The 57,671-nt window shown below is 36.4% G+C and carries 46 protein-coding genes, 2 pseudogenes and 2 riboswitches (1 of these 50 cut by a window edge); of the genes and pseudogenes, 30 read left to right on the plus strand and 18 right to left on the minus strand.

Features of this window, described 5'->3' with window-relative positions:
* Positions 1-126: 126 nt before the first annotated feature.
* From JN080_RS05145 to glpX, 4 genes and pseudogenes are all read right to left on the minus strand, one after another.
* A complete protein-coding gene (locus JN080_RS05145; protein WP_256234850.1) occupies positions 127-2,172 on the minus strand; it encodes a molybdopterin-containing oxidoreductase family protein in 2,046 nt (681 codons plus the stop codon).
* 419 nt (positions 2,173-2,591) lie between these two features.
* A complete protein-coding gene (locus JN080_RS05150; protein ID WP_256234851.1) occupies positions 2,592-2,762 on the minus strand; it encodes an acyltransferase in 171 nt (56 codons plus the stop codon).
* A gap of 282 nt (positions 2,763-3,044) precedes the next feature.
* A pseudogene (locus JN080_RS05155) lies at positions 3,045-3,167 on the minus strand (riboflavin transporter FmnP); the annotation flags it as partial.
* 26 nt (positions 3,168-3,193) lie between these two features.
* A complete protein-coding gene (gene glpX, locus JN080_RS05160; RefSeq protein ID WP_256234852.1) occupies positions 3,194-4,183 on the minus strand; it encodes a class II fructose-bisphosphatase in 990 nt (329 codons plus the stop codon).
* Between the two features lie 190 nt (positions 4,184-4,373).
* Here glpX and JN080_RS05165 point away from each other — a divergent pair, with 190 nt between their 5' ends.
* From JN080_RS05165 to JN080_RS05175, 3 genes are all read left to right on the plus strand, one after another.
* Entirely contained in the window at positions 4,374-4,565 is a 192-nt protein-coding gene (locus tag JN080_RS05165) for a hypothetical protein (protein WP_256234853.1), read from the plus strand.
* A gap of 222 nt (positions 4,566-4,787) precedes the next feature.
* On the plus strand, positions 4,788-4,958 hold the full coding sequence (locus JN080_RS05170) for a hypothetical protein (RefSeq protein WP_256234854.1): 171 nt from the start codon (positions 4,788-4,790) through the stop codon (positions 4,956-4,958).
* Between the two features lie 152 nt (positions 4,959-5,110).
* Positions 5,111-6,283, plus strand: coding sequence for a serine hydrolase domain-containing protein (locus tag JN080_RS05175; RefSeq protein ID WP_256234855.1), 1,173 nt, complete (start codon positions 5,111-5,113; stop codon positions 6,281-6,283).
* Positions 6,284-6,460: 177 nt separating this feature from the next.
* On the opposite strand, the gene JN080_RS29415 is transcribed toward JN080_RS05175, so the two are convergent.
* The gene (locus JN080_RS29415; protein ID WP_305473730.1) at positions 6,461-6,799 is read right to left on the minus strand and encodes a hypothetical protein; all 339 of its coding nucleotides are present in this window, start codon (positions 6,797-6,799) and stop codon (positions 6,461-6,463) included.
* A gap of 213 nt (positions 6,800-7,012) precedes the next feature.
* Entirely contained in the window at positions 7,013-8,338 is a 1,326-nt protein-coding gene (locus JN080_RS05185; RefSeq protein ID WP_256234856.1) for an MFS transporter, read from the minus strand.
* A gap of 1,454 nt (positions 8,339-9,792) precedes the next feature.
* Between JN080_RS05185 and galE the strand changes: the two genes are divergently transcribed.
* Positions 9,793-10,764 carry a UDP-glucose 4-epimerase GalE gene (gene galE / locus JN080_RS05190; RefSeq protein WP_256234857.1) on the plus strand — a complete coding sequence of 324 codons (972 nt, stop codon included), beginning with the start codon at positions 9,793-9,795 and terminating at the stop codon, positions 10,762-10,764.
* A gap of 128 nt (positions 10,765-10,892) precedes the next feature.
* On the opposite strand, the gene JN080_RS05195 is transcribed toward galE, so the two are convergent.
* A complete protein-coding gene (locus JN080_RS05195) occupies positions 10,893-11,654 on the minus strand; it encodes an N-acetylmuramoyl-L-alanine amidase (RefSeq protein WP_256234858.1) in 762 nt (253 codons plus the stop codon).
* Between the two features lie 524 nt (positions 11,655-12,178).
* A riboswitch (cyclic di-GMP riboswitch) is annotated at positions 12,179-12,264 on the plus strand.
* Positions 12,265-12,745: 481 nt separating this feature from the next.
* On the opposite strand from JN080_RS05195, the gene JN080_RS05200 reads away from it, so the two are divergent.
* Positions 12,746-13,240, plus strand: a complete 495-nt coding sequence (locus JN080_RS05200; protein ID WP_256234859.1) for a cupredoxin domain-containing protein — start codon at positions 12,746-12,748, stop codon at positions 13,238-13,240.
* A gap of 216 nt (positions 13,241-13,456) precedes the next feature.
* Positions 13,457-13,642: a hypothetical protein gene (locus JN080_RS05205; protein ID WP_256234860.1), complete on the plus strand. Its 186-nt coding sequence runs from the start codon at positions 13,457-13,459 to the stop codon at positions 13,640-13,642.
* 67 nt (positions 13,643-13,709) lie between these two features.
* Here JN080_RS05205 and ilvB read toward each other — a convergent pair whose 3' ends face one another.
* From ilvB to JN080_RS05220, 3 genes are all read right to left on the minus strand, one after another.
* Positions 13,710-15,362: a biosynthetic-type acetolactate synthase large subunit gene (gene ilvB / locus JN080_RS05210; protein ID WP_256234861.1), complete on the minus strand. Its 1,653-nt coding sequence runs from the start codon at positions 15,360-15,362 to the stop codon at positions 13,710-13,712.
* Positions 15,363-15,926: 564 nt separating this feature from the next.
* Positions 15,927-16,013, minus strand: a riboswitch (cyclic di-GMP riboswitch).
* Between the two features lie 113 nt (positions 16,014-16,126).
* On the minus strand, positions 16,127-16,867 hold the full coding sequence (locus tag JN080_RS05215) for an SGNH/GDSL hydrolase family protein (protein ID WP_256234862.1): 741 nt from the start codon (positions 16,865-16,867) through the stop codon (positions 16,127-16,129).
* Between the two features lie 86 nt (positions 16,868-16,953).
* Positions 16,954-17,172 (minus strand): hypothetical protein, encoded by a 219-nt coding sequence (locus JN080_RS05220; protein ID WP_256234863.1) that lies wholly within the window; start codon positions 17,170-17,172, stop codon positions 16,954-16,956.
* 34 nt (positions 17,173-17,206) lie between these two features.
* On the opposite strand from JN080_RS05220, the gene JN080_RS05225 reads away from it, so the two are divergent.
* Positions 17,207-18,004 (plus strand): magnesium chelatase domain-containing protein, encoded by a 798-nt coding sequence (locus tag JN080_RS05225; protein ID WP_256234864.1) that lies wholly within the window; start codon positions 17,207-17,209, stop codon positions 18,002-18,004.
* Between the two features lie 159 nt (positions 18,005-18,163).
* Here the strand turns inward: JN080_RS05225 and JN080_RS05230 are convergent, their stop codons facing one another.
* The 3 genes from JN080_RS05230 to JN080_RS05240 are packed head-to-tail and all read right to left on the minus strand — an operon-like array spanning position 18,164 to position 20,262.
* A complete protein-coding gene (locus tag JN080_RS05230) occupies positions 18,164-19,624 on the minus strand; it encodes a hypothetical protein (RefSeq protein WP_256234865.1) in 1,461 nt (486 codons plus the stop codon).
* Positions 19,605-19,925, minus strand: a complete 321-nt coding sequence (locus JN080_RS05235; RefSeq protein ID WP_256234866.1) for a recombinase family protein — start codon at positions 19,923-19,925, stop codon at positions 19,605-19,607. The genes JN080_RS05230 and JN080_RS05235 overlap by 20 nt, the downstream gene beginning before the upstream one ends.
* Positions 19,903-20,262: a helix-turn-helix domain-containing protein gene (locus JN080_RS05240; RefSeq protein WP_256234867.1), complete on the minus strand. Its 360-nt coding sequence runs from the start codon at positions 20,260-20,262 to the stop codon at positions 19,903-19,905. The genes JN080_RS05235 and JN080_RS05240 overlap by 23 nt, the downstream gene beginning before the upstream one ends.
* A gap of 97 nt (positions 20,263-20,359) precedes the next feature.
* Between JN080_RS05240 and JN080_RS05245 the strand changes: the two genes are divergently transcribed.
* Positions 20,360-21,262 carry a YifB family Mg chelatase-like AAA ATPase gene (locus tag JN080_RS05245; RefSeq protein WP_375141586.1) on the plus strand — a complete coding sequence of 301 codons (903 nt, stop codon included), beginning with the start codon at positions 20,360-20,362 and terminating at the stop codon, positions 21,260-21,262.
* An 85-nt stretch (positions 21,263-21,347) separates the two neighbouring features.
* Here JN080_RS05245 and tagU read toward each other — a convergent pair whose 3' ends face one another.
* Positions 21,348-22,274, minus strand: coding sequence for a polyisoprenyl-teichoic acid--peptidoglycan teichoic acid transferase TagU (gene tagU, locus JN080_RS05250; RefSeq protein ID WP_256234868.1), 927 nt, complete (start codon positions 22,272-22,274; stop codon positions 21,348-21,350).
* Positions 22,275-22,623: 349 nt separating this feature from the next.
* On the opposite strand from tagU, the gene galU reads away from it, so the two are divergent.
* The 9 genes from galU (at position 22,624) to JN080_RS05295 (ending at position 36,144) form a co-directional block, all read left to right on the plus strand.
* Positions 22,624-23,499, plus strand: coding sequence for a UTP--glucose-1-phosphate uridylyltransferase GalU (gene galU, locus JN080_RS05255; RefSeq protein ID WP_256234869.1), 876 nt, complete (start codon positions 22,624-22,626; stop codon positions 23,497-23,499).
* Between the two features lie 350 nt (positions 23,500-23,849).
* The gene (locus tag JN080_RS05260; RefSeq protein WP_256234870.1) at positions 23,850-24,167 is read left to right on the plus strand and encodes a cell wall-binding repeat-containing protein; all 318 of its coding nucleotides are present in this window, start codon (positions 23,850-23,852) and stop codon (positions 24,165-24,167) included.
* Between the two features lie 5 nt (positions 24,168-24,172).
* The gene (locus JN080_RS05265; protein WP_256234871.1) at positions 24,173-25,321 is read left to right on the plus strand and encodes a cell wall-binding repeat-containing protein; all 1,149 of its coding nucleotides are present in this window, start codon (positions 24,173-24,175) and stop codon (positions 25,319-25,321) included.
* Positions 25,322-25,567: 246 nt separating this feature from the next.
* Entirely contained in the window at positions 25,568-27,205 is a 1,638-nt protein-coding gene (locus JN080_RS05270; RefSeq protein WP_256234872.1) for a cell wall-binding repeat-containing protein, read from the plus strand.
* A 91-nt stretch (positions 27,206-27,296) separates the two neighbouring features.
* Positions 27,297-29,381: a cell wall-binding repeat-containing protein gene (locus JN080_RS05275; protein ID WP_256234873.1), complete on the plus strand. Its 2,085-nt coding sequence runs from the start codon at positions 27,297-27,299 to the stop codon at positions 29,379-29,381.
* 47 nt (positions 29,382-29,428) lie between these two features.
* Positions 29,429-30,142 carry a hypothetical protein gene (locus tag JN080_RS05280; protein ID WP_256234874.1) on the plus strand — a complete coding sequence of 238 codons (714 nt, stop codon included), beginning with the start codon at positions 29,429-29,431 and terminating at the stop codon, positions 30,140-30,142.
* 110 nt (positions 30,143-30,252) lie between these two features.
* Positions 30,253-32,490 (plus strand): SpoIID/LytB domain-containing protein, encoded by a 2,238-nt coding sequence (locus JN080_RS05285; RefSeq protein WP_256234875.1) that lies wholly within the window; start codon positions 30,253-30,255, stop codon positions 32,488-32,490.
* Positions 32,491-32,716: 226 nt separating this feature from the next.
* On the plus strand, positions 32,717-34,246 hold the full coding sequence (gene murJ / locus JN080_RS05290) for a murein biosynthesis integral membrane protein MurJ (protein WP_256234876.1): 1,530 nt from the start codon (positions 32,717-32,719) through the stop codon (positions 34,244-34,246).
* Between the two features lie 68 nt (positions 34,247-34,314).
* Complete coding sequence (locus JN080_RS05295; protein WP_256234877.1) at positions 34,315-36,144, plus strand: cell wall-binding repeat-containing protein; 1,830 nt, start codon at positions 34,315-34,317, stop codon at positions 36,142-36,144.
* A 185-nt stretch (positions 36,145-36,329) separates the two neighbouring features.
* Here JN080_RS05295 and JN080_RS05300 read toward each other — a convergent pair whose 3' ends face one another.
* Complete coding sequence (locus JN080_RS05300) at positions 36,330-37,634, minus strand: UDP-glucose dehydrogenase family protein (protein ID WP_256234878.1); 1,305 nt, start codon at positions 37,632-37,634, stop codon at positions 36,330-36,332.
* Between the two features lie 266 nt (positions 37,635-37,900).
* Between JN080_RS05300 and JN080_RS05305 the strand changes: the two genes are divergently transcribed.
* From JN080_RS05305 to JN080_RS05330, 6 genes are all read left to right on the plus strand, one after another.
* On the plus strand, positions 37,901-39,004 hold the full coding sequence (locus JN080_RS05305; RefSeq protein ID WP_256234879.1) for a glycosyltransferase: 1,104 nt from the start codon (positions 37,901-37,903) through the stop codon (positions 39,002-39,004).
* A gap of 5 nt (positions 39,005-39,009) precedes the next feature.
* Positions 39,010-39,495: a PssD/Cps14F family polysaccharide biosynthesis glycosyltransferase gene (gene pssD / locus JN080_RS05310; RefSeq protein WP_256234880.1), complete on the plus strand. Its 486-nt coding sequence runs from the start codon at positions 39,010-39,012 to the stop codon at positions 39,493-39,495.
* Entirely contained in the window at positions 39,492-39,974 is a 483-nt protein-coding gene (gene pssE / locus JN080_RS05315) for a PssE/Cps14G family polysaccharide biosynthesis glycosyltransferase (RefSeq protein ID WP_256234881.1), read from the plus strand. Before pssD ends, pssE begins: the two co-directional genes overlap by 4 nt.
* Before the next feature lie 158 nt (positions 39,975-40,132).
* Positions 40,133-41,563, plus strand: coding sequence for an ArnT family glycosyltransferase (locus JN080_RS05320; protein WP_256234882.1), 1,431 nt, complete (start codon positions 40,133-40,135; stop codon positions 41,561-41,563).
* A gap of 51 nt (positions 41,564-41,614) precedes the next feature.
* On the plus strand, positions 41,615-42,004 hold the full coding sequence (locus JN080_RS05325) for a GtrA family protein (RefSeq protein WP_256234883.1): 390 nt from the start codon (positions 41,615-41,617) through the stop codon (positions 42,002-42,004).
* A 12-nt stretch (positions 42,005-42,016) separates the two neighbouring features.
* Positions 42,017-43,003, plus strand: coding sequence for a glycosyltransferase family 2 protein (locus JN080_RS05330; protein WP_256234884.1), 987 nt, complete (start codon positions 42,017-42,019; stop codon positions 43,001-43,003).
* A gap of 139 nt (positions 43,004-43,142) precedes the next feature.
* On the opposite strand, the pseudogene JN080_RS05335 reads toward JN080_RS05330, so the two are convergent.
* From JN080_RS05335 to JN080_RS05345, 3 genes and pseudogenes are all read right to left on the minus strand, one after another.
* Positions 43,143-44,672, minus strand: a pseudogene (locus JN080_RS05335) (glycosyltransferase family protein).
* Positions 44,673-45,067: 395 nt separating this feature from the next.
* On the minus strand, positions 45,068-47,167 hold the full coding sequence (locus JN080_RS05340) for an LTA synthase family protein (RefSeq protein WP_256234885.1): 2,100 nt from the start codon (positions 47,165-47,167) through the stop codon (positions 45,068-45,070).
* Between the two features lie 96 nt (positions 47,168-47,263).
* Positions 47,264-48,601 carry an O-antigen ligase family protein gene (locus JN080_RS05345; protein ID WP_256234886.1) on the minus strand — a complete coding sequence of 446 codons (1,338 nt, stop codon included), beginning with the start codon at positions 48,599-48,601 and terminating at the stop codon, positions 47,264-47,266.
* Positions 48,602-48,798: 197 nt separating this feature from the next.
* Between JN080_RS05345 and murJ (JN080_RS05350) the strand changes: the two genes are divergently transcribed.
* The 7 genes from murJ (JN080_RS05350) to JN080_RS05380 form a co-directional block, all read left to right on the plus strand.
* Entirely contained in the window at positions 48,799-50,340 is a 1,542-nt protein-coding gene (gene murJ, locus JN080_RS05350) for a murein biosynthesis integral membrane protein MurJ (RefSeq protein ID WP_256234887.1), read from the plus strand.
* Positions 50,333-51,502: a glycosyltransferase gene (locus JN080_RS05355; RefSeq protein ID WP_256234888.1), complete on the plus strand. Its 1,170-nt coding sequence runs from the start codon at positions 50,333-50,335 to the stop codon at positions 51,500-51,502. The genes murJ (JN080_RS05350) and JN080_RS05355 overlap by 8 nt, the downstream gene beginning before the upstream one ends.
* Before the next feature lie 251 nt (positions 51,503-51,753).
* Entirely contained in the window at positions 51,754-53,217 is a 1,464-nt protein-coding gene (locus JN080_RS05360; protein WP_256234889.1) for a glycosyltransferase family 39 protein, read from the plus strand.
* Between the two features lie 316 nt (positions 53,218-53,533).
* A complete protein-coding gene (locus tag JN080_RS05365) occupies positions 53,534-54,271 on the plus strand; it encodes a WecB/TagA/CpsF family glycosyltransferase (RefSeq protein ID WP_256234890.1) in 738 nt (245 codons plus the stop codon).
* A 37-nt stretch (positions 54,272-54,308) separates the two neighbouring features.
* Complete coding sequence (locus JN080_RS05370) at positions 54,309-55,415, plus strand: glycosyltransferase (RefSeq protein WP_256234891.1); 1,107 nt, start codon at positions 54,309-54,311, stop codon at positions 55,413-55,415.
* Between the two features lie 130 nt (positions 55,416-55,545).
* Complete coding sequence (locus JN080_RS05375; protein ID WP_256234892.1) at positions 55,546-56,607, plus strand: glycosyltransferase family 4 protein; 1,062 nt, start codon at positions 55,546-55,548, stop codon at positions 56,605-56,607.
* Between the two features lie 166 nt (positions 56,608-56,773).
* On the plus strand, positions 56,774-57,671 hold the 5' portion of the coding sequence (locus JN080_RS05380) for a glycosyltransferase family 4 protein (RefSeq protein WP_256234893.1). Its footprint extends 164 nt past the window's final position; the window shows 898 of its 1,062 coding nt (coding positions 1-898); its start codon is at positions 56,774-56,776; the stop codon falls past the right edge of the window.

Genomic DNA, 57,671 nt, shown 5'->3' on the forward strand with positions numbered 1-57,671 from the left:
ATCAGCAGTAAAACGGCACGGTTCGCATCACTTGCAACAGTGCCGTTCTCCTTTTTTAAAAAAATTGAAGCCCACTAACAAGAAGTGTCCCAAATAACTTACTTTGGGACACTTTCTTGTTTATTTTTAGACCTTTTTCTCAATCTGCACACGCCCTGAAAAAAATGTAGCACCATTGCCCATATCAGCCACTCGATCAGGAGTAAGTGAATTCACCAAAACATTTCCAGATGAATGGAACCCGCTAGAATTCCCCCAAAGTCCTTGGGTGACGACTACGCCTTGGAGGACTTTATCACCCACTGACACTTTAAACTCGCATTGGCCGCGGTTGTTCCAGACACGGACAAGATCCCCATCTTCGATCCCGAGGGATTCGGCATCTTCATGATTCATGTGCAGTAGTAGCTCTTTTTCAAACTTTTGGTGTTTTTCGTTGTTGGAAAAAGTAGAGTTTAAGAAATGCTGATTGGGACCAGGCACGAACAAAAATGGGAAATCAGCATCGTCTACTAATGGTATATAGGTAGCAAGGGGAGGGTAGCCATCTACTTTCATTTTTTCAGAATATAACTCTATTTTTCCACTTGGCGTTGAGAGCATTCCAGGGAACAATGGCTTTACCTCCGCTTTTATATAGTGCTGGCTCACTAAGGCTTCATACTCAATTCCGTCTAAATTCGGATAATCAAGCGCTCCTGCAATCATTTCTGCTTCTGACTCTTGAAAGCAGGCATCCTTAAAGCCCATTGCTTCGGCAAGCAAGCGGAAGACGTCAACATTTGATTTGGATTCCCCGTATTTTTCAATAACAGGCTGCTGAATTTGGATGTAGTGGTGCCAATAAGACGTGTAAAAGTCCGTGTTTTCAAATGCTGATGCTGCAGGTAAAACAATATCTGCATACTTCGCGGTCTCAGTAAGAAACAAATCATGGACAACCGTAAATAAATCATCCCGGTCCAGACCTTTTCGGACTTTATTACCATCAGGCGCCACGACAGCAGGATTTGTGCTATAAACATATAAGGACTTTATCGGAGGATCCATCGTCAGTAAAGCATTTCCAAGCAGGTTCATGTTAATCACACGTGTATTCTTCTTTTGCAGCAGATCCGGCCTCTGCAGGTAGCTGCTATTACAATCTAAATAACCACCATTTCCTTTAATGGCGCCGCCGCCTTTTACCAGCCATTGTCCCGTTAAGGCCGGAAGACAGGAAATCGTGCGAATACACATGCCGCCATTATCATGATGCTGCGGTCCGTTTCCAATTCGGATGAAAGAAGGAGAAGTAGTACCATACATACGTGCCAGTTTATAAATATCATCCACCGGCACACCGGTTATTCCGGAAACCGTCAGAGGATCGTACTGGACAACATGTTCACGCAGCTCTTCGTGTCCGACTGTATATTTTTGCAAAAAAGAAGTATTCACCATGTTTTCTGAAAAAAGAATGTGCATGATCCCTAAGGCGAGAGCGCTGTCTGTTCCAGGCATAATTGGAATGAACCAATCCGCAAAACGGGCGGTTTGATTTTTGTGGACGTCTATGACAATGATTTTTGCGCCATTTTTCCGCGCCTGTTGGGCAAGTGCAACTTGATGCATGTTCGTACTAACGGCATTAATTCCCCAAAAAATAATTAGTTTGGAATGAATCGTATCTTCCGGGTCAATGCCGAAGCTGCCGCCCATCGTATACTTATAGCCAACCGACCCCGCTGAACTGCATATGGATCGATCAAGCCTTGAAGCACCCAAGCGATGAAAAAAACGGCGGTCCATGCCCTCGGCACTAAGCCTGCCCATGTTTCCATAAAAGCTGTAGGGAAGAATGCTCTCCGGTCCATCTGTCTGCAGGAGCTGTTTCCATCGGGAAGAAATCGTATTGATCGCTTCCTCCCAGCTTATTCGCTCAAATTCCCCGGAACCTTTTGCTCCGACCCGTTTCAGTGGATATTTCAAGCGCTTATTATCATAGATTCGATCGGTCATGTGCCTTACCTTATTGCAAATATGTCCCTTGGTTACAGGATGATTGGGGTCTCCTTCAATTTTCACGATTTTTCCTTCTTGTTTATGAACGAGCAAGCCGCATTGATCGGGACAATCAAGTGAGCAAACAGAATGAAATACACCATTTTGCTGGTTTACTAAAGAGGACATAAGCTGACTCCTTTCACTGTAGGTATAATAAGTACATCTTGTGGATAAATTTTCAAGATTTTGTTATAAAATGAACAAAGTGGTTCCGGTTGATCACTATATGATAGATTCTAAGATTTATCATGCATTGGATCAAATATAATATTCTATCGAGGAAAAGTCGCTTGAAAAGGCCAAATTCTTCTTTAGCAGGTATATGGTAGTAATAGAAGGTAATCAAAAAATACATTCGATTAAAAAGAGCTGGCGCTGAAATAGGGGGAGAAAATGGAACTGGAGGGAGAATTCCTATTCTAAAACCTAACCTTATTGAAATAAAAAATTACTATATCCTTGTGGGGGAGTGATTAAATGAATCGCCTGTTGCTATGTTCCAAAAAAAGGTCCTTAGCCAATCGTTCCCCCAAAACTCCTCGCTTCTAAAAGTCAAATTTCTGCACGAAATTACATTCTGAACAAGCTCTGCCAACAAGCTTCTTTGTTTCGGCATCCTCATAGTATATCTCATCAAACCCACAGATCTCGCACTCAACTACATGAAATACTCTGCGAATACCAAGAACGGCATCTAATAGATTCTCAAAATACATGATCAGCCACTCCTAACTCTTCTAGTTTCTAAACTAAAATATAATAGAAAATAGATGCGGAGAAGGCCGAACACTGTCGTCTCGTGCTTTAAAGTTTACGACAAATTTCATGTCTTCCTTAAATTTTCTTTGATTGAAATAATAATCTTTTCAATGTGGGAGGATACCAAAAAGCGCCTATTAGAATTTGCAGAAAAAAACCAGCTCTAGTTTAAGTTGAATTACACAAAAATGGATGGCGCAAAGGCACCATCCATTTTTGCATTTTTAGATTCTTTTAAAAAAAATACCTCCCACCGGGCCGAAAAATAGAGCTGCAATGAGTGCAGGGATATCGCTAAAATCGACTAATAGAAAACCTGGAAATGACGGTATTGGGAAATTGAATAAGATACTACTTAGCATTGCATAGATACAGTTACTTTTACCTTTTAAAATTGGCTGTCAGCCGAAAAGCGGCCAGTAACAAATTGAATGTTTTTCATACCTCCACCTGCTATCACTAAGGAGTGGGTAAGCAAGGAGCCTTGGTTACTTTTTTGAATACCCTTTAACAGCATTCCATCGGTAATCGCTGTAGCTACAAAAAAGCAATCATCGGTTTTGACAATTTCATCCATCGTTAGCGCTTTATCGGGGTTTGAAATCCCCATCTTTAAACAGCGATCAAATTCTGCTTGATTTTGCGGCATCAACTTTGCCTGAAAGTCGCCACCCAAACACTTTAAGGCAGCCGCAGTAATGACACCTTCTGGCGCGCCGCCCGTTCCAACTAATAAATCAATGTCGATTTCATCAAAAGCCGTTGCAATCGCTCCGGTAATATCCACATCAGAAAAAAGCTTCACACTGGCACCTGCTTGAATGACCTCCTGGATCAATTCCTCGTGGCGGGGCCGTTCCTGGATCATCACGGTTAGTTCATTAACCTGTTTACCGAGCGCGTTTGCGACTGCTTTCATATTATCGGAAAGTGATAATTCAATATCGATGCTGCCTTTTGCCTTTGGACCGACAGCAATTTTTTTCATATACATATCTGGGGCATGCAACAAGCTTCCTTGGCTGGCTACCGCGATAACGGTTAGCGAACGACCTTTGCCTTTTGCCATTAAGGTTGTGCCTTCGACAGGGTCAACGGCAATATCAACATGAGGACCTTGGCCTGTTCCAAGCTTTTCATCGATATAGAGCATAGGAGCCTCATCCATTTCGCCTTCTCCGATGACAATCACCCCGGACATATCGATCAGGTTCATGCGATTGCGCATGGCTTCCGTCCCGGCCCCGTCAGCCTCTATTTTATCTCCGCGGCCAATCCAAGGATAGCAGGCAATGGCTGCTTGCTGGGAGACAGCGAGAAATTCCATTACTAAACGCTGTGTGCAGATGGTCTCAACTAGTTTGCTATTCGATCGCATATTCATTTCCCTCCTATTAAAAATTAAAGGTAACATACCCAACGGAAAATTGTGATTAATCTGCTGATTCTACACAAAATATATAAATCTTTGTAAATGAATGCGATTTCAAAAAGGAAGATTAATGTAATTTAACAGTAAATGGAAAAATGCTCATAACTTAATCAAAATGGTTCATAACGAGTGTAAAATGGTTCATAAGCCAAGTGAAATGGTTCATAACGTGCGAAAAATGGTTCATAAGCCAAACGAAATGGGTTATAACGTGCGAAAAATGGTTCATAAGCCAAACGAAATGGGTTATAACGTGCGAAAAATGGTTCATAAGCCAAATGAAATGGGTTATAACATTGTCAAAATGGTCCATATCGAAGTATGCTAATTAGAAAATGTAAGAATGATAGCAAAAAGTAGATAGTACTATAGTTGGGAAAATTTTTTAGAGAGTAAGAAGGATTTTGATTAAATTAATAGAATATTTATAATAATCAGGAATCTAAACTATTTTGCTAATTTCATAAACATATAGGAAAGCACAAGAAAATGGTAGGAATGGGAGTTCTTCTTTGCCACGGATATTTTATTTCATAAAGGAGGGCATTCAATGCAAAATGTAAAACGGACAGGAATTTACCAAAACTCTGGAAAGAATCGTTGGGAATTCTGGTATGTAGGTTCAAGTCATTTAAAGGTGCTGGTATCATGGCTCAGTTGGACGGCTTCAAAGCAATACGATGAGTGGGAAAGAAATTGTTACCTTAAACACGACGCTTAAAGATTATACAAAAAACGGAGAAAAGGTGATTTCTCCGTTTTTTTAGTCGAATTTTTTATAAAAAAAACCGCCAAATAATGTAGTCTTAGGGTAGCATTCTGTTTTATACTATGTCAGAGTGGTTTATGTTTGAAAGAAAGGTGAAAAGAAAAATGGCGGATGTTCGATTAGAGGTTTATAGAATTCGGCGGCGAAATAGAGCAATTAAACAGTTTTTAATTCTATTTCTTGCAACAGCAATCATCACCTTTGTTCCAGGTTACTTCTATTATTCTTCGAAAAATACGAAAGCAGAATCTGGTGTCAGCAAAAATCAAAGTTCAAAAGTAAATCCACCGCTTAAAAAGAAAGTTGCCGCATCCGCACCTCAAGTGGAAGATATTACGAATGACCCAGCCATTTATGAGTATCTAAAAAGCTTGAATTTTACCGGTACTGCATTAGTTGTAAAAGACAATAAGGTCATATTAAATAAAGGTTTCGGCTACGCTGATAGTGAGAAAAAATTATCGAATAATTCGCAAACTGTATTCTACATTGGTTCGATTACAAAGGTATTTATATCTGCCTCAATCATGCAGCAGCAAGAAAAAGGAAAGATAAATATCAATGACCCAGTGGCAAAATATATCCCGGACTTTCCAAACGGAAAAGAAATTACCTTATATCATTTATTAACACATACGTCAGGAATTCCTGAACATTCGGAAACAACGCAGAAAATTTCCCATGATGATTTGATCAAGAAAATTGAAAAAGGAAAATTAAAATTCAAACCAGGTTCAGAATGGAATTATAGTGATTCTAACTATACAATCCTAGCGTATATTTTGGAAAAAGTAACAGGTGAACCGCTTGAAACGTATGTAAAACAGCATGTCTTTGATGTAGCGGGTATGGAACATACCGGGTTTGGAGAAGCATTTTACAAGGAGCCATTTCCTTCAAAAGGATACAAGCAAAAGGGCGGAACCATGATCACTCCAGACCTTCCTGATATGTCCCAGTTGTTTGGCTGCGGGGATGTTTATACAACAGCCTATGACATGTATCTATTTGATAAAGCCCTTTATACCGGTAAATTGATGTCCCAAAAAAGCTTGAAGCAGTTTTTTACACCATTTAAGCATAATTACGCCCTAGGTTTGTACAGTGACCCTGGTAGTTATTCTGACCACGGTGTACTCCCCGGCTGGAATACTCTTAATAGTTTTAGCAAAAGTGGAAGTACTTACGTTGTCCTCTTATCCAACGTCCAAAACGGCGTAAAATCACTTGGCGTCGTCAACAATCAAATTTATCTCATGCTGAGAAATAAGCATTAAGTGGAAGGCAAAGCGCTTTCCGCTTTTTTATTGAAAGTGAGGAATCCAAAACGGAAAATTGGAAGGTGCCTTTTGCACCTTCCAATTACTTGCTGTTAACATTTATCCGTATCCATTTAGGGATTTTCACATACCTTACGTTACATTTTTAGGTAAATACAAGTGACTGTTTAAGGGTTAACAGCCGCAGCCGCAGCCACCCATCGAATGGCCGCCAAAGCCCATTCCACTGTAGCCTGTAACCCCGCCGTAGCCTGGATAACCAGCATATCCATGGTAACCGCCGTAACCTACAGGATAACCGCCACCCATACCGGCGAAAGCACCTGGATAACCGCCGCCCATACCGGCGAAAGCACCTGGATAACCACCACCGACACCCATGCCGGCAGCATAGCCGCCTGGATAACCACCCATTATTCCTGGCCCTACGCCAAATCCACCAGGATAGCCACCCATGTACCCTGCTCCGGGATAACCACCAACACCCATTCCTCCAAAAAACTGTCTATCCATTTCGCACTCCTCCTCTTTTCATTACAAAAACAGTGTATGTGTCTTAATAAGGGGAGGAGTAGGTTCATGCCCATCTTCTGGTATTAATTATAGTTTTAAGCACGCTACAAGCTATCCGTATTCCGTATTTCTATGCATAGCCGAGTAGGTAGAAGCTGATCCTTCTGTGCTTGGCGATCAGCTGGATGCCGATAGGAAGCCCGCCTTGTAACTTTAGTTTGCCATTTTATGTGCTGCAGGTACTTTTTTTGCTTTTCTTGCGCCAGGTTTAACAAAGACCATGGCAACCATTCCGATTACAGCGGCAATAGCTGCTGCCACAAACATGGAGGAGTATCCATAGCTGACAACTAAAAATCCAGTTAAAGTAGGTGCAATAATGGTTGCTGTATTCGTGATAAAGTGGGTAATACCGCCAAATGTTCCGGCGCGGGTTGGTTCAGTGTCAACAACAACGGTCCAATAAACAGAGTTTGGCAGGAAGTTGAAGGCATTACCAACGGCCATTAACGTTAAAACGCCGGCAACACTGTGCAATGTAGGAATCAGCATAAAGCAAATAGCTGTCAGAAATAAGGAAACAACAGCAAGTCCTGAACGGGCAATCCGCAAGCTTCCTGTTTTTGCACGCAAAGCGTCAGAAATTTTACCACCGAGTAATACCGTAAAGATGGCACCAACCCAAGGAATCATGCCTAGATACCATAAAGAAGACAATTCAAAGCCAAATTGATCCTGCAGGTATTTAGGTGTCCAAGTAAGTAGTAAGAAGTTAACGTATTGGAAAGCAAAATAGCCGATTGCGTTAAAAATTAATGTCGGGTTTTTGAAGAAGTGATACCACTTAACGGAATCGTCGTTTTGATCAACGATTGTTTCATTTGCTAATAAACCTTCCTTTGAACGAATTCTGGCAAGTTCATCCTTTGAAACCTTTGCATGATCCTCAGGCATGTCTTTAAACATTTTGGACCAGATAATAATCCACACAAACCCTAAAGCGCCAAGAAGGATAAAGACCAATTTCCAGCTTGCAATCGATAAAAGGCCAACAGCTACCGGAGCGGTTAACAATGCGCCTAACGGAGTACCTAATAAACCTACAGATGCGGCAATACCGCGTTCTTTTGGAGCTGCCCAGTTTGCATTTGTTTTATTAATCGTCGAAAACATTGGGCCTTCCGAAAATCCGAAAAGAATTCGCACCATTGCAAAGCCTGCTAAAGCGGAGCCGCCGAAAAGCGCTTGGCCTACATTGCCGGCAATGGCTGTTGCCATGACGAAAATCGACCAACTAATTCCGATTACCATCCAAACAAACTTTGGACCTTTTTTATCGGAAAGAATTCCTCCAAAAAGAGAACCAAATAAATATCCATAGCCGAAGTATCCAAGTACTGCTCCCCAAGCAATCTTGTCAAAACCAAATTCCTGGATAATCGCCCCTTGTCCGTATGAAATAGCCCCTCTGTCTATGTAGTTGATAATGACCATGATTACCATCATGGTCATAATTTTATAACGATAGTTTTTCCGCATAGTAAATTTCCCCCTTTAATGGTTTGAAATTTCCCCATTCCCGCTAAACTTACTTGGTGTTACTGCTGTTTTCCCCTATTTTCATTTCTTCTTTGACTAATTCCCCACAAAAACGGGGACATGTCATCTATGGATCTAGTAGGAAATAGCAGACTAAAATCCATTCTCCTTCATTAGCTATTAATGAAGTGGTCAGCATTCAAGTGTGCTATGACTTGATAACCATTCAACCGTTGGAATCGATTAAAAAAGATCCTTTTCTAGTACTCGTATGTTTGGAGAAGCCCTAGTTAGTAAAAGGTTGTGAAAGGACTCACATTGTAATGATGAACAAGAAAGCTTTTCTGTGGTCTCTAAGAGGTAATTTATGAAAGGGCTTACAAGATACTGTTCCTTGAAGAAGTTTAAAATAGGGAATTTATAAATACCATAAATCTGAAAATAAAACGATCATTGCAGCTTCTGTTCACCGTGAAAAGGCTTACATGATTGTGCTAGCTAATAAGTCCATTCCAAATGCTCCTCTAATCAAAAAAACTATTTTACAATACGTTTAGAATAGTTTTGTCATTCCCCCCTTTATAAAAATGCTACAACTTTTCAAATTATTTGTAAATAGATAATATATTAAAATATTATTCTAAAAATTTTAATTACAGTTTAAAAAAGAGTTTTCTTTAAAGGAATGATAATTTTAAAAAATCGGACCTTGCCGTTATGTCCGATTTGCAAGGCTATAGCAGTTAAATAGATAAAAGTGTAAAAGGGGATTGTTAAAAGTGTATTGTAGAAAAATGAACACTGAATCTGAGGTCTTTCTGCTAAAGTGCTCCGATAGAAAAAGGAGGGCAAAAGGGAAGTAGTAGAATAGTGAGGAAATCTACTAAGTCAAAAGGTAGACAAAAAGTCACCATGATAGTAGGGGGTGCCTATTACCATGGGAATATTTTTTTTCTAGGATTTTTCCCAATTTTTATATAGGTTTCACCCTCAGTGGTTCTAAATAACTTTATCCCAAACAATTTGAGTGGTGTAAAGATTTCTTTCATATGAAGTAATGGCACGTAAGACATCTCTCTTTCTTATTTTATAATTCTAGTATATCTTAATATTTAGAAAATAGCAGGAAGCTGTTCTCGATAAGAAACGACAATAGTAAAGAAAAAAAGATATATCTTAGGACTATATCCCAAAAAAGATGAAAAAATTAAAGGAATATGTCAAAATTGGTAGAATAATCAAATCATTATACCTATAAAAGTAAGGACTCAGCTGTTAAAAAATCTGGTAAATAGTCTTCAATTTAGTTTTATGGTAAAATAAAAAAGTTGTTGATTATTCTTGAACCATTCTATGCTGAGCAGGTGATTCCACGGAACAGAAGGAAGAAGCTTCGCAACTGTAAGTGTAGGCGTGATTCTCTCGAGTGAAATTTAGCATAAGGGGAAATGAACATGATTCTTGTTGTTGGCGGAGCCGGATATATCGGCAGTCACCTTGTGAAGGAATTAGTTGAAAAGGAAGAAGTTATTGTGCTTGATAACCTATCTACTGGTCACCGAGAAGCGGTGGACAGCAGGGCTATTTTTGTTAAAGGTAATCTTGGGGATGAAGACGATCTGCAAATGATCTTTTCAAGTTATCCGATTAATGCAGTTATGCATTTTGCGGCAAACAGTCTTGTTGGCGAGTCTGTCGTCGATCCGTTAAAGTATTATCAAAACAATGTGGCATCTACTTTAACATTATTAAAAATGATGTTAAAGCATAATATTAAAAACTTTATTTTCTCTTCAACAGCTGCAACTTATGGAATTCCAAATGTTGAAATCATTGATGAAGAATGCCCAACCGCACCGATTAATCCATATGGTCAATCAAAGCTAATGGTGGAGCATATTCTTGCTGATTTTTCAAAAGCTTATGGTTTGAATTATGTTGTTCTTCGCTATTTTAACGCGGCCGGAGCTCATCGTTCTGCTGAAATTGGGGAAAGTCACAGCCCGGAAACTCATTTAATCCCGATTATTCTACAGCACCTTGCCGGTAAACGTGAGAAGGTATCTGTATTTGGTACCGATTATGACACAGCAGATGGGACTTGCGTGCGCGATTACATTCACGTAACCGATTTAGCTAATGCTCATATTCTCGCCCTTGAAGCCTTGCTGAATGGGAAGAAGTCGACGGAAGTTTATAATCTTGGCAATGGCCTTGGTTATTCTGTTAAAGAAGTGATTGAGACCTGTGAAAAAGTGACTGGCAGGAAAGCAGTGGTTGAGATGGCCTCACGACGCGCGGGGGATCCAGCAAGACTTGTTGCTACTTCTCAAAAGATTTTTACAGAGCTTGGCTGGAAAGCAGAACGTAATTTAGAAATGATTATCGCTAGTGCCTGGAAATGGCACCAGGAGCAGACATACTAATATTTTAATGTTCAATTGGAAATGGCATAATATATATTTGGTAATTAAGAAACAAGCAGATAATGTCTTTTGAACTCTGCTTGTTTCGTGAAGAAAAAACAGACTAAAATAAGCCCTTTACAACTCAATTATTCATTTACCACAATGGCATTAAATCCAGCATTCCTTGCTTTTGCGGCTAGAGAGTCTGCATTTCCTTTTGTTGCGAAAGCACCAATTTGGACTTTATACAAACCATGTCTTAGTACAACAAAGGCATCAAAACCTTTCACTTTCGCTTCTGCTGCAAGGTTGTCCGCATTTGTCTTGTTACTGAATGCACCAATTTGGACTCTATACAGAACAGTTGGTTTTTTAGTTAAATGAAATGCTCTAGCTAACCCATTGACATGTCCTCTGGCAATCTCCGTTAAGAAACTTGAATTTTTTAGTTCAGCAGCATCATTTGCATTATCGATAAATCCATTTTCCGTTAACAAAGCTGGCATTCTTGATTGCCGTAATACATGAAAGTCGGCTGTTTTTTCACCACGATTAGCAAAATCTACTATCTTTAGAACCTCTTCATGAATAATATTTTGATAAGTTGTTGTAGGGGCCCCACTACCTGGGTAAATATAACTTTCGAAACCCGTACCCCCACCGGAGTTGATATGAATAGAAAGATAATAATCTGCTCCCCAATTGTTTGCAGCATCTGTTCTTTCACTTAAGCTAACAGTCTGATCGCTTGTCCTACTTAACATGACTAAAACACCTTCATACTCATTAAGTAAGATGTCCCTTAAAGTCGTAGCGATTTGTAAAGTGATATTCTTTTCTTGCAGACCACTACCCACGGCTCCAGAGTCTGTACCTCCATGTCCAGGGTCAATAAATAGTTTTACCATTATTTAATCACCTCCAATAATAAGATATTAAAAAGGCGAATAAATGCTTGTACTAATAAAATGTAAGATAAAAATTATGCGTTTATCACAAGGGACAAATCGATTAATAGGGAATAAATTACTTCTGATAATTTCTTTGCCATTGGAAATAAAAAAGTCGTTCATGAACTTTGTTCCATTTCATTAGGAATTCCTTTTTATAATAGAATGTCATGAGGTCTAAAATAATTTTCTTATTCAATCATCCTTTTGCTAAAAAACGAACCACGTATATTCAACATGGGGAAAGCTCGCCGATTGGTGAGCTTTTTTGCCATTTTTGCATGCCAAGATCGATGTCAAAACGTTTGTCATTTTGACTTTACATTTCTAAAAGCAACTTAAAACGGAACCCTTTAAAGTTCGAAAGTCAAGGTTTTTTTATTTGTAACTTTAAGATCTTCATAAAAAATTACCAATATTCAGTTTTATGCCCTTTACGCAGTAATAATAGTTTTATATAATAGAAAATACAACACATAAATCGTTCGAAAAGGCAAAGCTATTGAAAAATAGTGACGCAAAGCTTAAGGGGCTAATGTTTACACAACAATGCCAGCCAGTTACCGAACACGACTCCTGCGATTTATGTCCAGCAAAGGAGGAAACCTATTGTGTTAAAAAGTAAGTTCATGAAAATGAAGTATTATTGGCACCTGTTCCAGCAACGTCACCATGAGCTACTCCTGAAGGAATGCATAAGTGAAGAATTGCAATCCAAACTAAAGATCAAAGCATTGTACCATCAAAGCAAAGTACTAGAATTATTTTACAAAATGGAATGTAGTGTTTAAATAAAAAGTGAAAGCGGTTTCAAAATACAAAGGGACGGTTCTTTTGTTCCTTTTTTCAATTAACAAGCCTTGGGAACTCCCTAGGCTTTTTTATTTTGGGTAAGGACAAAGCTTAACGCCTTTTGTAATAAACGATTAAAGAATAAGGGATAAAATATTTTGAAAAAAGGACTAATTTTAATAAAAAATTAAAAAAACAATATTAGCATATTCCTTGTGTTTAAATTGCTTCTATAAAATTTTAAGGAGATTCTATCTATGAAAATGAAATTGGTACTACTGATTGCAGCAACTGTCTTAAGTATTTCGGTATTAAGTGCTTGCGGAAACAATTCGAAACAAACAAATCAAGCAGCAGCATCAACGAACTCATCAACTCAAAAGGCTGCTGACCATTCAACAGCATCAACGACTGCTGCTGATCAAAAAGCTGTAAATACTAGTGCAGCAAGTAATTCAAGTGCTTCTGCACAGGCTTCAACTGGAAAGTTAGTTGAAATTACTGTCAATGCAAAGGATTTCGAATACGACAAAAAAGTCCTTCATGTTAAAAAAGGAGATAAAGTAAAATTAACGCTGAAAAGTGATGATGATGGCGGACATGGATTTGCTCTTCCTGCCTATAACATAAATCTTCAGAAAAATGGAAGTGCTGAATTTACAGCTGATAAAACAGGCACCTATGAATATCATTGCTCTGTCATGTGTGGATCTGGTCATACAAATATGACAGGTAAGCTGGTAGTTGAATAGAAAAAGATAATGGTATTCCTTCCATATAAAAGACTATCGACAAACGCTATTCCAAATCTTTGTTTTGAATTAGCGTTTGTCTTTTTATGCCTAGACGAACTGCAGCTTTAGAAGATGTCCTAATCGATGCTTTTGGAGCTTTCCTTGCGTTAACCATCTTATTTTTATTTGAAAAAGTACGAAGGCGAACGAGTATGAACACTAGGGACGGTTCTTTTGTTCCAAGCGAACCGCGGAATAAGTGTTGAACTCGGCGGAATAATGGGTAAAACTCGCGGAATACAAGTAGATTTCAGCGGAATAACCCGAAAAGTTGGCGGAATCAGGCCCCAAATCGGCGGAATCAGAAACTATATTTTGATGGAAAACAATCATGACACTAAAGGGCTAGCAAAAATGTAACCGTGTTGCTTCAACCAAAATCAACAGCTGATGGAAAAATCCCATCAGCTGTTGATTTTTCGAAACGTTAGCGGGATAAAATGACTTGATCATTACCTTGGTTCGGTGGAACGATTGGGAAGACGTTTTCTTCCTCGATAACATCAAATTCCATTATAAACGGCCCTGGTTGGGCAAATGCGGCTTTAATAACTTGCCGCGCTTCCTCTTCGGTACTAGCTTTGAATCCAACCGCACCATATGCTTCCGCAAGCTTGGCGAAATTGGGAGAGGTTATTTTTACAGCAGAGTATCGCCGCTGATGAAACATCTCCTGCCATTGACGGACCATGCCAAGGTAGCCGTTATTCATAATCGCGATTTTGATCGGTAGCTGATAGCTAACCGCGGTGATGATCTCCTGCAAATTCATTTGAAAGCTGCCGTCACCTGATACACAAATGATTTGTTTCGTTGGGTCTGCTCCCGCGGCCCCGATCGCTGCCGGCAGGCCATAGCCCATTGTCCCTAAGCCGCCTGAAGTGATCAGAGTACGCGGCTTTGTGAAGGTATAATTGTTGGCCGTCCACATTTGATGCTGACCGACATCCGTGACAACAATGGCATCACCACTAGAAAACTCATCAAGCATACGAATCACGGTTTGCGGGCTAAGAATACTATTCGATTTTTCAAAACGTGGGACTGTCCGTTTCAGCTTGGTCACTTCGTTAACCCAAATCTCCGTGTTTTCGCGAATCTTCTCAACATGTACTTGTTCCTTTAAGCCACAAAGGAACTCTTTAGCATCACCGACAATTGGTAAATCAACTTGAATAATTTTGTTGATTTCGGCAGAATCGATGTCCACATGGATCTTTTTTGATTTAGGAGAAAAGCTGCTGACCTTGCCGGTTGTCCGGTCGCTAAAGCGAACACCAATGCTGATTAACAAATCACAATGATGAACGGCCTTGTTGGCGGCAAATGTTCCGTGCATCCCCAGCATCCCTAAATAAAGAGGATCCGCAGCTTGAAAGGCACCAATCCCCATCAAGGAGCTGACCACCGGGATCCGGGCTTGCTGGGCAAACTCCGTCAACAGCTCCGATGCACCTGAAATAATTGCTCCGCCGCCAATGAACAGTACTGGCTTGCGAGCTGATTCAATGTACTTGGCCGCTAATTCAATCGATCTTTGCACCGTTTTTGGCTTACTTTCTTTACCATGTCGAGGACCAAGCTTTACAGGGGGACGACTTACGGCATTTGGAGTAAATTCGATCAGTACTGGACCTGGCCGTCCACTGCCTGCAATCGTAAGGGCAGGTCGGACAACCGCTTCAAGCTCACTGAAATTATTCACATAAAAAGTATGTTTTGTAATCGGCATCGTAACCCCAGCTATATCGAATTCCTGAAATGAACTGTTGCAGCACTTGTCAAGGAGAGGGCCGGCAATGACTACAAGTGGAACGGAATCGCCATAGGCTGTTGTCATCCCCGTAATTCCATTCGCGACTCCCGCTGCTGTTGTTAAAATTACGACACCAGGCTTTCCAGTTACCCGAGCATAACCGTCGGCTGCATGAACAGCGCCTTGTTCGTGCTTTAGTTGGAAGAAACGGAGGCTGGAATGCTTCGCGCAATCCAGTAGCTCCTCCTCATTGCTACTAAACACAATTTCAACACCGTTCGTTTCTAAGGAACCAAATAGTGAACTAACTTCAGTAGTTTTCATTAACAATGACATTCTTTCACCAAGTTTCTTCTTTTTTAACATTATAAATTTTTAGAAAAAATTTCGAAGTGAACTACGTCATACTAATGAGAAATTTCTGATGACTCCAGAAAATCAATTACACAAGGTAATCGATTCGCGACTACAATTAGTAGAGTGAGATTTATTTCAGTAGCTTTGAAAAATCTCACTCTTAAAACGATAGAAAAATCCAGAGATTCGGATATGAACCATTTTGGCGGGGGTATGAACCATTCTATGTAGCTTATGAACGATTTTACGAGCATTATGAACCATTTTAAATAAGTTATGAGCATTTTGCCATTTACTGTAAAGGAGTTAATGATTTACAAACAACACAGAAAAGACCCAAGCAAAATACAAGGACCTTTTGAGCTTTGTGATTATATTTTACTTACAAATATAGTCACAAATGCACTTATAAGAGCTGTGAGGACAAAAAAAGATGTATATAAAATATACTTATTTGTCTTTTTCTTCTGTAGTTTTTGTTCTGGTGTAAGACCATAATTGTTAGACATCAAAAATACCTCTTTCTGCTTTGATGGCAGCTGGCTGGCTGTGCCGATTTCGGCAGAGGCCCCTATAGCTTTGCGTCACCACTTTTCAGTGATTTTGCCTTTGTATCAACTGCTCTATTATTATTTTCGAATAAATAGTCTCATTTTTAATAGTACTTTAGACTTATTTTGTCGAGACATTACGAAAAATGTCTAAAGTTTTCAAAAAAAATGGCCGTTCAATTACTGAACAGCCACTTTTTTTAATTCTTTGATCATTACTTTGGAGATCATTTTATACCCCTCATCGTTTGGATGGAGGTTATCGATAGTATATTTTGGGATATTGTCGATCTCAAGCCCACTTTTGTTGAATAGATCAATAACAGGAATTGAGTATGATTTGCACACTTTTTTCTCAGCTCTCACGTAATCCTCAAGCTTGTACCCACTCGTATTTGCATTCGGGTAAACAGGTTGATTTTTAAAAGCGCCTCGTTTTAAAGGAGTGAAAAACACGACTGTGGCGCTTTCCGGTTTATCCGCCATAATTCGATCAATTAAATTTTTAAGATTTCCGTAAAAGGTATCTTTGAGTCGATCATCCTTGATCGTACCAAGTGGCTTGTTGCTCCCATAATCATTTGTTCCGCCAAATACAGTAATTAAATCGCTGTTTTTTAAGTTTTCTGGAGTAATGTTGTCTGCCATCAGTTTGATCGGCCTGCCCGGGACGGCATCAGTTTTGACAGAATTTATTTTCAGACCAGTTTGGACAAGGGGCTGATATTTATTGGCATAGGTAATGCTATCCCCGATTGCATACCAGTTCTGGTTATTCCACGAGGCTTCCAAATTTTCTTTTTCAAAAGATGCCTTGGCGGATTCAGCAAGTAAGCTTAGCTTTTGATTGTATTTAAAATTCCCGATTATTAAAGTACTTATAGTTAAAATACTTAGCAAAACAACAGATAGATATTTCATTTCAACGTGCACCCCAAATGAATTTGTATTCTACTATAGTATCGCCTAAAATGTGTTTGATTTCCATTCATTTAAGAAAAACGGACCTATAGAAAAATAAGCAGTCGGCCAAAGTGTGCCCATACTACAAAGGTTAAAATTGACAGTGCGATCATGGTAATAACCCATGCCTTTGTAAAAAGATTATAGCCCTTTTTTTGAACAAACCATTCGCCTAAAAGAATAAATACGTAAAAAATGATAAACTCCTTAAAAACATCAAATAGTTTCCAAAGAATAAAATGTAAAAGGGTAAGTCCACCCAAGGTGAGGCCTCCTTCAATTAGGAATTGCTTTGGATTGGATAGGAAAATTACTACAAGTTATTTAGGAACGACCGATTCTATTCGTTATATTTCCATGCATAAAATTGGACTGAAGGGGCTGGAAGGCTACCAGATCACCGTTGAAGTACAAGCAGTTCCTGGATTGAATTCGATTGTCATTGTCGGCTTGCCGGATACATCGGTAAAAGAATTTAAGCAGCGAATTGCAGCAGCGTTTTATTCTCTCAATTATTTCCTTCATCATCTGAAGATCATTATTAATCTCTCTCCGCCAGAACAAAAGAAAAATGGCCCTATGTTTGATTTACCTATAGCGATTGGAATCCTTTCAAGCTTGCAAGAAATCAATGTGAAAATAACCGAAACAACGGGCTTTATTGGCGCCCTTTCTTTGGATGGCGGCATTCAACCCGTTGAAGGTATGCTAGCAGCAGTGTTAGCTGCAAAAAAAATTGGGCTAAAAAGATTGTATGTGCCTTTTGATAAAAATCTTGCTGGACTGGAGAGTAACGATTTGGAGCTAATCTATGTAAAAAGTCTGCATGAGGTAGTAGACCATTTGGCTGGAAGACCAATTCCTTCATTAGTAATACCACAATTAGCGGAAGCGGGGGCAATCCAACACTACCATCCGGATTTTCAACCAATCATTGGTCACTCGTTTGCCAAACATGCTTTAGAAGTGGCAGCAGCTGGGGAATACCATGTGTTTATGTCCGGACCAGCTCTATCAAATCATAACAAATCGTACACTTGTCTTAGATTCTCAAGTAAAGACACTTGTCCAACCCTTCGCTGGTCCAGGGTTTAGCCTTCTTGCGAACACCTATGTCTTTCGGTCTCTTTTTGCAGAGCACTCCATAGGGCAGGAGTTACCTGGGCTACCTTTAGTCTCTTACGGCAATCCTTCCATCGGAATTTTCACATTCAGTGAATGTCCGTACTAAAATAAAGGCTTAAATATGGTTGACTACTCTTCTAATGCAGCATACTCAATAAAGTCGTCTATATACCAATGTTTATAATGCTCACGATTTAGATAGGCCCTTTCCTTAAGGGCAGAAATCCAGGCTTGTACTTTTTTCCAATGTTTAAATAAATCATGCACCTGATGTCCCTTTTTTGCTTCCTTGGCAAAAAGGACTGACATCATTTGTTTTGGAACTTTTTCTTTAAAACCCATGGCACGTCGGGCCAGTACCAAGGCTGCACTTTGATGGATCGAAAGTCCGTATGTTTTTTGATATTTAACCCTTCCAATTAAAGAAGAATAATAGGCGGGAACCTGAGCAATGGATACGCCTGCCTTAATACTTTTAGAAATCAAAGTGGTAATGATTTTTCGATAAACAAAATTACTGCTCATTCGATTAAATTTTGGATTTTTACTTAAGCTGTTTTTAAAATATAAATCTTCGATTGCGATGATTTTGATTCCAAACGATGCCACCCAATCAAACACAGCAGCTACGGTATTTCCTATTATCCAATTACGCTTTTTGGAGCGAATGCTATTCACATCTTTCATCCAAAATACTTTGCTAACTCGAAAATTTCCATTTGGATGGACGATCGTAACGGCTAAATTGTCTGGATTGATGTCGATACCGGCACAGCCTTTTGAAAAATCATTCGAGGATTCTACCTTTTGGTCGAAGGTTATATGGACATAGTATTTTCCGCTTTCCCTCAGAATGCGAACACTATAGGCTTTTCCACTTAAAAGATGGGTGAGAATAGTCAAGATGTGTTTTTCGGAGAATTGAACTTCAAAACGCAGTCGGTCATTTCTTTTAGAGGATAGTGGGTTTAATACGTTCATTTCTACTAAATGGTCCTGCAAATAATATAATTTGATATTTTCATTCCCGCCTTTGGAGGTTTCCCCGCGTGAGTAAAGGGCGTTGGTTCGTGAATCGATCCAATCTTGTTTGGTAATTTTATGTTTAAGTAAAAGAGTCAGTCTTTTTTTCGTACCATCAACAATTTTAGGAATACTGCCATTTTCAATGTGGTATTGATAATAATTCAACTTTCTGGTTAACTTTTTAATTCGTGATTTCTTATTCAAAATAAGGTCCTCTTTGTTTAATTTAGAGGAATTTCGGATTTTTTCTATTATAATTTCTATTTTTTGAATCGCTGTTTTATATTGCTCGATATACAACGGCAACAATTCCTTTTGCGAGGATATGGAAGCTTCTGCTTCAAGAAACGCATCCCTCATATAGCGCGAATTATTTAAAAACAGTGGTTTCGCCTTCGCTACTGCACTTTTTCGGTCCTGGCCATCAAAAATGCGTTCACGCAAGTAGCGTTTAGCCGATTGAAATTTACGCATAAGCTCGTCAAGAATGATCGATTCACTTGCAGAAGAGTTAATCACAATTCCCGTGAAAGTAATCGCTTGTTCATTCTCTTTGTTTGACATACTGCCCCTCCATTTCTAACTCCGAAAGAGTCTTTTTTACTTTCTTGGAACCCCTTCTTCCATATAATCTTGCGGAAAATGAAGTCATAATAGAGATGAGGTCTTCCACCATTTCCTCGTTCAGTTCCTTTTTCTCTTGTTGTTCGATCGTGATCATTTCAACTCCGTGAGATTTACAATAAGTTTCCAAATAATTGTATCCAAATCGGGCTAAACTATCTTTATACTCAACTAATAAATATTGAATTGGTTCTTTTTCAATGATGGAAAGTAAAGTTTTAATCCCCTTTTCTCTTTTCATTAATTCCGCTGGCTACTTCTTTGATTACATGGGAAATGGACATTTGGTGCTCGAATGCAAAAGTGGTTAGTCTCCCTATTTGTCGGTCCAAGTTTCCTGCCATCTCTTGTTTTTTTGTTGAAACCCTGGCATAAATGACACAAATAGTCTTTGTAGATATCTTGGCTTTCTCAACTTCCATACCTATTAGCTTTTCTAAATCACTTTTTAGATACCTTCGGTGGCCACCGCTTGTTTTATAAACCTTTATTTTCCCCTGTTCTTCCCAGTGCAAAATTGTAGCTCTCGAAATATTTAAAAATTCACGTGCCTGTTTCTGAGATAAAAAAATAGACATAGAGAATCACCTCTACATATATTTTAACACTATTCGAAATTATCCAATAAAGTTATATTTGTATATTATGTTACACTTTTGTATATTTTGATAACAGCTGTTTTTACCACCAGGCTGTGGAAAAAGTTTGTTAGCTGAAAGCTTTCCATCGATTCTTCCACCGTTATCAAGAGCATCTCGTCTTGAAATCATGAGCATTTATCAGCTTAGCGGCGTAACGAACTATCATCCAAACCTCCCACTTTATCGAAGTCCTCATCATTCTTCATCAGGAGTAGCCATCATTGGAGGTGGGCAAAACCCGAAACCGGGTGAAATTTCCCTTGCCCATCATGGTGTTCTATTTTTAGATGAAATCGCTGAATTTCCGAAAAAAACACTTGAAATGCTCCGACAGCCATTGGAAGCAGGCGTTGTTACCATCAGTAGAGCCCGTTCAACGGCGACATACCCGAGTTCATTTATCCTAATTGGGGCGATGAATCCATGCCCCTGCGGTTATCTTGGTGCTAAGACTCACTATTGTACTTGTTCTCCAAAGCAAATTACTACCTATCAAAATCGAATATCAGGACCAATGCGCGACCGCTTTGATGTTTTTTTGTCCTTAAGACCAGTAGATTTCAATCCAGCATTGGAATCACAAAGGGAATCTTCGGAGGAGATCCAGGAGCGGGTGAGCGAGGCAAGGTTGAGACAGTATCATCGTTATGGAAAAGAAATCACCAATGGCCGGGTCCCCTATGAAACGCTCCTCCAAACGAGCCCGCTTTCTGATCAACAACAGCGATTCCTGCAAAAATTAGCGAATAAACACGGTTGGAGCAACCGGGCCCAACTTAAGATTATTCGGCTTGCCCGCACCCTTGCTGATCTTCAGCAAGGGACAGAGGTCAGTGAGCAGCACATTTGGGAAGCATTAAAACTGCATAGCTGGTCGACGGCAAAAAAGCAAAAGCAGACTACAGACAGCGTTCGTCAACCAGTAACACAATGGTAGGTTTTTATAAGGGAACACGCCAGTATTGCAATATAATAGAAGAAAAAGCTGATAGGCAGCAATGCCAATCAGCTTCTTCTCTACTTTACTTATTTAATTCCAAATGAGCCTTTAACTCACTTTGTACTTTCTGCTTTTCCTCGGGTGAAATAACTAAGTAATAGATTTTATTGATCATAGTCCCGGTACCAGTGACTTGGATTTGCTCAACGTTATTCGTTGCATCTTTATAGTTCTTTTGGATATCAACCATTTCGTCAAAGGTTAGGTTTGTTTTAACATTCTTTCCGATTGCTTGTAAAATACCGTTGTAGTTTGCCAAAGATGAGATGTTGGCACCTTTATGGAGGATGGCCTGAATAATTTGCCGTTGCCGCTGCTCACGTCCAAAGTCCCCATTAGGGTCTTGATGCCTCATCCTAGAAAAACTTAAGGCCTTGTCTCCATTTAAAGTTACCTCTCCAACCGGAAAATGATAGCTGCCCTCTGTAAAATCTAAGTTATTTTGAACGGTTACCCCGCCAACAGCATCAACAATATCTTTAAAACCCTCCATATTTATCTTCATATAATAGTCAATTGGAATGTCAAGGAAGTTTTCGACCGTATCCATTGCCATTGGTATGCTCCCAAAAGCATAAGCATGATTAATTTTATCGACAGTTCCCTTTCCGACAATTTCTGTCTGGGTATCACGAGGGATACTAAGCATTTTTACAGAATGCTGATTTGGATTAACGGTCAGTACGATAATGGTGTCAGAGCGGCCTTTATCTCCTTGTCGTTCATCCACTCCAAGCATTAATACAGAAAATGGCTGCTTTTTTGTAAGTGCCACAGGATCCGGACGCTTATTAGATGTACGATCAACCGGCTGATGCATGGTTGCTACCGTATCTTTTAATGATTTATAAACGGTGTATCCGTAAACAGCTCCTGCCACCAATAATAGAAGAATAACAATTCCTGTCACTCGAAGCCATGTTCTTTTTTTCTTTTGTTTCGCTCTCATGTATGTGCCTCCACAGATTTACATTATCTTGTAACTAATTAATAGAATAGCAGATATTTCCTTGAAAGAGTATTACAATTTATATTCTTGAAATTTTGATATAGAAAAAATTCACTATACTTAAGGAAGGAAAAGTACTCGAATTTAAGGTTAAAATAGTGTAAAGTAATTCTGAATAAAAAAAGGGAAATCTTACAATGCTTTGCCAAAATACAAAAGACGAAAATATGCAGGGTCATACTTGTACATTATTTTTTAGTATGAAATAATTGACAGTAAAGTTCTTATTTACTATAACTAAAAACCATTTTTATAATTTTGTTGATCGTAGGAAAGGATTGATTCTAATATGCAAAAGGTAAGGAAAGCAATTATTCCAGCCGCGGGGCTTGGAACACGTTTTTTGCCGGCTACTAAAGCAATGCCAAAAGAAATGCTGCCGATTGTTGACAAGCCAACCATTCAATACATAGTAGAAGAAGCCGTAGCCTCTGGTATCGAGGATATTCTGATTGTTACCGGGAAAGGAAAGCGTTCGATTGAGGACCACTTTGATAATGCATTTGAATTAGAACAAAATTTACAAGAAAAAGGGAAACTTGAACTTTTAGAAATTGTTCGAGAAACCTCTAATATGGCTGATATCCATTATATCCGCCAAAAAGAGCCAAAGGGCTTAGGACACGCGGTCTGGTGTGCCCGGAACTTTATTGGAAATGAACCGTTTGCGGTCTTATTAGGCGACGATATTGTTCAAGCAGAGACACCCTGCCTAAAACAACTTATGGATGTGTACAACCATACCCATTCCTCAGTTATTGGGGTTAAAAGGGTTCCGGAAAACGAGACAAACAGGTATGGAATTATTGACCCTGCTGATCAACATGGACGTTCTTTCCAAGTACGCAATTTTGTGGAAAAACCTGAAATAGGAACAGCCCCATCTAACCTTGCCATTATTGGCAGATATGTATTTACACCGGAAATTTTTATGTTTTTAGAAAAGCAGCAGATTGGTGCAGGCGGCGAGATTCAATTAACGGATGCCATCCAAAACCTAAATCAAATTCAACGCGTTTTTGGCTATGAATTTGAGGGACAACGATATGATGTGGGAGAAAAGCTTGGGTTCATTGAGACAACGATTGAATTTGCTCTTCAAAAAGAAGAATTAAGAGATAATTTGTTAAAGTTTATGGAACAAAAGCTTGAAAAAAATCTTTAAATTTTAGTAAAAACGATAGGTAATGCACCCTTTAATTTTAATCAGGGGTGCATTGGATGTTTCTGTGTCCTTTCAATAGTACGTATATTTCATCCACTGAAAAATTTTTTGCCACAGTTTATACACTGTGGCATTTTTATTGATCGGAGTTACATTGATCCTAAGTATTTAAGCAACTATAATTCTATTTGTCCCTTTTTGCAGTAAGAAAAAAGATAGAAAGTTAATGAAAAGCATAATCCCTATAATGAAATAATATTCCATATATATCTAATAATTTAACTGTTTTAAGGGAGGGGTCTAACATTATCTATCGAATAAATAAACCAATTTTTTGTCTTCTTTTACTTATGATGATTCTTCTGCTTTCAAGTAAGACTTCTTATGCGGCAGAAAGAATTGCCGGTCAAGACCGTTATTCAACGGCTGTTGCAATTTCACAAAAAGGTTGGCAAACTTCACAAACTGTTATTTTAGCAAGAGGTAATGATTTTCCTGATGCACTTGCTGGAACTCCATTAGCGTATAAAGAGAATGCACCTATTTTACTAACACATAGTAAACTATTAACAGCAGTAACAAAAAACGAGATTGTTAGATTGCAGGCACAAAGAGTAATTATTCTTGGAGAGAAGCTTCCATCGCTCTTGACGTTGAGAACACTTTAAGAGGAATGGGCCTTACCGTTGAGAGAATCGCGGGAATCAATCGTTATGAAACGGCTGTAAGGATAGCTGAAGGAGTTGGTTCGGATAAGGCTATATTAGCTAATGGTGAAAATTTCCCTGATGCATTATCTATATCTCCTTATACTGCAACCAAGGGGATACCGATCCTCTTGACTCGACAAGTTACACAGCCTGTACTGGATCTGCTGCATCAAAAAAGTCAGGTTATCCTTGTGGGCGGAAATCAAGCAATAAACAAATCAATTGATAGCACGTTAAATAATCCAGTTCGCTTTGAGGGGGCTGATCGTTATGAAACCAGTGCTACTATAATTAACAATTTAATAGGCCCAAAAGCGATTGGATATATAGCGACGGGTGAAAATTTTGCTGACGCATTGACGGGATCTGTTCTTGCCGCTAAGCAGCAAGCTCCCATAATTTTAACGAGAAAAGACGTTATACCTGCACCGACCATTTCTCTATTTCCGAGGTTTGGCGAGAAAAAAATCCTCGGTGGGTTGGCATTAGTTGAATATAAAGTAGAAGACGTAATAACTCCCTTACAAGCAAGTGTTCACTTGAATGCCCCGTTAGTTTCGCAATTACCTGAGCTGCCAAGAGGATGTGAAGTGACAAGTCTTTCTATGCTGCTTGGTTATGCGGGAATATCCGTAAGTAAGATGCAATTGGCAAGTGAAGTCGTTAAAGTTCCATGGGAAAGCGGAGGGTATAAAGGGCATCCTAATGATGGATTCGTCGGTAACATGTACACTTTTTCACAACCGGGTTGTTGCGTTTTTCATAGTCCTATTGTCAGTTTGGCGAATAAGTACTTGCCAGGAAGAATCATTGATTTAACGGGAGAAGACTTTGAAGCTATTCAATATTACTTGAATCGAGGTAAACCAGTATGGGTAATTAATACATCTTGGTTTAAACCGGTGCCAGCTTCGTATTGGTCAACATGGAAAACAAGATATGGAGATATTCGTATTACAATGAAGGAACATTCCGTTCTAATCACCGGGTATGACAATCAAAATATTTACTTTAATGACCCACTTGCAAATATTAAGGACAGAGGTTTTTCACAAGGTGATTTTATTGCCGGTTGGCAGCAATACGGAAGTCAGGCTGTAACTTATCAATAAAGTGAAACTTCAATTAATGAGAGCTTTTACTGTTCATTAATGTGGAAATATGAAAACCTATCATTTTTCTTTTTACCGTTTAAGTTTTCAAACTTAAACGGTTTTTGCGTTAGAGGTCCGCACTATATGTACTTTACTGAGAAATAAATTCCGTTCAAACACAAAGAAATATTATTGATATATAATTTAAATAATTGTAATCTTATGTTAAAAATATTAATCTTTAAGAAATATTGGGGGAGTTGGATGGATAGTTACATAAAATCTGCAACATTTTTATTATTTATTATTTGTTTTTTCTTCCTGTTTACAAATTTTGAAGTTCATGCAGAACAAATCAGGCTTTCTGGAGATAATCGTTTTGAAACGGCCGCTGCTATTTCAAAAGAAGGATGGGAAACTTCAGAAACAGTGATATTGGCACAGGCATCAGATTTTCCAGATGCCTTAGCAAGTGTTCCATTAGCAAAGAAATTAAATTCTCCGATTTTATTGACACAGCCGCAGAACCTTCCAAACGAAACGATAGATGAGATAAAAAGGTTAACAGCTAAACATGTCATAATTCTCGGAGGTCCTCTAGCTGTTTCAAAAAGTATTGAGGATTATTTAACAAATACAATGAAAGTTTCGGTAAAGAGAATCGGTGGAGAAAACCGTTTTAAAACAGCTGAAGCGATTGCAAATGAATTAGGCCAATATGACAAAGCATTTATTGTTAATGCGTATAATTTTCCTGACGCTTTATCCATTGCACCTTATGCAGCTATTACTGGGTCGGCCATCCTCATTTCCAATTCTGACACATTGACGATGGAAATGAAACAAGCGGCATTAAAGGCTTCCGAAAGATATGTTATTGGTGGAACAGCAGCGATTAAAGATTCAATTGCAACAGAATTAAAAGCTAAGAGAATAGCTGGTTCTAATCGTTACGGTACCTCAGCAAATATATTAAAGGCCTTTTATAAAACACAGCCCAATCTTTATTTTACTACGGGAGTGCAATTCTCAGATGCCTTGTCAGGTTCAGCTCTTGCTGCGAAAAATTCAAGTGGAATAGCTCTTGTAAAACCCAATGAAATACCTGCTGAAATTGAAGGCATCTTATCAAACTATCAAGTTTCTAAATCCTTTATATTAGGTGGAACGCAAGCGATTGATAGTGAAACCTCGGCAAATTTGGATTCAAAAGTAATTTACGAAATCACAGATAAAAGTAAACCTGTTATCTTTTATAGTCCCCACGCGGATGATGAATTGCTTGCTGCGGGAGCAGGGATCGACTTCTATCTTAATAAGGGATTTGATGTTCATGTTGTCTTGATGACAGACGGGGAAGCATCCGATGTATATAAAAAATTACAATCAATCTATCCTGATATGACGTTAGATGAATTTGGAGAAGCAAGAGTAAGAGAGTTTAAAGATGCCGTTTCCAGGTTAGGGGTAAAGGATTCGAATATTCATATATATAACTACCCGGATTCAGGCTTAACTGTAGAAAATGTAAAATCAGTCATCCTAGAATTTGAAAATAAATTTCCGGGTGCAGAACACAGGGCTCTTTCGTTTGAGGAGACGCATAGTGATCATCTTGCGACAGGAATTGCTTTAAATGATTTGTATTGGAGCGGAAAGGTGAAGAATGCACGGTTCTATATTTCTCCCTATTTGCAAAATCAAATAAATGGGTTTTATTTAAAGCCGATATCTCCCGGTAATCTACTCGATGCCCTGTATGCTTATAAATTATATAATCCCGATGAGGGAAGATATTCTATTGGGTATTTATCTGTTCCTGAATTGTTTAACACTGTTGAGAATGAACCACTTAGCAAGGTAGAAATGCCAAACAAGAATTTTGTAGATACAAAGGATTGATTAATGCGGTTTTTGGAAAATCTATGCAAAGATTGTAGGAAATCCTGTTATAATGTAATAGATTAATATAATATATGGAAAGGAGATCGGAATGAGGCAAAAAGTTTATAGTTTTGCCGGGTTATTTATCCTAATACTTTTTCTGTTTCCAGCAGGGGCATTTGCAGAAAAAGAACTAGTGATAGACCCGGGACATGGTGGAGTTTACACCGGTACTTGTGGTTACACAAAAGAAAGTCCAAAGGATATTTGTGAACGAGACGTAACTTTGGCAATCGGGTTAAAACTAAGCAATACTTTAAGCAACTCTGGTATTAAAGTAGTAATGACCCGCAATGCGGATGTTGACTTTTCTAAGTCATCATCAAGTGCTGATCTTGCTGGAAGAATGAAAGTTGCAAATGGTTATGCAAGTGGGAATAATGATAATAGTATTTTTTTATCTATTCACGAAAATGCTTCACCAACAAGCCCTTATGCCAAAGGACTAGAAACTTATTATTATGATTACCATAATTTAGATCCAGATTACCCCTATGATCCACTGCAAATTAAATATTTGAATGATAGTAAGCGGTTTGCTGAAACGATTCATTCTAATGTTCTAAGTGGATTAGGGTTGATTGATAGAAAGATACATAATGACCAAAGTTTCTATGTTATTCGAAATGCACAAATGCCCTCTGTCTTAGTAGAACTAGGCTATATGACAAATCGTGACGAAGAGAGCAGGATATTATCATCTGCATACCAGCAACAGGCAGCTCAATCTATTGCAAATGCAGTTATTGCTTATTTCAAGGTTTTTGATGTATATCAAAATGATAATAAGGCAGCTACGTTTACAACAAAGGACGAAGCTGTTGCTTTTGCGCAAAAGCAGAGCGGGAACGTAAAAGTTTTTGATAAAGATGCCCAACAGTTTGTTTGGGAAAATAGTAATTATGACGTCTATAGTAAAATAAATGGACTCGTGAAAAGCTTTGCAACCCAGCAGGATGCGATTGCTTATGCGCAAAATATCACAGATACAAGGGTTGTCGAAAAGGCTTCTGATGCTACAATATGGTCCAATTTCTTCTTGCAAAAATTCACCGTTCAAACTAGTGATGGCACAAATACTCAATTCTTTGATGTTAACAAAGCAATTGAATTCGCTCAAAGCAAACAAAATTCACGAGTTTTAAGAAATGGCAGCAGCGAGATTGTTTGGACGAATGTTCCTGGCGAACAACCTACAAGGAATTTACAAACTAGTAGAATAGCTGGGCTAACACGTTATTCAACCTCTGTTTCTATTTCTAAAGCTTTATATCCGAATAGTTTTGCAGATATCAATCAATCTAAAACAGTTATTCTTGCAACCGGTAATGAACCTGCAGATGCTTTATCTTCCGGTTCCCTAGCAGCACGTTATGGAAATGCTCCAATTTTGTTAAATAACAGCACTACCTTACTTCCGGAAGTCAGAGATGAATTGACTCGTTTGGGAGCAACAAAAGTAGTTATAATTGGCGGTCCGGTTGCCATTTCATTAAATGTTGAAAATGCAATAAAATCTCTTGGCATTCAAACAGATCGAATTTATGGTGAAAACCGTCTAGATACAAATATACAAATTGTTGATAAATTAGGTACGGTTAACGGAGTCTTTGTGGCATCGGCAAGAAACTTTCCTGATGCTTTAGCTGCGGCTCCAATAGCAGCTGCAAATAATTGGGCTATTATCTTAACTGAGCAAAATCGGATTTCTGATGCTGCTCTTCAGTATATAAAAGATAAAAAAGTCGTGATTCTTGGCGGCCCGGTTGCCATTTCGGATAATGTCCAATCACAGATCCTGCAGCAAAATGGCGCTCAAAATGTCGAAAGACTGTCAGGAGCAGACCGATACGATACACTTGCAAATCTGCTCTGGTATTTTAAAGATAGTATTAAATCAAACACGATTAACGTAGCAACTGGGGGAGATTTCCCAGATGCATTAGCAGCCGCTCCTCTATCTATTCAGAATAAAGCTCCGCTTATTCTAGTTGGGAATGGCTTGAACAAAAACGTAGAGTCTTTCCTTTATAAATACACAGAGGAAAATCTCATAAACAAAGTGAATGTAATCGGAGGTCCGGTTGCTGTGTCTGATTCTATTCAGTCACTTGTTGTTGATAAAGCAAAATAAAAAGCAAACTCATCTGAGTTTGCTTTCTTTTTAAAGAGGGTGTTTACATGTTAAAATGGCTAGCTGTATTACTATTTGTTCTAGGGACTCTTTCAGGTTGTTTTAATAGTGAAAAAACAGATAATGCAAAGAAGGATAGTACAGAAAAAACAAATTCAATCCAAAAAGAAGCTTCGCCATCAAAAAATCAAAATTCGAGGAAAAAGACAGAAACAAAAGATGACAAAATTCCCGTAAAGAATCAGGGAAATGAAGGCTTTAAAATGTATCGCCCTAAAGTTGGGGTAAAGAAGGTGTTTGTAGGAGCAGATAATAAAGAGGCCTTTACTGAGGAATTTGTACAAGAAAATGAAAACTATATTCAAAGTATTGTCCGAATCGGTCAATCAACAAGTGTGGTCATTTATAAATGGACGAGTGATGAAGTTTCAATCGTTTCAGTAGTGCAATCCCCATCAAATCCATCGAAAAATTATTTAAATGGATTAAAGGAAAATAAAAATCCGGAGATTATGATTTCTAGTAAAACACCTTCAAATGCGATTTGGAAAGTTATAAAAAAAGATGAAACTGTCCAGACGCCATATAAGTCTTTTAACAATGTATATGTAATTCAAAAGATTACAAATGAAGTAGAGGGAGCAGACACCATTTATACTTACTATATAGCCCCAGGAATTGGTATTGTAAAAGAGTTATATAAAGTAACAGGTGATCAGGGATATACAGAAGAGTCTGTTCTTAAACAGGTGGAAGAATAATTTTCCTGAAATAGGAATTTTTTAATTATTTGGTCTGTTGTAGTTATTATGAAAACTATGTATTATAAATTAGGAGATTCATAAAGAAATTAACTATAGGGGGAGAACGAATGAAAAAAACTATATTGGGAATGTTTTTTTTGCTGCTGATTTTTCCAATATTGATGATGCCTCACAATACCCTGGCGGCAGATAACCCAATTGTTTCTGTAGAACTCAAAAACTATTTAGGAAGCCAGTCTAGTATTCAAGTTAAAGTAACTGGAACATATAACGTTTCAGGTGATGCTGCTGTTGTTCTTCAATCTAATCAGAATTTCTATGTCCGTAATCAAAATGGAACATTAAATCTATATCGGGACGATGTACTTGTAAAAAGTTACGGTTCAACTCTAACTATTACACCGCAAACATATGGAACTAGTAACTATGTATCTATTAATAGCAGAAATTATTTAGGAGATATCCAGTTTAATGTTTCAGGAACTTATATAAATACGATTAACAAATTGCCTATGGAGGATTATTTAAAAGGGGTTGTCCCTAATGAAATGTATCCAAGTTGGCCGGTAGAAGCTCTTAAGGCTCAAGCAGTTGCAGCTAGAACGTATGCTCTTGGTAAAGTTGGGATGACCATTAATGACACGGTTAGTTACCAAGCTTATGGAGGGTACATCTGGAACAGCTCTGATTATACAAAATCAACACAGGCTGTAGATCAAACAGCAGGACAAGTCTTAAGATATAATGGCAGTTTAATCTCTGCTGTTTATTCTGCAAGTAATGGAGGGTACACCGATTCAAATTCGAACTACTGGGGTTCAGCACCACTTGCTTATCTTCCGGCTCAGCAAGATCCATACGATCCACAAATCCCTTGGACACTTTCAGTAAACAAACTGCAAATTAATACGAACGGATTAGATTTACTGAATCCTGACGCCTGGTGGAACAATGTATCAGAAAACGCAGCTGACGCTTCAGTAATAACAAATATTAAAACGTATATTAAGAATAATTATTTTCCTAATTCAGAAATAAAAGTAACCGGTGTACCAAAGCTTGAGCTGTCTGAACCGGATTCTATTGGGAAAAGAAGAATAGGATCATTAACTGTAAATTATTTTGTAAAAAATGCCGATGGCACGTACCAAAGGACTTCTGGTAGTCAGTTGTCCGATAGTTATGGAACATCTTTATCAGGGAATGACAGATACGCAACAAGTGTCGCCGTTGCTAATCAAGGATGGACCCATTCCGATGCGGTTGTACTTGGACGCGGTGATATCCCTGTGGATGCCTTAACAGGGACAGTTTTAGCAAAGAAATATAATTCTCCCTTATTACTGACAACATCAACTCAGGTTCCAGCATCAGTATTGGAAAAAATTAAATCATTAACTCCCTCTAAAGTATTTGTGTTAGGCGGTGAGGGTGCCATTTCCAATCCTGTTTTAACGCAAATAAGTGACCTGGGTATTCCAGTGGAAAGAATATCCGGAGATACAAGATACGGCACATCTGTGAAAATTGCTGAACAACTTTCCGATTCATCAGAGGTTTTTATTACCAGCGGTGATGCTAATTCACCAGATGCCCTATCGGTCGCATCATACGCAGCAAAAAATCAGATTCCAATTTTAGTTACAAAATCAAATGGATTACCTGAGGAAACAAAATCGTATTTAGCGAAACACACTAGTACGAAGGCATATATAATAGGTGGAACTGTGGCTGTTACTGAAAATGTAGTGGCAGATTTATCTAAACTCGGAATTACGAATGTTGAAAGAATTGCCGGTAGTGATCGTTATGATACAAGCGTTGCAATTGCAAAGAAATTTAGCTTTGATTTGAGTAATGTATTCTTTGCAAGAGGAGATCTTTTTATCGATGCACTACCGGGGGCAGCATTAGCTGCTCAATATAATTCACCAGTTCTTTTAACACGGCAAAATAATTTTTCAGATGCACCAAAAGCATGGCTTAAGGGATTAACGAATCGTCCAAAGATTTATTATCTTGGTGGACCTGCTGCAATCAGTGATGCTACTCGGACTGAAATAAAAAATACTCTTCTCGGTGATATAAAGGAATTTCCATTAGAAATTAAAAATGTTCAGATAGGCACGATCAGGTCCATTCTTGGCGGAACATTATTTAAAAGCTATGCTATTCCTACTGGAGGGGTTATTGATAACGGAACAACCATAACGGTTAATGGAAAAGGTAATGGACATGGTGTAGGGATGAGTCAATGGGGCGCTAATGTAATGGCTTCTGCACCTTATAACAAACCCTATACAGAAATTCTTAATTTCTATTATCCGGGTGCAACTTTGAATTAAAATTATACTGGGATGCAGGGGGTATCAGTCCTGCTCCTTTTTTTATGCCGAATTTCTAGTTTATTATTCTCAGTTATCAAAATGAAATTCCATAAGTTATCGAAGAGGGGCTGTTGTCATACTCAAAATTTCGATATAATAAATTTTAGGCATAAATTTACAAAGTCGAGAAAAGCCAAATTAATAATACAAAATTCTTAATGAAAGCATAAAAGGAATAATGTCTATGTCAAAAATACGATTTTCCGTTGTTCTATTTCTTTTGTCTACACTCCTTTTGAAATTTTCAAGTATGTTTCGGGATTTAGTTATATCAGGATATTATGGTGCCTCTTATAAGGCGGATGCTTACTTCGCATCCATGACAATCCCCAATGCCATTATCCTTTTTATGTTAACTGGAATGAAGGATGCCTTTCTCCCGAGTTATTTTAAGTATGACAAAATGGGGAAAGGTTTTTCCCATTTAACGAATATTGTCAAAGGAACTTTTATTTTTTCAGTATTAATTGCTATAGTAGGAACGGTTGCTTCCCCCTTTTTAGTCAAATGGTTGTATCCTGAATTTAGTAAATATGCCGATGGATACAATGTTGCAGTTTGGACGATCGGATTTTATTTTCTTTCGATTTTACTTGTGGGGGTAAATGCTGTTTATGAAGGATATTTTGATTCGAAACAGAAGTTTTCCTTTTCAACCTTTTCACAAACAATTGTTGTCTTAGCTACATTAGTGTTTGCCTTTGTATTACATCGGTCAATGGGTATTTATTCTGTTCCGATTGGATATTTTGTGGGGACTGTCTTGTCATTTTTACTTAAAGTAATTGTCCTTTCTCCGCAAAAAATGATCAACTGGCGACAGAAACCAGAATGGAAAGAAATAAAAGTTTTCTATCAGATTTTTTGGCCTGTTGGGGTTACCATTGCAGTGGGCCAGATTAATTTATCTGTTAATATGCTCTTTGCCTCAAGAATGGGTGAAGGCGTGGTTTCTAATTTAAATTACGCTTTCCGTTTGGTCAGCATTCCTCAGAATGTATTTGGCGTGACAATTGCGACGATTATATACCCTATATTAGCTAGGGCGAAGACGGAAAAGAATCAGCAAATGTTTAAAATGGGAATGGAGCGTGGATTATCTGCCATGCTTCTCTTACTGGCGCCAACTGTATGTGGAATGATCTACCTGATAGAGCCAATTATCCGGACAGTTTATCAAAGGGGAGCTTTTACAGAAAGTACCACATTAATAACCTCCCATTATGCTGTTTTTTATATTGGTTCTGTTCTGTTTTACAGTATTCAGGCAGTGATTGCAAAAGGTTTTTATACGTTAGAAAAAGGCCACTATATTATGAGGATTGGACTATTATCGATTGTGTTTAATGTAATTTCTAACTACATTTTGTCCAAATTAATGGGTCCATCAGGATTGGCTTTGTCTGCTTCTCTAGTAGGTCTTTTCTATTCAGTATCAACTTTTACAACCTTATATAAAATCTCCGGGGGCTTCAGTTTACGATCGATTGGGATTGAATTTTCAAAAATAATTATGGCTACTATAATTATGATGCTCTCCCTGCTAAGCTTAGATTCTTTCTTCCATATTACTAAACAAGGGGACAGCGTTACTATTCTACTGAATACTGTAATTGGTGGGGCGATTTACATCGCAGGGTTACTACTTTTACGTTCAGCTATTTTCAGAGAGCTATTGAAAAAAGGTAATAAGAAGTTCGAAAAAAATGTATAAATTTGTCTTTTTTCCCTTCATAAAACATGTTAACCTTAATCTAGAAACTGTTTTGAAAGGAGACAAAAATGTTTAAAAAATTGTTCATTGGAATTACTTTTGCCTTACTATTTCTGTTAATAGGACCTAATAATAGTTTTGCACAGACTTACGTAAATCCATCCTATCAAGAGATTAATAAACTACTAACTGAGGCAGCTCTGCAATATAATATACCACCAGAAATAGTAAAAGCGCTGGCATTTCAAGAGAGCGGCTGGAAGCAATTTGAAAACGGTGCACCAACCTTATCTTTAAATGGGGATGGCGGTATTGGGATCATGCAAGTAACAAATGACCCAAGATTTGATCAGGAACGTTTAAAAACCGATATTCAGTATAACATTCATGCGGGTATCCAAAAGCTGGATGGAAAGTATAGAGGAGTAGACGGCCTCCTTCCAATTTTAAATAATAATGAGCGTGATATTCTTGAAAATTGGTATTTTGCGGTTCTTGCCTATAATGGGAAGGTCCCGAAAAACAGCCCGATTTACAAGGATGATGGGAGCAGAAATGATGGAAGTTACCAAAATATTGTATTTGATAAGCTGAATAAATATAATAATCAAATGGGGATATATCCCATTCCGTTTGATTTCCATGTCAGTGATTTTACATATACTGATGACCCACCGCTGCTGTATTTTAATAAAATGTCCTATCAAATCCCTTATCACTTATTGCATCAAACAAAGCATTCATTTCAAACCAATGATATAGTTCTCTCTGCCGCAGGTGCAAACATTAGACAAGCACCTTCCGCAGCAGAACGATCAAAAGTAGTAACTAGCGTTCCAAACGGAGAAAAAGAGGCAGTAACAATTTTAAGTCCATTTGTTTACGATGAGTCATATAACTATGATACTCCTGAGCATCCGGCGGAAATGCAATATAAGCACTATGTATGGTACAAGGTGAAGCTTCATGATGGCAGTGTCGGTTATACAGCTTCTGGAGAATTACAGTCTCTTGGGAAGAGGATTTCCGGTGCTGATCGCTTTGAAACAGCAGTCGCAATTTCGAAACAAGGCTGGGCAAATGGGGCAGATACGGTTGTACTTGCCAGAGGCTATGATTTCCCTGATGCCCTTGCCGGGACACCGTTAGCCTACCAGCTTGATGCTCCATTGCTGCTTACCCGTGATCAAAGCCTGACAGCAACAACAAAAGCAGAAGTCCAAAGACTAAACGCCAAAAAGGTCATTCTGCTCGGAAGCTCTGATGCCATCAGTCAGGGCGTAGAAACTGAATTGAATGGAATGGGGCTGACGGTAAGCCGCATTGGCGGTAAGGACCGGTTTGAAACTGCTGCCCAGATAGCAGACGATCTGTCTAATAAAGGAAATACAGCCATTCTGACGTTCGGTTTTAACTTTCCTGATGCTTTAACGATCGCCCCTTATGCAGCAAAAATGGGGTATCCTATTTTTCTATCAAGAACAGCAGAGCTCCCGGAAGCAACGAAGAATACTTTAAAAAACTATGATCACACCATCGTTGTAGGAAGTGAGGATGTTATAAGCGATCAAATAATGAAACAGCTGAATGACCCTGTACGTTATGGCGGCAGTAACCGCTTTGAAACCAATTTTACTATTGTTAATCATCTTTTCGATGGAAACAATGGACAGGCGTATTTGGCTACAGGATATAATTTTGCTGATGCCTTAACCGGAGCTGTACTGGCAGCTAAAAATAATGCACCACTGCTGCTTAACTATTCTACACGGGTGCCAGATCCGATAAAGAATGCAATTCTCACCAAAAAACTTCATTCCTTTAACTTTCTTGGTGGAAGTGATGTTTTAGGCGTTGAGAACGAAATCGGAGCACTTGCTCAAAACATAGATTATTAATAATATATATTAGAAGGAACCAGTATTAACTCTCACTGGTTCTTTTTTTGAAGGATATTAATTTGTATGTTTTATAGTGTAATATTTATCCTCTATTATTTAATTAAATGAAAGAAGACCAAATCATTTTTGCGATTTGGTCTTCTCATTAAGAGTCCTTCTACAATGATAATACTGCTTTGCAACTAAAGTATTGGCGCTCTTCCAATTGAATAGTATTGAATCATATGTTTTTGGGCATCTTCAAGTTGAAAGCAATTACGGCCGTCAAAAAGAATAGGTGTAGTCATTTTCTCTTTTACTTTCGCTAATTCCAAATTTTTGATTTGGTCCCATTCGGTCAACAGAAAGGCAACTTCAGATCCTTCTAAAGCCAGTTCCGCTGAGCTAGCATAGGTAATTTTATCTCCGAAGAGTTTTTCTACCTTTGGCATCGCTATTGGATCGTAAACCGTGACTTCAGCCTGTTCGATTAGCAATTCCTGTATTAATTGTAGGGAAGCGGCGTCCCGGATATCATCTGTGTTGGGTTTGAAGGTCAAACCGAGGATGACTGCCTTTTTTCCACTTAATGTTCCGAAATGTTCTTTTGCTTTATAGAATAGACGTTCTTTTTGCAAACGATTAACGTCAATTACGGATTGCAAAATTTTAAAATCGTAATCAAATTCTTTGGCCAATTGATTTAATGCATTGATATCTTTTGGAAAACAAGAACCCCCAAAACCAATCCCAGCCTGAAGGAACTGCTTACCTATACGTTGATCAAGTCCTACCCCGGTAGAAATATGTTCAATATTAGCCCCTACTTTTTCACAGAGGTTGGCTATTTCATTGATAAAACTAATTTTTAAGGCTAGGAAAGAATTGGAGGCATATTTTATCATCTCAGCACTGCGTATATCTGTATGAACGATTGGGAGCTTGAAAGGTTCATATATTTTCTCTATAAGCTTTCCGGCTTTTTGATTGTTTGAACCAATTACGATTCTGTCCCCATGAAAGGTGTCATGAATGGCAGTACCTTCTCGTAAAAACTCAGGATTGGAAACAACGTCTATTTTTATATTGGGAGAAACCCGCTCTTGGATGATACTTCCTATCTGTTCATTTGTTCCAACAGGAACGGTACTTTTTGTTACGACGATGATACTTTTTTCTATATTTTCGGCAATTTGAATGGCAGCTTGTTCAATAAAAGTTAAATTAGCAGAACCATCCTTATTTGCGGGAGTTCCAACGGCGAGAAATATACAATCTGCCTTTGAATATGCCTCCCCGGCATTTGGAGTAAAGGAGAGGCGGCCATTTTGGATATTCCTTTTAAGGAGTTCTTCCAAGCCGGGCTCATAAATTGGCGAGATTCCCATATTTAATGAGGCTATTTTTTCAGTGTCAATGTCATAGCATATAATTCGGTGCCCTATTTCTGCAAGACAGGCCCCCGTAACAAGACCAACATAGCCTGTTCCAGTAATGGTTATATTCATTAAAATCCCTTCTTTGAATCCTTAGTATGTCGAAAGACAACAACCATTTTATTATAGCTTAAATAGCATAAGTTAAATATCACTTTTTTGAATATGACAAAATTTTATGGATTTGAAAAGAACTCCTTTATTTTATCACTTTTATGTTTTTATTCATTCATAATTATTGCTATAATGACATATGTAATTTATTTGGGAGAAAATACGACAAAATTCTTACAAAGCCTCTTGTAACGGGGAAGATGATATAATAGGATGATTGAAAAATGAATGATAAAAAAGTTCTCGTCATAACAAACATGTATCCTGGCAAGGAAAACCCGAGTTTTGGTATTTTTGTAAAAAATCAAGTGGATGCCTTAAAACAAAGAAATTTACAAATGGATGTACTAGCCATCACGAATCCAAAGAGTGGAAAGGTGAATGTCATAAAAAAATACTTTATCTGGTTTTTCAGGGCTATTTTAATATTATTGACAAAGGGAAAAAAATATCAAGTTATTCATGCACATTATGTATTTCCCAGTGGGTACATAGGGCTTTTATTTAAAAGGTTGCATAAATCCAGGTTGATTGTAACTGCCCATGGCGGAGATCTTGATAAAATGGCGAAAAAGAGCCCGAAGCTATTAAAGCTGACAACAACCATTTTACAATCAGCAGATCATGTAATTGCTGTTGGTGATCAACTTTACCATCAAATTGTGACGGATTATTCCGTTAACGAGCAAAATGTATCGATTCTTAATATGGGGGTAAACCGTCATATTTTTAAGCCTGTAGATAAGCAGCTTGCTAAGGAACAATGTGGATTAACTGGGGAGGCACCGATTATTCTTTTTGTCGGCAATTTGATCGAACAAAAAGGACTGCTGGATTTGATTGATGCAATGGTTATACTGCAATCAGAAGAAACAAATGGCCAGCTGTATTTGATCGGAGCCGATAAAGACCCGGCTTTTAAAAAAAGACTGGAACATAAAATAATGGAAGAACATTTGCAAAAAAGGGTTAGATTTCTTGGGATAAAAGAACAAGCTGAAATTGCCACATGGATGTGTGCGGCTGATTGTCTTGTTTTGCCTTCGCATATTGAGGGGTTTGGACTTGTTGCATTGGAAGCTATGTCTTGTGGAACACCTGTTATTGGGACGAATGTGGGGGGGCTAAGATATTTATTGGCGAAAGGTGCCGGGGAAATAACACCTGTCCTAAACCCCGAGGCACTTGCAAAATCAATATTAAATGTACTTTATTCTAAGGAAAAAAGAAATCTTTTAATCAAAAATGGAAACAAAAAAGCAGAGGAAAATGACCAGGAACGAATCATCAATCGACTAATGGAAGTTTATTTTCCTACTGGAGGGTAGGAGCTATGAAAGGCAGTACAGTTAAGAGAAAAAAAGTGTTATTTATCTCTTCATTAGGAGGACATCTTACACAATTGCTGCAGTTAAAACCACTTTTTGAAGAATATGAATACCATATAATTACGGAAAAATCGATTATTACTGAAGACTTAAGCAAGCAATACCATATGTCTTTTTTGATGTACGGGGCGAGGAATTATTTATTTAAATATATTTTTAAATTCAGTTTTAATATCATAAAATCTTTTTACTATTTTTTTAGGGTAAAGCCAGATGTAATTGTAACTACAGGTGCACATACAGCAGTACCGATGTGTTACATAGCTAAACTTTTTAAGAAAAAGGTAATTTTTATTGAGAGTTTCGCAAAAACTTCTACTCCAACTATGTCAGGGAAACTCGTCTATCCAATAGCCGATTTATTTATTGTCCAATGGCAGGAAATGAAAAAGCACTACCCGAATGCTGTTTATGGAGGTTCAATCTATTGATATTAGTAGTCTTAGGAACACATGAGCTTCCTTTTTACAGATTGCTAAGAGAAATAGATAAGCAAATTTCCGCTGGTAATATAAAGGAAGAGGTTATTGTTCAGGCAGGTCATACGAAATACCAGTCACCTAACATGGATATATTTGATTTTACAACATATGAGCATATGGCAGATTTATATCGGAATGCAGCTTATATCATTACACATGGTGGAACAGGTTCAATCACTATGGGGATGAAAATGGGAAAAAAGGTGATTGCTGTACCACGCTTAGTGAAATACGGTGAGCATAATGACAATCATCAGATAGAAATTGTTAAACAGTTCTATGAAACCGGACATATCCTTTACTGGAATGAACCGATGGATTTAGCAGATGTACTCTGCCAGGGTGAAATCTTTAAACCCGCAATGTTTAAAAGTGGAAACAAGAAAATATTATCTTTAATTAAGGAATTTATTGATGGGAAATGCTAATCGAGTAGGGATATTACTCATTAGTATTTCAATACTTATAACAAGTCGACAAATTACCGATTTTTTGCCAAATAACGAGAAAAAAGTGATCTTTTTACACATTTTACTTATAGTAACCATGAATTTTTTGGTTTTAGGTTAGTGAGGTATATTTATTAATGCAGATTAGAGAGAGTATAGCTGGGAGTATTTTATCAAAGGTATTAGTAATTTGCGGGTTTGTCATGTTTCTGTCCATTTCTTTTTTTTCCTTTCGAAGTTTGACCCCTGTCTTTAGTTCAAAAATAGTAATGATTGCAGAGGTTTTCTTTTTTTTATGCTTTATAGCAATAATTTCCTATTTGATTAATCGTTTCTTAACAACTCGCCGATATTTAATTCTTCTCATTATTCTTGGGGTGGGCATTAGGATTACATGGGTTTTATTAATTAAAACTATGCCTGCATCAGACTTCTCAATTATGTATGAAAGTGCTAAACAAGCAGCGAATGGGGATTATTCTTTTATTAGTAATGACTATTTTTCAAGCTGGGTATATCAGTTAGGCTTTACTTATTATGAGGCATTGGTCATAAAACTTTTTGGTGACCATATTATTGTACTTAAATTATTAAATGTTTTTTTTAGTATGGGTACAGCTATAATCATTTATCAGATTACGAAAAATGTTTTTAATGAATTTAGTGCAAGAACGGCTGCTTTACTATATACCTTTTATATCCCATCTATAATTTATTGTTCAGTTTTAACAAATCAACATCTTTCCACTTTTTTATTTTTTCTGGGTATGTATTTTCTAGTTGTTAAAGGTCTATCCGCAAGGAATAATTGGATCTTAATTGGCTTAGCGATAGGTTTAGGTAATATTATGAGACCAGCCGGAAGCTTCTTTCTACTGGCAATTTGTATGTATACTTTATTTTATCAAATATTCCCTTTAAGGAAGAAGAAAAGCATTAACTTTACAACAAGGCTGATTGGTGTATTAGCCGTTTATTTTTTAGTTCAACAATTGGTTAGTACAGGATTAATATATAGTGGTCTTAGTGATAAACCTTTATCCAATCAAAATCCTTATTGGAAATTTGCTGTAGGGCTAAATTATTATTCTAATGGTACCTGGAATCTGGATGACCAAAACTATGTTGGCAAATTTAAACTCGGGAAGGAAAGAAATGAGGCTGAGCTTTCCTTAATTAAAGAAAGATTACAGGATAAAAAGAAGATTTCTACATTATTTGTAAATAAATTTATTGCATTTTGGAGTGATCCCGATGCTTCTATTTCCTGGGCATTAGATAAAATAGACAAACCGGATTTAAAACAATTTTTGTTTAAATATGAGCGCATTATCTATATTAGTTCCTGTCTCTTTGCCATTGGATCTATCACTCTAATTAGAAAAAGAAATGAATTTTCACCAATACTATATATTTTGTTGAGCGGATATGTGGCTGTTCATTTAATGGTAGAAATACAGACTAGATATAGATTTGATATTTTGCCGGTGCTAATTATTTTTGCGGGCTATGGTGTAGACAGGTTTCATCTTTTTATACAAAAACAATTACGAAGGAACCTCATCTAGCTAGCCTTATTATGATAATTTTAAAACTAATAAATTTGTGAGAGGATACAAATGAGTAAATTATTTAAGTTTGGTTTTATTGGAATAATTAACACTGCTATTACTATTGTCAGTTATGCCTTTTTGGTTTATGCTGTAAGAATGAATTTTTTATTAGCAAATATCATTGCATATATATTAGGTATGATAAACAGTTATATTTGGAATAAAAATTGGGTATTTCAAGTAAAAGAGAATAATATCTCAATCTATATTAAGTTTATTACTGTTAATTTAGTTATGCTTGGATTTAATTCACTGGGTCTATATATTCTTGCCAGTATATTCAACTTAAACAAGTTAATTTCACAAATAATTGTAGTTGGTTTAGGATTATTTATTAATTTTATTCTTACAAAAACATGGACATTTGCACCAAAGAGGGCAGATTCTAAGAGTTAGGAGAAGTAAATAATGAAAGAGTTAATATCAGTTGTTGTTCCTATGTATTTTGAAGAAGAGGTAGCTCAAGAGTGCTATAATCGTTTAAAGAAAGTTATGGATGATAATAAAATTAACTATGAATTTGTTTTTGTCAATGATGGTAGCACTGATAAAACAATGGATATATTAAAAAATATTGCAACAGAAGATCATAGATCGAAAATAGTGAACTTTTCCAGGAATTTTGGTCATCAAAATGCAGTAACGGCAGGAGTTGACCATGCAAGTGGTGATGCTATTGTTATTATTGATGCAGATTTACAAGATCCACCTGAATTAATACCTCTACTTATTGATAAATGGAAAGAAGGATATGAAGTTGTCTATGCAAAACGTAAGGCAAGAAAAGGAGAGACTTTTTTTAAGTTAATTACTGCTAAAGCCTTCTATCGTTTTTTAAACTATATGTCTGATATTGATATTCCTAAGGATACAGGAGATTTCCGCATTATTGATCGTAAAGTAGCAGATGTCTTTAGAGGAATGACAGAGAGAAACCGGTTTATCCGTGGGATGATTTCCTGGGTTGGTTTTAGGCAAACATATATTGAATATGAAAGAGATGAGCGCTTTGCAGGTGAAACAAAATATCCGCTCAAAAAAATGATCAAATTTGCTTCTGACGGAATCATTGCCTTCTCATCGAAACCGTTAAGAATTGTCATGAGTTTAGGTTTGTTTTCAGTCCTGATCTCAATTGTTATATTCTTCTATTCAATAATCGTCAAATTAATGGGGTACCAAATTGGCTCTGGCTGGGCTTCTATAATGGTTGCCATCTCCTTTTTTAGTGGGATTCAGTTATTAGGTCTTGGAATTATAGGTCAATATATAGCCAGAATATATGATGAAAGTAAAAACAGACCTATTTACATTGTTAAAGAAAAAATAAACATTGATGAATTAACCAATTATCAGGAAAATGAAAAGTCGAAAGATACTTTGGTGAAATTCTAAAAATCTGTTGATGTGTAGTGTAAAGTGTCCACTATGGAAATTAAAAAACCAGGTGTTAGAGACGGTTATGACGCACTTCAATTTAGCACTTGGATATTTTTGGAATTTAAATAAGAGTAGGTTATTTCATAACCTACTCTTATTCTTGTTTAGGAGATTTATTTTTCCTTTTAATAAATGTAAAAACTTTATAAAATCCCAGAGAAGCAGGAATATTCATAATTGCAAATGCTTCATAACTATAATGTGGAGCCGTTTCCCATAATAATAAAAATATAAAAACAATTAATGTACTAATTATGAAGATGCGCAATACTTCTGCTTCAGAACCATTCAACTTTTTATAAAAAATGATTGTTGTCAGCATACCTACCAGAATAAATAATTTTATTATGTATGAATATAAATTAAAATTCTTATACCATTTTGATGAGGTATTTGACACTATATCCGTAATGATGTTGTTTTTTTGTTTAAACCATTGTCCAACTCGGTACATTGAAAATTGACTGGATATCCACTCCCTTTCAATTTTTTCATTTAAGTGGCTTATGTAACCGGAAACCCCGAATTCATCAAACCTTTGCACAATTATCTTTTTATTGTAACTGTCCTTTTCTTTTGTATTCGTAATATAGGAGGGATATGTTACATCTTTTTCATTCCAGACTCCGTATGTCTGTTTGTTTAGGCCCATTTTTATCCAATGGGAATAAGGGATCTTGATTGTATTATTATCTGTGTTCATGTTAAAGTTTGTTGTAGCTGTATTAAAAGTAACAACTATAATCATACAAATAAGAACACTGCTTAACACACTTAGAGATTTTAATTTACGGTATCTTATCAGATTTTCAAAAAGAATAGCTATAAATGTAGAGAGTGCAGTTGGTCTAATAAGAAAAGTGCAAGCTGAAAATAAGCCTAATGCTGTACACCAAACAATCTTTTTTTTACATGAGTTTGCTGTTTTTAACTGTAAATAAGCATATAAATGTTGCGGAAAGAAAAGCCAAAACGGTTGTATGTGTATAGAAAACGGGTGCTTGCCAATATATAAATATATTCAGAAAGGACAACATTATAGAAATGTGGGCGGCCTTAAAATTTGTAATTTTTTTACAATTAGAGTATTTAAAAAAATACTGCAGGTAATTGATATTATAGGCAGTACCTTAATGGCAAAATCGACACTATTTAATAACCTTGATACATATCCTGCGATTAATACAAGATGTGTATTGTAGGGATACGCTAAAAGTTGATTCATTTTTAGAAAATTATCATCGCCATTAAAAACAGAAACTACTCCCTGTTTTATGATCGCATAGTCTCCCACAACTGGATTAAAAGCAATTGAGGTAATAATGATTTCAGATAATAAAATGATTAGGAGGAAGAATAAAATAACTACATTTGTAAAGGTATTAGTTAATTTGTTAATAAATAATTTATAATAAATTAGAAAAAATCCAAAAAGGATAAGAGTCCATTTTGTAACATTTAAAATTTTCCTTGAAGTATAATGCTCCGTTGGATATGGGAAATTATTCACCATCACTACGGTTTCAGGAATAAAAAACTTTATTACAACGATCGAAAAAATAATAAAGAAAAGGATCATGATTGCAGCGGCATACGTTTTTTCCACCAAAGTTCTAAAAGTCATAATGCAACCTCTTACTAAATAAATTATGTAGATGTAATTATCCTTCAAATGATATAGCAGCGGTATAGATATGTCAAATTATAATTTGTTCAGCTAAAATGATTGTAATTTAAGGATTAAGAGGCACCTCTCTAGGTAGTTCCTTAATTTGATGAAAAAGATAAATCACATTATGTATAGCTGATTGTACAAAAAATAGTAAGATTTTTTGTACTGGAACAAAGTGAAACAAGAAAGATGGGATGTCTCAAAAGGAAAGGGTCTGCCCCCTACGAAATAATATACCGTGAAAGATTTCTATGTCTTTCACGGTATATTTAGCTTGATCAGGAAGCAGACCCACTTGGATTAAAAATCATGTAAAGAATTATCGCTTTTTAGATTAATCAATCTATCTATTTTTGAATCTTTGTTAGATGGTTGCTGTAGGCGAGTAATTTATTCTGGTTATCAAAGATTTTCATTACAACATCGGCTGGTTTCGCTCCCTTTGGTATAAATGCATAGAGCACATTTGGGCTTTTAAAAATCGATCCAACAGCTTGTCCGTTAACATAAACCTGGCTGCTTGTTGTAAAATGATTCCCCTTTAGGAGTAGTACCTTTTCTCCGGTTGTATAGGTAGTTACTTCAGCGCTGCTAATATGTGGATCAGCGTAACCAAGACGGTATGTTTTGCTAGGTTTGTCATTCACCTTTTCTTTCTTTAGGCCATACTTACTGCCAAACATAATATCATATTGCAATTGCTGGTATTTTGCCATATCACTTTTTGTAAGTTGAGAGTGATTAATATAATCAAGTCTAGGTAAAAATCCTTTTCCGTCTTTTTGTAATTGATTTAGATAATCTGTCAGGTAATATCCTTTTAACCCAGCCTGATCGAGAAGATATGGTCCAAGAAAAGGAGCACTTATATTTAAACTTTGTTTTTTATTATCATAATTGTTCCAAATAAGAAGAGGAGTTTGAAACATTTTCTTATATTGATCAAAGGTTTGATCATTTTTAAAATAATTTGCTTCTTTATAGACTAGATAGTTATCACCTAGGAGTGGTAAGTGATCTCCAAAATAGGCAACAATCGTTTTCCTCTTTGTATTTTGTAAGTAAGTAATCAATTTTTCGAGCTGTTTATCCACTTCAACCATATTATCCGCTTGGAATTCGAGAATATTTTTGGCCTCAGGAGAAAATTTATCGCCTGATTTATTTAGCTCTGCTTCCATTGAGGCATAATATTTTTTTCTGTCTGCAGGGTATGGGCCGTGATTTTGCATGGTAATTGCATAGATGAAATTGGGTTTATCGCTGTTATTCTCTAATCGCTTGATAATCTCATCTGTAATTTCATTATCCCTGTAATAGTACAAATCCTGCATAGGCTGCGGGAAAAACTCTAGACTAAGGAAGTTGTCAAATCCTAGATCTTTTAGTACAGTTTCACGCTGATAGAACCAGTTAAAATATGGATGAATAGCTACACTTTGATACCCCTGGTTTCTTAAAATATTCGGCAGAGCAGGTAAAGGGTTATGAATATATTGAATATATGGGACTGAGCCAATTGGTAAAAACTGATTAGTCATTCCTGTTAATACTTCAAATTCGGTATCGACGGTACCACCCCCATAGACAGGAACGTTTAAAGAACCATGGGTTGAATTGCTGTATATTTGATGAAAGAACGGAAGAGGATCCTTATTAAAAGTTACGTTTTTTAATAAGGTAGGATCCCAAAACGCTTCACTTTGGATGATAATAATGTTTGGCTTTTCATCTTCGTTGTTCGGCTGATCTGGGGGTATTTGCTTAATGATACTGTCTATTTTGGTAGAAGAATATCCAGCAGGTATAGTAGGATGCATGTAATAAATATTTCTAATAAAACTTAATAGAACTCCATTTGTTTGGTAATTTTCTTTTTGGTTATAATGGTTGACTTGAATATTAAATGAATTATACAAGACACTTGAATTTGCATAAGCATCTTGGTAAAAAAAGAAGCCAAACAAAAGAACGAACAGTGCCGGTAACAAATAATAACGTTTCGATTTCTTGTCATTCTTAATTTTTCTAAATCCATAGATAAGCAAACAAATAAAAGAAATAATTCCTATGACAATGATTATGATAGAGGTAGTAGAAATATTAGCAAAATATTGAAGCATATTTTTAGCTTCACTTGTCATACTTAAGTCGGTAGGGAGAAGGGGATCTCCTCTAAGCTTTTCTTTTGTATAACTGGAAAAGGCTAAAAGACAAAAAATTGTATTAATAAGAATCGTAAGCAGGAAAAATGTTCTATAGTTGAAAATTAATAAAGCTCCGTGCAACAGAAAAAGAAAAAAAAGAAGATAAAAAGCCCCAGAGGGTTCCGTTTTTAACCAGCTCAAAAAGCTTGATAAGCTTCCCCGATAAATAATCTCAATTAAAATGAATGACGCAAAGGAAACTAAGGTTGAAATTACAAGCTGTTTTTTTATACCTTTCACTTTCTAAATTACCTACTTTCATTAATTAGTTACCTATAACATTATATGTTTCTAAATAAAAATAGGAAAGGACTTCTTATATGAAGTCCTAAATTTTCAATATTCTAATTTGGAATTTAAGAATGAAACTAAAACTGCTAAGTAGATACTAACTCCTGGCGCAGTTAAAACATGTCCAGCCATATAAGCAATTCCAACACCTAATATAATTGCCAAACCAATGAAAATATTCTCGTAATGAAAATTTCTTCTAAAATGAGAAAATATATTTATTAGAGCACGTATTAGGAAAAAAAGTAATGGTGCGATAAATATTAATGACCCTATGATCCCAAATGAGAAAAATAGATCATGAAAGTCCATTTCTACCATTTTGGGGTTTGTCTTATAATTCCCCCCATATCCCATCCCAAATAACTTCTGACTCACAGGAGCATGGCTAAAGTAGTTCTTCTGATCATGTAAAAATTTTTCACGCCCGCTGAATACAAGATTTTGAACCTGTGCATCAGTAACGTGATTCACTTCCTTTTTTTCATGATTTTTTTCAGCTTTTGGTTGATCAATGTTTTTATTTATACCAAGCCAGGACATTTGAATGTCCATGTTTTTTGCAATTGGTGAAAAGGGGGTATAGAAAATTACACCCAGTAAAAAAAAGAATGTTAACAATATATTTACATAAGGGATCTTTTTAAACTCTTTATTCGGAACTCCAAAGTTATTTAGCAATGAGAAGATTAATCCTATGCATAATACTAATAAAATTGTAAGATAACCGACTTTTGTTCCGAGAGATAAAAGTGAAAATATGACAAGGAAAACAGGAATCCAGTACCACTTCGACTTTTTCAATGCAGTGAGAACAATAATTGGAAATCCCATGGCAAGTATTGCACTGAGTTCATTTCCAGCATAAAACCATCCTATATACCCTGCTTTTCCACCTTCATAGCTTTGGTAAGAGGTACCAGTGACTGCCGCTATTACCATTACAATTCCAATTATCGTCATCGCATATACAATGTAATTTAAAATTTTACTTTTAAGTAATTCTTTTTCGACCGACTTAAAAACAACAGAATAAGCAAAAAGCATAACAAGAAAATAACAAGTTTTTAAAATAAATTTTAGTTCCTCGGAAATTGAAAACGGGCTTTTTACATAAAAATTGTTAATTAAGTTAATACAAAGTATTACAAATAAAACAATAAGATATGAAATGATCCTCTTTTTATTGGGATATTTTCTTAAGAAAAAAAGATAAAAAAGACCAAAAAATAAAACAGCAAACCGTACTAGTAATCCAATCGTTAGGCTCGACTGAAGAAGCCGAAGCGACAGTGATGTAATAAGATCCAAGAAGGGCTGTATTAATATAAATAATAACAGCAAGTATTCGGGCATCTTAAAACGTGATTCATTAAATGGCATATGAGATAACCTCTCTCATTCAATAATATAGTAGTTCAAACATACTTTTTAGAATACAATATTTTTTAGGGGAAGTAAATTCATACTTACAATTTTAAATATTATGTTTATATTACATAATTAGTTTTGTTGAATTATAATTCCACATTCTTTATAATTAGTTGGTTATTATAAACAAAGTATTTGGAGATTATCTCATGAAAAACTCACTTGTTAAATCAGTAGGAATTATCACGATTATTGCAATTATTAGTAAAGTATTAGGCTTTGGCAGAGATATGCTGATGGCTGCTTACTTTGGAGCATCGTATGTTACAGATGCATACAATGTAGCTTCTATCATACCTGTGTTACTATTAACAGCTATTGGTATGGCAATTATTTCGGGAATGGCGCCTATTTATGCTGAGGCAAAATCGAAGAGCATGATAGAGGCAAAGAATGTTATAAGTGTTTTGGCGACAGTGTTCCTTATTATCTCTGTTGCTGTAACGATTCTCTTTTTTATTTTTACACCTGTTATTACCAAAATTGTAGCTCCCGGCTTTAATCCTGAAGAGGCACGGTTAACAAGCCAATTAACGATGATTATGCTTCCAAGCTTTTGTTTTCTAGTACTTGCATCACTGACCCAGGGGATTTTAGAATATGAAAAGAACTTTGCACCTCCTGCATTTGTTGCAATCCCGCAAAATATTTTGATCATTATTGCAGTAATGTTCCTATCAACGAAATATGGTATCTACGGAATTGCAGTAGCTACGTTATTGGGAGCTGTACTCCAATTTTTTATTCAGTATCCATTTATAAGAAAGTACAATGTACTTGGCTTTAACTTTCATTTTATAAAATATCAAAAGGTGATTTCTAGTTCATTTAAATTATTTGCACCTATTATCATTGCGTCGGTTGCTTATCAAGTGAATGCGGTTGTAGATAGAATGGTTTCTTCCCATCTCGCTGAAGGAAGTGTATCTGCTTTAAACTATTCCAATAAACTAATGTATTTGCCTTTAAGTATCGTTTTATTATCACTTGTTACTGTTCTTTATCCTGGAATTGTCGATGCTATCGTAGATAAAGGGAAAAGACTTCCAGGATTAATATTTACGGGGATAAATGTTATTACATTTATTGGAATCCCAATTACCGTTGTTATGTTGGCAGAAAGTCAAACGCTAGTAGATTTTGCCTATAAAAGGGGCGCATTTGATACAACCGCTTCAATAATGACTAGTAAATCTTTTTATTTCTATAGTTTTGGAATGGTTTTTGTGGCCATTAAAGAATTCCTCAATCGTTGTTTTGTTGCTTTACGGGAATCAAAGGTTACGATGATAGTGAGTATTGTAACTGTAGCGCTAAACGTGGTATTAAGTATCGTCCTCTCACGATTTTTCGATGTTGGCGGTATAGCTTTAGCTTCATCAATTGCAATGTTTGCGCAAGCTGTTCTCTTATTTAGCTATTTACCGAAAAAGATAAGGATTGATACAGATGAATTGAAGAACTTTTTTTTAAGCTTTACTAAGTTAATTGTGACCTCTATAGTTCTCTATTTCATTGTCAACTTGGTTAATGATAGTTACAAAGAGTTACCATTACTACTAAGGTTTGCAGTTACAACCATCATTTCATTTGTGGTATACGGAATCATTGCATGGCTATTAAAATTAAAAGAAATGTCCTGGATAATAAGTTTTATTAAATCGAAGCGAAGGAGTAAAGCTAATGGCTAATCAAGCTTCAAAAATTATGATAGCAACATCTGCAGGAGATTGGGAGGGTATTCAGCACCGTCCTCATCACTTTATGAAAAGAGCTGCTAAAAGCAACAGAACTGTTATCTATGTGGACCCACCTGTTACACTGCTGGGTCCATTAAAAAATAAAAACCTTTTGGCAAACTGGAAAAGATGGTTAAAAGGGCTAGTAAAAGTAGAGGAAAACTTATTTGTACTAAGTCCCCCCCCAACACTGCCTTTTGGGAGTAAATATCGGTTTATAAATAAAATCAATCAGTTTTTTCTTTCGAAATCAATAAAAAAAGAATTGTCAACGTTTAATGGAGAAGATTTAGAGTTGTACTCATTTTTGCCCGGCTCAGTAGATCTAATAAAACATATTCCTTTTAACAATGTATATTATGACTGTGTGGATGATCATGCTTCTTTTACAGGATTAATCAATCCTAAAGTCATACATACTATGGAAAAAGAACTAGTAGAGAAAGCAGATGTCTGTTTTGCAACTGCAAGCCAGCTTATTGAAGACCGGAAGGAATGGAGTACTAACTTTCATCTCATTCCCAATGGAGCGGAATATGAACATTTTGCCGTTGTTCAGGAAGAAAAGCTGCTGTTGCCGAGTGATATGGAGAATATCGCCAAACCCATTATTGGCTTTTATGGCGGTATTAGCGATTGGATTAATTTGGATATTATTGCCGATGCTGCCCGGAAACTTACAGAATGCTCATTTGTTCTGCTGGGACCAATTGACACGGATATCAGCCAATTCAAAGATTTAGCTAACGTTCACTTTTTAGGTTCCAAACAATATAATCGCCTCCCAAACTATATTCAGCAGTTTGATATTTGCTTAATTTCTTTTAAAATTAATAAGCTTACTAAAAGTGTGAACCCTATTAAAATGTACGAATATTTGTCTTCTGGAAAACCGGTTATTTCAACACCTCTACAGGAAGTTTTACATTATCGGGATGTGATTGAAATTGTGACTAATTCGGAAGAATTACTAAATGCAATATCTAGAATTATTGATGTTAAAGAGAATTTCAATTCACCAGAAGCAATTAAGAAACGTCAAAAAGTTGGAAAAGAAAATTCGTGGGATTCACGCTGGGAAAAGGTACTATCCTTAATTGGTGGAAGTAAATAGATTTTCATTAGAGGATTTTTAAAAGCTAAAAGCAGGATAACCGTCTAAAACGATTATCCTCTTTTTCAGTTACTGAAGAGGATTGATTTGGAATAGGCATATGGACTTTAAAATTATAGAATGATTTTTGTGAATTATTTGTAAATATTAAAAAGAAGAGCGAAAAAATTAATCTATTTAAAATTTCTATGTGTATATTCTATTAGGAAATAATCGGTAAAAGGAGTGAAATGATTGTACAAATTTTTTGAATGGCTCTCAGATTTCTCACAAGAACGATTTATGTTATTTATGGAATCTTTGCTGGAATTTTAATAATTAACTACATAACCGATTTTAGAAATAATTACTACATATACTTATTATTCGGTCTTTTGGTTTTGTGTCTTGCAGGAACATTTATTCTTGCAAAAGGATCATCTCTACTGCAACATTTTAATGAAAAAAAGATTTTTATTGTATTACTAATTATCTGTTTTGCCGTTAAAATGGCTTGGGTTTATTTCATTAGAATTGAACCACTTGTGGATTACGCTACTTTTTATTATACTGCAAAATCACTTAGTGATAGTTTTGTTATCCATAACAGATATGTTGCATTATTCCCGCATATTTTCGGTTACGCTTCATTTCTTAGCATTTTCTTTAAAATATTTGGAACAAGTTATCTGGTTCCACCGATTATTAATGTTTTCTTATCAACTATTTCAATGGGGTTGATATTCTTTTTATGTAAGAGGATTAGTGGATATAGAACTGCAATCATTGCAAGTTTACTGTGGATAATATTCCCGTCGCAGACTATTTACAATATGTTTGTTTTGTCTGAACCGCTTTATTGCACGTTCCTATTGTTGGCTTGGACGGTTATCGAGGTTATCAACGAAAAACTGACAAGGATTAACATTAAAAAACTTCTTATCTATGCTGTTTTTTTAGCTTTATTATTTACATTAATGAATATGGCACGTCCAATTGCAGCGGTACCATTAATTGCTCTAGCTATATGGATTTTTGTTGTGGATACAAGACACATCAGCCATAAAAAGATGTTTAGTAAGAAAACAATATACGTAGTGACTGTTATTATAAGTTATTTTATTTTATCCAATTTAGCAAACCATTACATATCAGCAAGATTGGGTGAAAAGATAGCAACAGTCCCAGGTTACAATATTTATGTGGGATTAAACATGGAAAGCTTAGGCCGATGGAATGAACCTGATTCAGCATTGCTTTTTCACTATAATGACCTTAAAGGTTGGACAGCTGAGGATGCTCAGAAACAAATGTTAGAGGAGGCAAAGAAAAGGCTGCAAAGTGGTAACATAGATTTTCCTAAGCTGTTTTATAATAAATTTTTGATCTTTTTAGGGGATGACAGTGCAGCAGCCGGATATGGAAATCCTGTACTGCATCACGCTGTGCGATATTCAATTATTTTGAACATTTTTTATTACTTCTTAATTTCCGCTTCATTATTTGGTGCATTAGTTGCATTTAAAAACAAAAATAAATCTCCTGTGTTCTTTATTTGTCTATATCTTATAGGATTAACACTAGCGCAAATGGTAGTAGAAGTAGCAGCAAGATATCACTATTCGGCAACCATTCCAATGGTTTTACTGGCGGCTTTAGGAATTAGCCATTTTGATGTTGCGAGGAAAGATGGGAATTTTAAAAGGGAAACGATACCTGTACAGAAAGATCTTTAATTGTACTAAATATAAGCTTGTAAAGAAAATAAATTTTCCATTCTCTACAAGCTTATTTTCTATTTAAAACAAAGTTATTTTTGACAATATTGTTGTCTTTTTGACAAATGCAACTAAGAATAAAAAATGTGTTATAATACTACTCGATTGAATATGAATGTCTGCGGTGAGGGCTTATAAAAATTCAAAAAGGATTAACTTTTAAAATTTACTATATTGAAAATAATAAATTATAAAACATGGAGTTTAATCAGAGCAATCACAAAAGATTGATGAAACGTTATAATTTATGAATGGATAGGAAAGAGTGATGATTTTGAATGATTGGCCTAAAATAAAGATTTTAAATATGTATTTCCATTCTTTTCGTGCTAGTGAGTTCATTAATGAGCTTGTGGACAGAATAAAAATTTCAAAAAAGACTTATATCGTTACTGCCAATCCCGAGATTGTTATGTATGCAGAAAAAGATGAAGAATACAAAAAATGCGTAGATCAGGCTGACTATGTAATTGCGGATGGAACAGGAGTCATTTTAGGTTCAAAAATTTTAGGTACTTCTTTACCGGAAAGAATAGCCGGCTTTGATTTAATGTGCTCGCTGCTTGAAATAGGAAGTCGCGAAGGATGGAGTGCATATTTTTTAGGGGCAAAAGAAGAAGTGGTTACAAAAGCACTTGCGAATGTAAAAGACATTTATTCGGGACTTACAATTGCAGGTTACCATAATGGTTATTTTAAAGACTCAGATTCTGATTCAATCGTTGATGAAATAATAATGAAAAGTCCAGATTTAATATTTGTTGCTTTGGGATTTCCAAGACAAGAAATGTGGATTTGTGAAAATTCAAAAGTTTTTAAAAAGGGTTTATTTATGGGGGTAGGAGGAAGTTTTGACGTCTTAGCGGGAACTGTAAAAAGAGCACCTGTTTTTTGGCAAAAAATGAATTTAGAATGGTTTTACCGATTAATACAGGAGCCCAAAAGATGGCGTAGAATGTTAGTTTTACCGTTATTTGTTATCGAAGTTCTTAAAAAAAGAGGCAAGAGATAAAACCGTTTTTTAGAGACTTAGAAGGGTTAGATAAGCGATGAAAGTACTTCACCTGAATGCAGGAAATGAAACCGGCGGTGGGATGGTTCATATTCTTTCCCTCCTTACAGAATTAATGAATGGTAAAGATCAGTTTATTTTAGGCTTATTTGAAAAAGGTTTATTTTACGAAAAAGCCATCAGTGCTGGAATAGAAACCGTTACCTTTGAACAAAGCTCTAGATACGACTTAAGTATTCTTTTTAAAATTATTCGTTTTATCAAAGAAGAAAAGATCGATATTATACATACCCATGGCGCCAGAGCTAACCTTTATGGTTACTTCATTCGAAAATTGACAAAGGTTACTTGGATGACCACTGTTCACAGTGATCCCCGTAATGACTTTTTAGGAAGAGGAATAATTGGAAATATTTTCACCAAACTAAATTTAGCTGTTCTGAAAAAACCAGATCATTATTTCGCTATTTCAAAGAGATTTACGGAAATGCTCGTTAGTTTTGGAGTTAGACTTGATAACATTTCCACTATTTTAAATGGGATTGATTTTCATAAAAAGAGAAATGGCAATCTTACTCGCGAGGATTTAAAGCTTTCTCCAGAGGATTTTGTCATCTTAATGATCGCAAGGTTTGATCCCGTAAAACGTCATGAGCTCGCAATTGAGGCCGTTGAAAGCTTTAGTGCACATCATCCAAAAACCAAATTTTTGTTAGTTGGAGATGGCCAAACAAAAAATGAAGTCGAAGAATTAGTTCGTCAAAAAGGTATTGAAGGTAATATAAAATTCTTAGGCTTTAGAGAGGATATCGAGGCGATTATTCGAGTAGCGGATATTACTCTATTAACATCCAAAACCGAGAGTTTTCCTTTAGTTCTCCTTGAATCCTCACGTGAAAAGGTTCCAGTGATCACAACTGACGTAGGAGGAGTCCGTGATATGATACCAGATTCTTCGTACAGCTTCGTTTTGGATGATGCAAATGTTAATACTATCAGAGATGCTCTTGAAGAGGTATTTGACCTTAAACAGGAGAAAAGACTTGAGCAGATGGGTGAAAAATTTTACAATTTTACATCAAAACGTTTTTCCGTTCAAGCATTTGCAGAGAGTGTTAATAATGTTTATAAAATGTATAAATAATGAAATATTGAAATATGTTCACTTCGTGATTGGACTGTGCTATAATCTCTTAGGATATAAGTTTTCTATTTAATTATTCTAATGTTCTATTATTCTATCAAATAGGAAATGTTTAATACGGAGGCGCTGTATGTTTTATTTAACATTAGTCATTTGTTTCTTCTCGGCAATACTCCTCACACCATTGGTCAAAAAGCTTGCGTTTAAAATTGGAGCAACAGATAAACCGAATTATCGAAAAGTTCATCAAAAAATTATGCCCCGGTTGGGCGGTTTAGCTATATTTATTAGTTTTATTATTGGAATATCAATTATTCACCCCGCTGCTGATTATCATTGGCCAATTGTTATTGGAAGTACCATCATTGTTATTACCGGTATGGTTGATGATGTGAAAGAAATTTCGCCAAAACTGAAATTGGCAGGACAAATTCTTGCAGCATTTATTGTTGTCGTATATGGTAATTTAAATGTTGAATTTATTAATTTACCATTCGGTGGGAAAATTACTTTTGGATTATTAAGTGTACCCGTTACAATGATTTGGATTATTGGTATAACCAATGCCATTAATTTAATTGATGGACTTGATGGATTGGCTGCCGGTGTTTCCTCGATTGCATTAATTTCTATTGCTGGAATGGCCATTGTTATGGGTAATATATATGTTGCGGTCATAGCTTTAATTGTTGTTGCTGGATCAGTTGGTTTTCTTTTTTATAATTTTCACCCTGCAAAGATTTTCATGGGTGATACAGGAGCGTTATTCCTAGGATTTATCATAGGAGTTCTCTCTCTTCTAGGTTTTAAAAATGTAACATTTATCTCTTTGATTATCCCGGTCATAATCCTTGGTGTTCCAATTTCAGATACATTCTTTGCAATTGTGCGAAGAATCATAAATAAACAACCGATATCAGCACCAGATAAATCTCATTTACATCATTGTTTATTGCGAACGGGATTTTCCCATCGGCAAACAGTATTACTTATTTATGCTATGTCTGCCATTTTTGGACTTGCTGCATTTATTTTCTCTTTAGCTACTTTATGGGGTTCATTAATTGTTCTTGGAGTTTTACTGATTACAATTGAAATTATTGTTGAAAAGGTTGGTTTAATTCGTGAGGATTATAAACCACTCTTAAAGTTTTTTAAAGGTCTGGGTACTGTAAACCTAAAGAATCGATAGTAAAATGTATATTATTACTTCCCTTACTCCAATTAGGAGTAAGGGTTTTTGTTTAAAACCGAAAATTTCTTACATGTTTATTTCGATGGTGTGGCACCTATTTCCTTTTTAAAAAATGTAGTTAGTATTAAATTTTCTGGATAAGCTATGACCAAGGAGGAATTATATGATCTTTCTTACCTTGATAGTATGTTTTTTTATAACGTTAATAATAACTCCTTTGGTTAAAAAGTTGGCATTTCTTATCGGTGCAACTGACACTCCTAATTCACGAAAAGTCCATAAAAAAATTATGCCAAGGCTTGGTGGTTTAGCCATTTACATCAGCTTTTTGGCAGGGGTTTTGATTTTAAAGCCAGAAAATCAATTTTCAACTGCAATTATGCTTGGAAGTGGGGTCATTATTTTCACAGGAATATGTGACGATATGATGGAACTATCCGCAAGACTAAAGTTTATAGCACAACTAGTCGCAGGTATCATTGTCGTGCTCTATGGAGGTTTGCAGGCTACATTTATTAACCTACCTTTTGGCGGACATTTTGAATTTGGTATTTTGAGTATTCCGTTTACTGTCTTGTGGATCATTGGCGTTACAAATGCAATCAATTTAATTGATGGTCTTGATGGATTAGCTGCTGGGGTATCTTCCATTGCGTTATTTTCCATAGTGGGAATGGCTATCATTATGGGGAATTTGTATGTAGTGGCTATTGGCTCCATTTTATTAGTCAGCACATTAGGCTTCCTTTTCTTTAATTTTCACCCAGCTAAAATATTTATGGGAGATACGGGGGCATTATTTTTAGGATTCATGATTTCCGTTTTATCACTATTGGGCTTTAAAAATGTAACCTTCGTTTCTTTTATTGTACCTGTTCTAATCCTTGGTGTTCCCATATCTGATACCATTTTTGCAATTCTTAGAAGGATTATTAATAAGAAACCACTATCAGCGCCTGATAAATCACATTTGCATCATTGCTTATTGCGTACAGGTTTTACACATAAACAAACGGTTTTAATTATATATGCCATGTCGGCTTTCTTTGGATTGGCTGCTG

Origin of the sequence: Bacillus sp. EB600, assembly GCF_024494385.1 — a bacterium.
In the GTDB taxonomy this organism is placed as follows: Bacteria; Bacillota; Bacilli; order Bacillales; family Cytobacillaceae; genus JAEVLT01.

Excerpts from the sequence above, each read along its gene's own strand:
- JN080_RS05145 (WP_256234850.1), bottom strand. The coding sequence starts at position 2,172 with ATGTCCTCTTTAGTAAACCAGCAAAATGGTGTATTTCATTCTGTTTGC.
- JN080_RS05150 (WP_256234851.1), bottom strand. The coding sequence starts at position 2,762 with ATGTATTTTGAGAATCTATTAGATGCCGTTCTTGGTATTCGCAGAGTA.
- glpX (WP_256234852.1), bottom strand. The coding sequence starts at position 4,183 with ATGCGATCGAATAGCAAACTAGTTGAGACCATCTGCACACAGCGTTTA.
- JN080_RS05165 (WP_256234853.1), top strand. The coding sequence starts at position 4,374 with ATGGTTCATAAGCCAAGTGAAATGGTTCATAACGTGCGAAAAATGGTT.
- JN080_RS05170 (WP_256234854.1), top strand. The coding sequence starts at position 4,788 with ATGCAAAATGTAAAACGGACAGGAATTTACCAAAACTCTGGAAAGAAT.
- JN080_RS05175 (WP_256234855.1), top strand. The coding sequence starts at position 5,111 with ATGGCGGATGTTCGATTAGAGGTTTATAGAATTCGGCGGCGAAATAGA.
- JN080_RS29415 (WP_305473730.1), bottom strand. The coding sequence starts at position 6,799 with ATGGATAGACAGTTTTTTGGAGGAATGGGTGTTGGTGGTTATCCCGGA.
- JN080_RS05185 (WP_256234856.1), bottom strand. The coding sequence starts at position 8,338 with ATGCGGAAAAACTATCGTTATAAAATTATGACCATGATGGTAATCATG.
- galE (WP_256234857.1), top strand. The coding sequence starts at position 9,793 with ATGATTCTTGTTGTTGGCGGAGCCGGATATATCGGCAGTCACCTTGTG.
- JN080_RS05195 (WP_256234858.1), bottom strand. The coding sequence starts at position 11,654 with ATGGTAAAACTATTTATTGACCCTGGACATGGAGGTACAGACTCTGGA.
- JN080_RS05200 (WP_256234859.1), top strand. The coding sequence starts at position 12,746 with ATGAAAATGAAATTGGTACTACTGATTGCAGCAACTGTCTTAAGTATT.
- ilvB (WP_256234861.1), bottom strand. The coding sequence starts at position 15,362 with ATGAAAACTACTGAAGTTAGTTCACTATTTGGTTCCTTAGAAACGAAC.
- JN080_RS05215 (WP_256234862.1), bottom strand. The coding sequence starts at position 16,867 with ATGAAATATCTATCTGTTGTTTTGCTAAGTATTTTAACTATAAGTACT.
- JN080_RS05230 (WP_256234865.1), bottom strand. The coding sequence starts at position 19,624 with ATGTCAAACAAAGAGAATGAACAAGCGATTACTTTCACGGGAATTGTG.
- JN080_RS05235 (WP_256234866.1), bottom strand. The coding sequence starts at position 19,925 with ATGAAAAGAGAAAAGGGGATTAAAACTTTACTTTCCATCATTGAAAAA.
- JN080_RS05240 (WP_256234867.1), bottom strand. The coding sequence starts at position 20,262 with ATGTCTATTTTTTTATCTCAGAAACAGGCACGTGAATTTTTAAATATT.
- tagU (WP_256234868.1), bottom strand. The coding sequence starts at position 22,274 with ATGAGAGCGAAACAAAAGAAAAAAAGAACATGGCTTCGAGTGACAGGA.
- galU (WP_256234869.1), top strand. The coding sequence starts at position 22,624 with ATGCAAAAGGTAAGGAAAGCAATTATTCCAGCCGCGGGGCTTGGAACA.
- JN080_RS05260 (WP_256234870.1), top strand. The coding sequence starts at position 23,850 with ATGATGATTCTTCTGCTTTCAAGTAAGACTTCTTATGCGGCAGAAAGA.
- JN080_RS05265 (WP_256234871.1), top strand. The coding sequence starts at position 24,173 with ATGGGCCTTACCGTTGAGAGAATCGCGGGAATCAATCGTTATGAAACG.
- JN080_RS05270 (WP_256234872.1), top strand. The coding sequence starts at position 25,568 with ATGGATAGTTACATAAAATCTGCAACATTTTTATTATTTATTATTTGT.
- JN080_RS05275 (WP_256234873.1), top strand. The coding sequence starts at position 27,297 with ATGAGGCAAAAAGTTTATAGTTTTGCCGGGTTATTTATCCTAATACTT.
- JN080_RS05280 (WP_256234874.1), top strand. The coding sequence starts at position 29,429 with ATGTTAAAATGGCTAGCTGTATTACTATTTGTTCTAGGGACTCTTTCA.
- JN080_RS05285 (WP_256234875.1), top strand. The coding sequence starts at position 30,253 with ATGAAAAAAACTATATTGGGAATGTTTTTTTTGCTGCTGATTTTTCCA.
- murJ (WP_256234876.1), top strand. The coding sequence starts at position 32,717 with ATGTCAAAAATACGATTTTCCGTTGTTCTATTTCTTTTGTCTACACTC.
- JN080_RS05295 (WP_256234877.1), top strand. The coding sequence starts at position 34,315 with ATGTTTAAAAAATTGTTCATTGGAATTACTTTTGCCTTACTATTTCTG.
- JN080_RS05300 (WP_256234878.1), bottom strand. The coding sequence starts at position 37,634 with ATGAATATAACCATTACTGGAACAGGCTATGTTGGTCTTGTTACGGGG.
- JN080_RS05305 (WP_256234879.1), top strand. The coding sequence starts at position 37,901 with ATGAATGATAAAAAAGTTCTCGTCATAACAAACATGTATCCTGGCAAG.
- pssD (WP_256234880.1), top strand. The coding sequence starts at position 39,010 with ATGAAAGGCAGTACAGTTAAGAGAAAAAAAGTGTTATTTATCTCTTCA.
- JN080_RS05320 (WP_256234882.1), top strand. The coding sequence starts at position 40,133 with ATGCAGATTAGAGAGAGTATAGCTGGGAGTATTTTATCAAAGGTATTA.
- JN080_RS05325 (WP_256234883.1), top strand. The coding sequence starts at position 41,615 with ATGAGTAAATTATTTAAGTTTGGTTTTATTGGAATAATTAACACTGCT.
- JN080_RS05330 (WP_256234884.1), top strand. The coding sequence starts at position 42,017 with ATGAAAGAGTTAATATCAGTTGTTGTTCCTATGTATTTTGAAGAAGAG.
- JN080_RS05345 (WP_256234886.1), bottom strand. The coding sequence starts at position 48,601 with ATGCCATTTAATGAATCACGTTTTAAGATGCCCGAATACTTGCTGTTA.
- murJ (WP_256234887.1), top strand. The coding sequence starts at position 48,799 with ATGAAAAACTCACTTGTTAAATCAGTAGGAATTATCACGATTATTGCA.
- JN080_RS05355 (WP_256234888.1), top strand. The coding sequence starts at position 50,333 with ATGGCTAATCAAGCTTCAAAAATTATGATAGCAACATCTGCAGGAGAT.
- JN080_RS05360 (WP_256234889.1), top strand. The coding sequence starts at position 51,754 with ATGGCTCTCAGATTTCTCACAAGAACGATTTATGTTATTTATGGAATC.
- JN080_RS05370 (WP_256234891.1), top strand. The coding sequence starts at position 54,309 with ATGAAAGTACTTCACCTGAATGCAGGAAATGAAACCGGCGGTGGGATG.
- JN080_RS05375 (WP_256234892.1), top strand. The coding sequence starts at position 55,546 with ATGTTTTATTTAACATTAGTCATTTGTTTCTTCTCGGCAATACTCCTC.